Raw genomic sequence first — 57671 nt, forward strand, 5'->3', positions numbered from 1 at the left:
TTACCCCATTCATCGCCATCCTGCGCGACCTGCAGGCCAAGGATACGCTAAGGGCAATCGGCTGATCGCCTCGCACAAAACCGAGCGCGACATTATCCTGCGCGATGCGTTCGAAGCGATGGAGGGGTTAGAGACCCTGTGGACCATGACCGGGGACATTGCGTCCAAGCTGGCAGCCGAACGCATCGACAAGGCCTTCCTGAGCAAACACGTCACTGATCTGGACCAGCGCTTCTATCTATGTGGACCCGACGCGATGGTGTCTGACCTGCGCGGGGCGCTTGAAGCATTGGGCGCTGATGTGTCCAGCGTGACCTGGGAAAAGTAGGCACGGCTTGCGGCGCGGCCGTTTCGGCGCTATATAGGCGTCAACATCTCGGCAAGTTTGCAGAGTGGGAGCCTCCCGGCCCCGCTCTTTTTTATTACCCGAAGGGACCGATGAGCTTCGATCTCACTGCCAAGCGCTATATCAAGGAAACGGGCCTGGAAGCCCGCGTATCCGCTATTGTAGAACCCGTGGCCAATGGTCTGGGCTTTGCTCTGGTGCGTGTGCGCATCACCCAGGAAAACGGCATGACGCTGCAAATCATGGCCGAGGACGAAAACGGCCGTTTCACCGTCGTCAATTGCGAGACCCTGAGCAAGGATCTCTCCCCCGTGCTCGACGTGGAAGACCCGATCGACCGCGAATATCATCTTGAAGTCAGCTCGCCGGGGATCGACCGGCCGCTGGTGCGCCAGCGCGACTTTGCGGCCTATGTCGGCCATGAAGCCAAGATTGAGCTGATCGACATGATCAATGGTCGCAAACGTTTCCGCGGCTTCATCAAAGCGGTCGACGACGAGGCGGTGATCATCACCCTGCCCGACGCGCCCGCCGGCACCGATCCCGACCACCGCCTGCCCTTGTCCAATCTGGGCGAAGCCAAGCTGGTGATGACCGACGCCCTGATGGAAAAGGCGCGGATCGATCAAGAATTGCACCCACTGGATGACGACGAGACCGAAACAGTCGAAGTCGCCCATACCGACGACGACAATATCTCCGAGGAGACACACTAAATGGCCGTTAGCGCGAATCGCCTTGAGCTCTTGCAGATCGCAGACGCTGTTGCCCGCGAAAAATCGATCGACCGCATGGTCGTGATCGAAGCGATGCAGGACGCCATGGAGAAGGCCGCCAAGGGCCGCTACGGTGCCGAGACCGAGATCAAGGTCGAGATCAACCCGCGTTCGGGCGAGACCCGGATGTGGCGTTTGCTGGAAATCGTCGAGCAAGTCGAAGAGAACAGCCGCCAGATCGAGCTCAAGCAGGCCCAGATCAAGTCGCCCGAAGCCAAGGTTGGCGACTTTCTGACCGAACCGCTGCCCCCCATGGAATTTGGCCGCATTGCCGCGCAGTCGGCCAAGCAGGTCATTGTGCAGAAGGTGCGCGATGCCGAACGCGAGCGCATGTATGATGAGTACATCAACCGCATTGGCGAGATCGTCAACGGCTCGGTCAAGCGCGTTGAATATGGCAATGTGATTGTCGATCTGGGTCGTGGTGAAGCCATTATCCGCCGCGACGAACTGATCCCGCGCGAAATGTTCCGTTATGGCGACCGCGTGCGTGCCTATGTCTATGACGTGCGTCGCGAACAGCGCGGTCCGCAGATTTTCCTGTCCCGCACCCATCCGCAGTTCATGGCCAAACTGTTCATGCAGGAAGTGCCTGAAATCTATGATGGTGTGATCACCATCCGCTCGATCGCGCGTGATCCAGGCAGCCGTGCCAAGATCGCCGTGACCTCGTCGGATTCCTCGATCGACCCTGTGGGCGCCTGCGTTGGTATGCGCGGTAGCCGCGTGCAGGCCGTGGTCGGCGAACTTCAGGGCGAAAAGATCGATATCATTCCATGGACCGATGGCATTGCCGACCTCGTGGTTTCGGCGCTGCAGCCAGCCGATGTCGCCAAGGTGGTGCTCGACGAGCAGGCCGAGCGCATTGAAGTGGTTGTGCCCGACGAGCAGCTGAGCCTGGCCATTGGCCGTCGCGGCCAGAACGTGCGTCTGGCCAGCCAGCTAATTGGCTGGGACATCGACATCCTGACCGAACAGGAAGAGAGCGAACGCCGGCAGAAAGAATTCACCGAGCGTTCCACCCTGTTCATGGAAGCTCTGGACGTGGACGAAATGGTCGCCCAGCTGCTGGCGTCGGAAGGCTTCTCCTCGGTCGAGGAACTGGCCTATATCGACACCAACGAAATTTCTTCGATCGAAGGCTTTGACGAAGAGACCGCTGGCGAAATCCAGAACCGCGCCGCCGAGTATCTCGCCGCAATCGACCGCGCCCATGATGAAGAGCGCAAGGCGCTCGGCGTCGAGGACGAGCTTTATGAGATCGCAGGCCTTACTGCTGCCATGCTGGTGGCGTTGGGTAAGGATGACGTCAAGAACGTTGAAGACTTTGCTGGCTGCGCCTCGGACGATCTGATCGGCTGGAGCGAGCGCAAGGATGGTGAAACCAAGCGGTTCGACGGCACCTTCAAGGATTTCCCCGTCAGCCGTGAAGAAGCAGAAGACATGATCATGCAGGCTCGCATCAAGGCTGGCTGGATCAAGGAAGAAGATCTGCCCGCCGTCGACGTCGAAGAAGTCGCCACTGACGAAGCCGCTACCGACGAGGCTTCGGCCTAAGGGCCGAATCCGAGCGAGGGCACCAGAGATGGCCCGGCGCGCAGAAACGAGCAGGATGTGTGCTCTGACACGGGTTGAGAAGCCCGTGGCGGAGCTCATCCGTTTTGTGTTAAGCCCCGATGGTGTGTTAGTACCCGACACGGAGGCCAAGGCCGAAGGTCGTGGCGTCTGGATCACCCTTAACCGTGACCTGCTGGTTGAGGCGATCAAGAAGAAGGTCTTCGCACGCAGTCTCAAGACTGAGGTTACTCTTCCTGAGGACCTGCCGGGACTGACAGAGCTGCGCCTGCAGCAGCGTTATCTCAACGCGCTGGGCATGGCCCGCAAGGCCGGACAACTGACTTTTGGTGCCACCAAAGTGCGTGGCCTGATTACCACGGGCGGTCTGATCGCCCTGATTACGGCGACGGACGCGGCCGATGACGGTCGTAGCAAGATGGTCGGACCGCTCAAGGCGCTCCACTATGGCGCCGCCGAAGAGGGAATTGACGGCTTCGATGTGCCCCATTTCGAATTGCTCTCCTCAGAGCAAATGGGTTTGGCACTCGGAATGGAAAATGTGATACATGCTGCCCTTACAAGAGGGGCTGCAGCCCAAGCGGCAGTAGAAAAGGCCAGAAGACTGGCACTTTTCATTGCCAAACCGACGGAAACGGACACCGGCCGCGCTGCGGTTGACGGTGACCTTTTGCCCGAGGAACAGGACGAAAGACGCGAGATACATGGCTGATAACGACGACAAGCGCACCGACGACAATGGCGCGAAGAAGACGCTGACACTCAAGGGCGGCCCAGGCCTGGGCAACCGTCCTGGCATGTCGCGCGGCCCTTCCCGCTCGACGGTGGTCGTCGAGAAGCGCACCCGCCTGGTTCCAAAACCAAATGCTCCAAGCGGCGCGCCACAGCGCCCGCAGTCGGGTGCAGCCAATCAGGGTCGCCCCGGTTCCGGCCGTCCGGCACAGCAGGCGCGTGCGCCGCTGGGACTGTCGGCTGCCGAAGCTGAAGCCCGCCGTCAGGTGCTGGCACAGGCTGGCGCGCGTCAGGCAGAAGACAAAGAACGGTTCGCTGCTGAAGAAGCCCGTCGCATGGAAGAGGACGCTCGTCGTCGTCAGATCCGTGAAGAAGCGGCCAAGGCCGAGCAGGAACGCCAGGCTGAAGAGGCTGCGGCACCACAGGCTGAGCCAGCGCCTGCTGAGGCGCCCAAGGCCGAAGCGCCAGCTGCCGCACCCGATGCAGCAGCCAGTACGGAAGAAGCCAAACCCTTTACACCCGCTTCGCAGCGCAATGCTGGTCCATCCAGCGTGCGTGTGGTTGCCGGCCGTCCCGGTCAGCCGCCACGGCCACCGCGCGCCGAGCGTCCAAGCAATGCGCGCCCCGAAAGCGAACGCGGTGCCAATGCCTATATCAAGCCAGGTGCCGCCGGCGCCCGGCCTTCAGGCACGGCAACACGTCCTGCCGGTGAGCGTCGTCCAACCGGTGCCGGCATGGCACCGATCGGCAATGTGCCGCCCGCCGGTCCCAACGAGGCCGATGGCCGCAAGATCCGGTCCGGCACGCCCCAGGTGCGGCCGACAACCGAAGCGGAAATGGAAAATGCCCGCCGCGCCTCGCGTGCGACCCCAGATCGTCCAACCCGCCGCACCGGCCAGGAAAACGGTCGTGGCCGCCTGACCGTGACCAATGCCGGCGCCGAGAGCGATCGTGATAAGGGGCCATCGCTGGCCGCCATGCGTCGCCGTCGCGACAAGAAGATGGGCCGCAACCAGCAGGAAGCGCCCAAGATCAGTCGCGAAGTGACCATTCCAGAAGCCATTACCGTGGCCGAGCTGGCCAACCGTATGGCTGAACGTTCGGTTGCCGTGATCAAGCTGCTGATGGCCCAGGGCCAGATGGCAACGATCAACGACGTGCTGGACGCTGATACTGCCGAGCTGATCGCGACCGAGCTGGGCCATACGGTCAAGCGCGTGTCAGAAGCCGATGTGGAAGAAGGTCTGTTTGATCTGCCACAGGACGACAAGGCCGAGGATCTGACCGATCGCGCGCCAGTTGTGACCATTATGGGTCACGTCGACCACGGCAAGACCAGTCTTCTCGATGCGATCCGCGAGGCCAATGTGGTGTCGGGTGAAGCCGGTGGCATTACCCAGCATATCGGCGCCTATCAGGTCGACAAGAACGGCAGCAAGATCACCTTCCTCGATACCCCGGGCCATGAAGCCTTCACGGCCATGCGTGCCCGTGGTGCTCAGGCGACCGATATTGCGGTGCTGGTTGTTGCAGCCGATGACGGCGTGATGCCGCAGACCATTGAATCCATCAAGCACGCCAAGGCGGCTGGTGTTCCCATCATTGTGGCCATCAACAAGATGGATAAGCCCGAGTCCGATCCGACCCGGGTGCGCACCGAGCTGCTGCAGCACGAAGTGTTCGTCGAATCGATGGGCGGCGACGTGCTGGACGTGGAAGTGTCTGCCAAGACCGGCAAGGGTCTGGACAAGCTGCTCGAAACCATCCTGCTGCAGGCGGAAGTGCTCGAACTGCGCGTGGCCAAGGATGGCCGTGCTGAAGGTCTGGTCATTGAAGCCAAGCTCGACCGCGGTCGCGGTGCTGTCGCCACCATGCTGGTGCAGCGCGGTACCCTCTCAATCGGCGACATTCTGGTCGCTGGTACCGAGTTCGCCCGCGTTCGTGCGCTGATCAACGATCAGGGCGAGCAGGTCAAATCGGCTGGTCCATCCATTCCTGTGGAAGTGCTGGGCTTTACCGGCGTGCCAAGTGCGGGCGACCGCTTCTCGGTGGTCGAAACCGAAGCGCGCGCTCGTGAAGTCACCGAATATCGTCAGCGCGCCATTCGCGAGCGGACAGCCGGTGGCGGCGCCACCAGCCTCGAGCAGATGATGAATCAGCTCAAGGTGGCCGGCATTGCCAAGTTCCCGCTGATCATCAAGGGCGACGTGCAGGGTTCGGTCGAAGCCATCGTGGCTTCGCTGAACAAGCTCTCGACCGACGAAGTGTCGGCGCAGATCCTGATGAGCGCTGTGGGTGGTATCACCGAGTCCGACGTGACGCTGGCGGCGGCATCCAATGCCATCGTCATTGGCTTCAACGTTCGTGCCAACAAGCAGGCGACCGAACTGGCGACCCGCGACGGTATCGAAATTCGCTACTACAACATCATCTACGATCTGGTGGATGACGTGAAGAATGCGATGAGCGGTCTGCTCAAGCCAGAACGCCGCGAGACCTTCATCGGCAATGCCGAGATCCTGGAAGTCTTCACGATTACCAAGGTCGGCAAGGTTGCCGGTTGCCGGATCACCGATGGTCTGGTGGAACGTGGTTCCGGTGTCCGCCTGATCCGCGACAACGTCGTGATCCACGAAGGCAAGCTCAAGACGCTCAAGCGTTTCAAGGACGAAGTCAAAGAGGTCCAGACGGGCCAGGAATGCGGTATGGCCTTCGAAAATTACGAAGACATGCGCGCTGGCGACGTCATCGAATGCTTCCGCGTCGAGACCGTGCAGCGCACGCTGTAGGCCAAGCCATCACAGAATTGGAAAAAAGGGCGCGGTTCACACCGCGCCCTTTTTGCATTCTGACACCTGCCTGACCGGCAGGACCACCTATTCAGCGGCGGCCTTTTCATGGTCGGTGCGCTGGTCGGTAATGGCCAGCTGTTCACTGGCACCGCGCTTGCGGCGGATACGGACGCGCTTGATGCGCCGGCTATCGGCAGCCAGTACCTCGAATTCGAAGCCTTCAAGCTTGGTAATGCGTTCACCGCGCTTGGGTACATGGCCAGCCAGATCAAACACCAGACCGCCAATGGTATCGACCTCCTCGGCATATTCGCCGGGGTCGAAGTCGGGACCCAGCATGGTCTGGACATCGTCCAGCTCTGCGCGGGCATCGGCGATATAGGTATCAACGCCTACCTTGCGGATCAGCGAAGCGGCGAGCTCATCATGCTCGTCCTCAATCTCGCCAACCACAGCTTCAAGCAGGTCTTCAATGGTCACCAGACCATCGGTGCCACCATATTCATCGACCACAATGGCCATGTGCACGCGGCTGGCGCGCATGGATTGCAGCAGATCGCCAACCGGCATGAAGGTGGGCACGAACATGGCTGTGCGCATGTGGTCGAACTTGGCCAGCTTCTGCTTGAGAACGCTGGAGACAAGCTTGACCGGCACCGCCTTGGTCGGATCTTCCACCGCAGCGGTGATCTTTGTGAGCGCGTCCTTGACGTGAATAAAGCCCAGAATATTGTCCAGACCATCATCAAAAACCGGCAGGCGGGAATGGCCGACCTGACGGAAGCGCGCCAGCAGATCACCCAGATTGGCATCGGCGTCGATGGCCTGGATATCACTGCGCTCGACCATTACGTCGCCAACGGAAATGTTGGAGAGCTTGAGCACGTTCTGCAGGATGGTCCGCTCGCTCTCGGAGAAGTCAGCGGTTTCAGCGCTGCCTTGCTCATCAAGGGCGACCTGAAGATCGTCCCGTAGCGAAACCGTCCGCAGGGCCAGCATGGCCTTGACGCGGTTCCATAGCGAAGGCCCCCGTGCAGGCACGGAGGCGGGACTAGAAGGAGGCTCGGGATTTGTGGGCGCCGAGGGGCCCAAACTGTCGCTGTCGTTCATGTTATATCGCCGCAAAAAGCAGCTCACTATCCTTTAAATCGGGAAATACGCCCGCCAGATCCTTGGCTCAGCCCTGCTCGGCATAGGGATCGTCAATGCCGAGGCTTGCCAATATCGCGGTTTCGAGACTCTCCATCTGGTGAGCCTCCGCATCCGTGAGATGATCATAGCCTAAAATGTGCAAAAATCCATGCACCACAAGATGAGTAAAATGATGGGGGAAGCTGGTGCCCTGCTCCAGTGCCTCGCGCTCAAGCGTTTCGCGCGCCATGGTGATGTCGCCCAGGATGCCAGTTACCGGCGCGAACGGCTCGATCTGGGGAAAGCTCAGCACATTGGTGGAGCTGTCCTTGCCGCGCCATTGCTGGTTGAGCTCATGCTGTTCAGCGTCATTGGTGAGCACGATCGCCAGTTCGGCCGCGCCCTTGACCTTGGCCTTGCTCATGTCGAGCGCAGCAAATACCGCGCGCTCGGCCAGAGCATCGAGATCCTCTGGCCAGGCGTCGTCATTGCGGATGATGGCGATATCGAGCGGGGCGGAACTCAGCGTGTCGCCCCTTCTAAGGCCTTTTCGGCAAGCCGCTTGGCCGTGTCGGCTTCATAGGCGCGCACGATGCGGCCGACGAGCGCGTGGCGTACCACGTCCTTGTCACCAAAGCGCGTGACGTGAACGCCCTCGACACCGTCGAGCAGATTGACCGCCTCGACCAGACCCGATTTTTCACCGCGCGGCAGATCCACCTGGGTCGGATCGCCGGTGATGATCATCTTTGAGTTCTCGCCCAGACGGGTCAGGAACATCTTCATCTGCATCGAGGTGGTATTCTGGGCTTCGTCCAGGATCACCACGGCATTGGCCAGCGTACGGCCACGCATGAATGCGAGCGGCGCCACCTCGATAATGCCCGAGGTGATGCAGCGCTCGACGTTTTCGGGCTTCATCATGTCGTAAAGGGCATCATAGAGCGGCCGCAGATAAGGATCGACCTTCTCCTTCATATCGCCGGGCAGAAAGCCCAGACGCTCGCCGGCTTCAACGGCGGGACGGGAGAGGATGATGCGGTTGATGTCGCCGCGTTCAAGCAGGGATGCAGCATGGGCCACCGCCAGATAGGTCTTGCCGGTACCAGCAGGGCCAACGCCAAACACCAGTTCGCTGCGATCCATGGCGCGCATATAGGCGTCCTGGGACGGGGTGCGGGCGACAATGGTGGATTTGCGCGTGGCAATCTGGGCCATACGCACCTTGCCCTTGCGCTCCAGCGTGGGAAGCGTGAGCTGGCTGTCTTCAGTCTGGATCATGCGAATGACACCATCGACCTCCGAGATGTCGACGGTGCGACCTTCTTCGAGACTGCCATAAAGCGATTCGAGAACGCGGCGCGCCTGGTCGACGGCGCTGGCAGCGCCTTTGAGCAGAACGTGATTGCCGCGGGGAATGGCCGAAACCTTGAGACGCTGCTCTATAAGCGCCAGGTTTTGATCGAAATCGCCATACAGCTGCGCTGCCAGACGATTATCTTCAAAAGCGAGTTCGAGTTGAGATGCGAGTGCGTTGTCGGCGGTCGGGGACAAGTGCCTGCTCAAACTGGTGTGGCTCCACGCTCAGCGCGGCTGCGGGCTTGCGCCGCGACTACAAGAACGAAGCTAGGACGATTTGGCTCCGCTGTCTGTAGCAATATTGTGACGATTTGCGCCGGCACAAGGGCCGTCACGCTGTCACCGTGCAGATGGGGGGCATTGCCGCAACATAGCCGCTACCAGCGCCTCGGGCGCATCTTCCTGAACGAGGTGACCGGCATTGGGTATCGGGATCACCGGATGCGCGGAGATCAGCGCGGCCAATTGCCTGCCTTTGTCCGGCGGGATCCAGTTATCGCGCTCACCCCACAGCACCGTCACCGGGCAATCGAGCAAGCGATACTGGCCCTGCACCTCATCGGTGAATTTTTGGTCCATCTGGGCAATCTGGCGGTAGAAAGCCGGCTTGCCCACGGGGCCCATCCAGGGCTTCGCGTAGATGTCCAGCGCCTGAACGGACAGTGGATGATGGGCTGATGTCTGCAGATAGGCCCGCAAGACTGCCAGATGCATGTAGTCGGGCATGCCGGCAAAGGCTTCGGGATGGCGCCGCACATGCTGGACAAAGGGAGATCCCCATGGCGACAGCGCCACAGCATCAAAGATGGTCAGGGAAGCATAGCTCAGCCCATTGAGGAAATGGCCCCGCAGCGCTGTCGCGCCTCCGAAATCGTGGGCCAGCACATGGGGTCGAGTCAGGCCCCATTCCTGCATCAATGCAGCCAATACCAGGTTCTGCACACCCAGGGATACGTCCTGGTCAGCGCGCATTTCAGACTGGCCATATCCGACCAGATCAAAGTAGTAGACCGTCCAGTGAGCCGCCAGATGCGGCACGATGCGGCGCCACACCTGTGAGGAAAACGGCGTGCCGTGCAGCGCAATCAGGGCTGGCCCCTGGCCGATCTTACCCCAGCGAACGCCATTTCCCTGAACCGTGGTTGTATTGGGAAGCTCAAGCATCTGGTGGAACTCCGTCATGCCAATCGGCCCAAAGGTACCAGACCCGCTGCGTTGCGCATGGATCAGGCGGCGGCGACCGCCTTGAGCCGCCCGACCAGTGAATTGGTGGAGGTACCGATGATCTCGACCTGGTGAATGGCCCCTATCAGCTCGGGACTACCATCAAGGTGCACGGCCTGAAGATAAGGGGAACGGCCGCCGACCTGACCGGGCATGCGGCCAGGGCGTTCGATCAGCACGGGCAGGGTCTTGCCGACGCAAGAGGCATGGAACGCCGTCGTCTGGGCATTGACCAGATCCTGCAGCCGCCACAGGCGTTCATTCTTGACGTCTTCAGGAACCTGATCGCCCAGATTGGCGCCGGGGGTGCCCGGACGGGTCGAGTATTTGAAAGAATAGGCCGAGGCATAGCCGACATCGGCGATGATCTTGAGGGTGTCCTCGAAATCGGCATCGGTCTCACCGGGGAAGCCGACGATGAAGTCACCTGACAGCGCCATGTCGGGGCGCGCTGCCTTGATGCGCTCAATAATGGCCATGTATTCGGCCGCCGTGTGGCGCCGGTTCATGGCCTTGAGAATGCTGTCGGAGCCGGACTGCACGGGCAGGTGCAGATAGGGCATCAGGATGTCGAGATCGCGATGGGCGTTCATCAGCACATCATCCATGTCGCGGGGATGGCTGGTTGTATAGCGCAGGCGCTCAAGCCCTGAAATTTCGGCAAGCAGATAGGCCAGCTCGCCCAGGCTGACACTGCGGTCGGCAGCATCCAGACCGTGATAGGCATTGACGTTCTGGCCCAGCAAGGTGATTTCCTTGACCCCGGCATCGACCAGGCTGCGCGCTTCGGCAATCACCTGTGCGACGGGACGGCTGACCTCGGCGCCTCGGGTGTAGGGTACCACGCAGAAGCTGCAGAACTTGTCGCAGCCTTCCTGCACGGTCAAAAAGGCCGTCAGACCGCGCTTGATGGTCACTTCCTTACGTGCGGCAGGCAGGTGTTCGAACTTGTCCTCTTCGGGAAAGTCGGTATCGATCACGGCTTTTTTCAGCGAGGGGTGCATATGGCGCTGCGCTTGGGCGCGCGCCAGCATATCGGGGAGCTTGTGATAGGCCTGCGGGCCAAACACCATATCGACTACGGGTGCGCGGCGGGCAATCTCTTCGCCCTCGGCCTGTGCCACGCAACCGGCCACGCCGATCATCATGTCACCGCCCATGGCACGACGCTCGCCCTGCAATTCCTTGAGACGGCCCAGTTCGGAGAACACCTTCTCGGAGGCCTTTTCACGGATATGGCAGGTATTGAGCAGAACCAGATCGGCTTGCGCCATATCGAGCGTGGTCTCATAGCCGTGCGGCGCCAGCGCGTCGCTCATGCGATCACTGTCGTACACGTTCATCTGACAACCATAGGTCTTGATGAAGAGTTTTTTGGTATTGGCGCGCATCTCGGTCATGGAACGCTCTGTACCAGAGGATGCGGGCTTATCAAAGCCTGCAACCCTTCGGTGCCTCAAGGTGTTCTACCGTCAACCCCATGAGGAGAGAACACATGTCCGATACACCCGAAAAAACGACCGATGATGAAGCTGCTGCGATGAAGAATGGCAAGAAGCCGGGCCCAAAGACCTCGCCTGTGCAGGTGCGCAATGCCGGTGACGAGGCCCAGCCAGACACTCCCGAGAACTGGGATGAACAGGACGAAGCGCTCGATGAGAGCTTCCCTGCCAGCGACGCCACTGCCAAATACTGACGGATGATCCGTCGCACCCGCCAATGGCGGGTGCTCGTGGTTTCAGCTTTTTGAGCCTTCGCGCCGTCACCGGTTGTCATTATGGTGCGACGCGGGCCGCTGATTTTGTGACCAGGCCCCGCTCAGAAAGCGCAGCATGACCGGATCGTCCCAGAACATTGCCCAGCCGGCACAGCGTGAGCGTTCTCGGCGGCGCTTGATGCGCTCGCTGCCGGTGGCGACCTATCTGGGGGCGCTTGTGCTGGTCATTCTGATCCCGGCGCTGGTGGTGTCACTGGTGTTGATCAATCGCAACAATCAGGCCCAGGAAGAGGTTGTGCGCAGTCTGACCAATGCGACGGTTCAGGCGGTGGGCCAGTCGGTGGAGCGCGAAATTGCCGGCATGGTCACCACGTTACGGGTGTTGTCGACCAGTGAACTGCTCAAGGCGGCTCAATTCCGCGAATTTCACGATCGCGCAGCGACAGCTCTGGCGGGTACCGGCGCCTATCTGATCGCGCTTGATGGCGCGTTCGACCAGATGCTCAACACCCGCGTACCCTATGGTGCTGCTCTCTCACCCACCTCGGACCCCGCTACCGCCGCGCAGGCGATGCAGCGATCGGCCCCGACTGTCTCGGGGCTGTTTTTTGGCCGTACGGCGAGCCGGTGGGTGTTCAACGTGCTGCTGCAGGTTCCCGAAAATGAGCAGGTATCGCTGCTGGTGCTGACGCAGAACGCCGAGAATCTGGCTGGGGCGCTACAGTCGCGCCAATTGCCGACGGGCTGGCATGCGGCCCTTGTCGACAGTGGCAATCTGGTGGTCGCGGCCACCCCTGATGCGGGCTTTGAAACGGGCAATGTGCTGCCCATGCGCCAGACACAGGACCAGCCCCCCGAAGAGTGGCAACGCGAGCGCTTTGACGGGCAGCAGGTGGTGACAGCTGAATGGCGCTCGGCCCTGTCGGGCTGGCGCGTGATTGCCTGGGCATCAACTGATGCGGTCGACCGGCCACTGGGGGATGCCCTGTTATGGCTGGCTGCCTGGGGCGTGATCATCGCGCTGGCAGCGGCGTTACTGGCGTTTCTGATTGCCGAACGCATTGGCATATCGGTGCGCGGCCTGCGACGCGACGCGCAGCGCCTGGGTCGGGGCGAGCCGGTGGCGGCCAAGGCCTATCCCGTGGCGGAAATTGCCGAGGTCTCCCGCGCGCTTGCCGATGCCTCGGCATCGCGACAGGCGGCGGACAACGAAGTCCGGTTCCTGATGCGCGAAGTTGCGCATCGCTCCAAGAACCAGATGACCGTGATTGCCGCGATGGCCCGGCAGACAGCACGCGGCGCCGATGACGTGCCCAGCTATGTGCAGTCGTTTGAACGGCGCATTCAGGGTCTGGCGCGATCCACCGACCTTCTGCTGAACAATGGCCGGGCCGGCGTTGCGCTCGAAGAACTGGTGGAAAGCCAGATCGCCCCGTTCAGCCCCCCGACACCGACAGGGTCGATGTTTCCGGACCTGCCGTTCGCCTGAACATGCAAGCCGCGCAGATCCTGGGCATGGCGGTGCATGAACTCTCGACCAATGCCGTCAAGTACGGCGCTTTCGGCGAAGGCGGCGGCACCCTTTCTGTGCGATGGACGCTCAGTGGTGAAACTCTGGACTTTGTCTGGCACGAGACGGTACCGCAGGCACTGACGGCCTCGGACCGCGTGGGCTTTGGCACTACGGTGCTCAAATCGATGGTCGGGCACTCGCTGGGCGCGGTGGTGGAACGGGATTGTCACGAGACCGGTATGGAATGGCGCTTTTCCATTCCACTGTCGGCCATTGACCCCGAGCAGATGCCACCGCCGCCGGGTAGCCTGCTGGGCGAATAAAATCTGGCGTTCTGACGCCATTTGCCCTATAGGGACGCCTGTCTCTGACCTGCGGGTCGGTGGCATTCATGGCCCCTCCTGGACGACATCCCGGCAGGGGCGACCCAATCCTCCTTTGAAAGGATCTATCCGATGTCGATCACTGCTGAGCGCAAGACCGCTCTGATTCAGGAATACGCAACCACTCCAAACGACACCGGTTCGCCGGAAGTTCAGGTGGCCATCCTGTCCGAGCGCATTGCCAACCTCACCGAGCACTTCAAGGAACACGGCAAGGATAACCATTCCCGCCGCGGTCTGCTCAAGCTCGTTTCGACCCGTCGCAGCCTTCTCGACTACGTCAAGAAGGTCGATGACAGCCGTTACAAGACCTTGATCGAAAAGCTCGGCCTGCGCCGCTAGGCGCGCCAGTAGAATTGCGGATGCGGGGTTTTTCTCCGCATCTGCCTTCGCTGCCCTTTCCTGCCGATCAGAATGATACGGCAGGCAGCAGCGATAAGCGTAGACCGGCGAATGCCGGAGCATGGCAGGATTATTGGCCGCTCCCCGCCTCACGCTCGCAAAATCATCGCTTGGTTTTGATCTCGTGAGGCACCCGAACACAACGGGAGCTGCTTGTTGTCTTGCCCATGTTTCGTCTTTGCCAGACGCAACAGCGCCTGATTTTGAGCCCGGGTCACACATGGGGTGGGACAGCGGGTGCGGGCGCACCGGATGAGTTCGCGGGATGACCTACGCCCCTGCGTTACCGCTCAGACGGCAGAAATGGAAAGACAAGACATGACCATCAATTTTGACTACCACAAGGTCGAGCTGAACTGGGGCGGACAGCCCCTGACGCTCGAGACCGGTAAGATGGCCCGCCAGGCCGATGGCGCCGTGCTCGCCACCCTGGGTGAAACCGTGCTGCTGGCCACCGTCGTCAGCGCCAAGACCGCCAAGCCCGGCATCGATTTTTTCCCGCTGACCGTGAACTACCAGGAAAAGTATTTTGCCGCAGGCAAGATCCCCGGTGGCTACTTCAAGCGTGAAGGTCGCCCGACCGAGAACGAGACCCTGACCAGCCGCCTGATCGACCGTCCGATCCGCCCGCTGTTCCCCGCTGGCTACAAGCATGAGACCCAGGTGGTCATCACCGTGCTGCAGCATGACATGGAAAACAATCCAGACGTGCTGGCCATGGTCGCCGCTTCGGCTGCCCTGACCATTTCGGGCGTGCCCTTCATGGGTCCGATCGGCGCAGCGCGCGTTGGCTATGTCGACGGCGAATATGTGCTGAACCTGCCCATCGATCGTCGTAGCGAATCCAAGCTTGACCTGGTGATGGCCGGTACCGAAGACGCCGTTCTGATGGTGGAATCGGAAGCCAAGGAACTCAGCGAAGAAGTGATGCTGGGCGCCGTGATGTTCGGCCATGGCGAAAGCCGCAAGGTGATCCAGGCGATCATCAAGCTGGCCGAACTGGCTGCCAAGGATGCCCGTGACTTTGAACCTGTTGATCACTCGGCGCTGGAAGCCGAAATGCTCAAGCTGGTCGAAGCCGACCTGCGGACAGCCTACAAGCTGACCAAGAAGGAAGAGCGCTATGATGCCGTCGATGCCGTCAAGGCAACGGCAAAGGCACATTTTGCTGATCGCGTCGAAGCTGGCGAAATCTCGGCTGAAGATGTTGGCGCCGTGTTCAAGTCGCTGCAGGCCAAGGTCGTGCGCTGGAACGTTCTGGATACCGGCCTGCGCATCGATGGTCGCGATCTGAGCACTGTGCGTCCGATTGTTTCAGAAGTCGGCGTTCTGCCCCGCACCCATGGTTCGGCCGTGTTTACCCGCGGCGAAACCCAGGCGCTGGTTGTTGCCACGCTGGGCACCGGCGAAGACGAGCAGTACATCGACAGCCTTGAAGGCACCTACAAGCAGAACTTCCTGCTGCACTACAACTTCCCTCCATACTCGGTGGGTGAAGCTGGTCGCATGGGCTCCCCGGGCCGTCGCGAAATCGGCCACGGCAAGCTTGCCTGGCGCGCGATCAACCCGATCCGTCCTTCGGTTGAAGAATTCCCCTACACGATCCGTGTTGTGTCCGAGATCACCGAGTCCAACGGCTCGTCCTCGATGGCAACCGTTTGCGGCACCTCGTTGGCGCTGATGGATGCGGGTGTTCCACTGGCTCGTCCCGTGGCCGGTATCGCCATGGGCCTGATCCTGGAAGGCGAAAAGTTCGCTGTTCTCAGCGACATTCTGGGTGATGAAGATCACCTGGGCGACATGGACTTCAAGGTGGCTGGCACCGAAGACGGCGTCACCAGCCTGCAGATGGACATCAAGATCGCTGGCATCACCGAGGAGATCATGAAGATCGCCCTCGAACAGGCCAAGGGCGGCCGTATCCACATCCTGGGCGAAATGGCCAAGGCCATCACCGCGTCCCGTTCGGAAGTGGGCGAGTTCGCACCGCGCATCGAGACCATGAAGATCCCGACCGACAAGATCCGTGAAGTGATCGGCACCGGCGGCAAGGTGATCCGCGAGATCGTCGAAAAGACCGGCGCCAAGATCAACATCGACGACGATGGCACGATCAAGATCTCGTCCTCGGACGGCAGCGAAATCGAAGCCGCCATCAAGTGGATCAAGTCGATCACCGATGAGGCTGAAGTCGGCGCCATCTATCAGGGCACCGTGGTCAAGACCGCCGATTTTGGCGCGTTCGTGAACTTCTTTGGCGCCAAGGATGGTCTGGTCCATATCAGCCAGCTGGCCGAACAGCGCGTTGCCAAGACCACCGATGTGGTCAAGGAAGGCGACAAGGTCTGGGTCAAGCTGCTGGGCTTTGACGAGCGTGGCAAGGTTCGCCTGTCGATGAAGGTCGTCGATCAGGAAACCGGCAAGGAAATCGTGGCGGCTGCCGAGTAATCGAGCCCCCGACAATTAATTGAAGGCCCGGAGCAATCCGGGCCTTTTTTTGCATGGCTGCCCTGCGCGCACGGCAGAAATCATCACATTGGCGAGAGGAACCCCTTGGCGTGCAGCGCGTTAGGGCAGTGAGGCTTTCCTGCACTAGCGAAGTCTCTGGTCCGGGCATAATTGACTGCTCGACGCATCAAATCGCGCCTGTTCCGTTTTAGGGTTTTGCTTTGCTTACTCGACGTTTGTTCATGATCAGCCTCTCGGCCACCGCACTGACCGCCTGTGCTTCGAACCGCACCCCGGTTACCCGCGAGCCCCAGATCGATCCGTATTACCAGGCCATGTATGGCGCCAACTACACCGAGAAGTTCCCGGTAGAGGCGACCGATCTGCGCCGTGTTGATCCCCAGTTCTGGCGTCAGGAGGTCGCATACGTGACCTCAGAGCGTCCAGGAACGCTGGTGGTCGATACACCGGCCCGCTTCCTCTATCTGGTGCTCGAAGGCGGTCGTGCGCTGCGCTACGGCATTGGCGTGGGCAAGACCGAGGCTCTGGTGTTCCGTGGCACCGCCACCATCGGTCGCAAGGCCCAGTGGCCGCGCTGGACGCCAACGCGTTCGATGATCGAGCGCGAGCCCGACCGCTACGGCCCCTATGCCGGCGGCATGGAAGGTGGCCCGGAGAACCCATTGGGTCCACGCGCGTTGTACCTCTACAAGGACGGCCGCGACACGCTGTTCCGCCTGCACGGCACCACCGAGCCCTACACCATCGGCACCAATGTTTCCTCGGGCTGCATTCGCCTGATGAACCAGGACATTATTGACCTCTATGGTCGTGTGCCCACCGGCGCCAAGGTCGTGGTGATCAACAGCTAATCGGTCCCCCGGGCCAATGCCGCGGCAGCGGCCAGACTTGTTTCGGAATCCGTAGTCACCGAATCGAGATTGGCCGCTGCCGCGACACTGGTCCGGGGACAGACATCAAAAAAGCCCCGGTGAGTGATCACCGGGGCTTTTTGCTTGCTGCTATACCAGACAATCAGACCTGCTGCACGGCCTCAACACCGGGCACGAAGTGCCGCAACAGGTTTTCGATACCGCTCTTGAGCGTGGCGGTGGACGATGGGCAACCCGAGCAGGCGCCCTGCATGTGCAGGAAGACGGTGCCTTCCTTGAAGCCCTTGAAGGTAATGTCGCCGCCATCCATGGCCACGGCAGGCCGGACGCGGGTGGCGAGCAGCTCCTTGATCACTTCAACGGTTTCGCTGTCCTCTTCTTCGAAGAACTCGTCGACCTCATCGAGATTGGCCACTTCAACACCGCCTTCGACGATGACGGGCTTGCCCGAGAGGAAGTGGTCCATGATGACGCCCAGAATGGCGGGCTTGATGTGTGCCCAATTAGTGTCATCCTTGGTCACCGAAATGAAATCGGAGCCCATGAACACGCCGGTGACGCCAGAAATCGCGAACAGGCCCGTGGCCAGCGGCGAGTTGGCCGAGGCTTCCAGGCTGCGGAAGTCGCGCGGCTCGCCAACCAGCACATCACGCCCGGGCAGGAATTTCAGCGTCGACGGATTTGGAGTGGCTTCGGTCTGGATGAACATCGGCTTGCCTTTGGCAATATGCAATTAGAACGTTTCTAAAATAGACTTTTGGTGGCCGAGCGCAAGGGCATTTCGCGCCGGGCAGGGGTGCAGCCAGTTCAGATCAGCAGATGTCGATAATTTCGGCATCGCTCATGCGCCCAGGAACCACGGTCAGCGGGATCGGCAGCGCATGGGCGCGAGCGGCAAAGTGCATGACGAGCGGGCCGGGGCCCTCGCCGGTCGAGGCGGCGAGCACCAGAATGGCGATGCCGCGGTCCTCATTGATCACGCGCTCAATCTGTTCAGCGCCTTCGCCTTCGCGGATGACCGACTCGACCTTGACCTCGCCAATGTCGCGAATGCGGGCCAGACGGGCATCGAGATTGCGCTCGGCCTCTTCGACAGCCTCGGCGCGCAACACGTCTTCAACGCCTAGGCCGATAAATTCGGGCTTTTCGACCACGCTCATCAGCACCACCGTGCCACCGGTGCGCTTGACGCGATAGGCGGCAAAAGTCAGGGCGCGATCGCATTCGACGGTTTCGTCGATGACCACGAGGAATTTGCGCTTGTATTCGGTCTCGTACATGGCCGGACCTCCTTAGCGGACGAAGCCAACAATATTGCGAACGTCGTTCATCACAGGCTGGGCAATCGCGCGGGCACGATCGGCACCGTCGCGCAGAATAGCATCCATTTCAGCGTGATCTGCAACCAGGCGTTTCATCTCGTCGGCTATGGGTGAGAGCACAGACACCGCAAGCTCGGCCAGCGCCGGCTTGAAAGCGCCCCAGCCCTGGCCACCATACTGAGCCAGCACATCATCAACGCTGGTATTGGAAAGCGCAGCATAGATGCCCACCAGGTTTTCGGCCTCGGCCCGTCCGGCCAGACCGGCCGCCTCGCTGGGCAGGGCGTCGGCATCGGTGGTAGCGCGCTTGATCTTTTTGGCGATCAGGTCGGCGCCGTCCATCATGTAGATCGTTGAAAGGTCCGAGGCGTCGGACTTGCTCATCTTCTTGGTGCCGTCCTTGAGGCTCTTGACGCGCATGGCGGGGCCGGTGGCCAGCGTTTCGGTGACGGGGAAGAAGTCACCGCGATGCCCGTTCGCCTTGATCTGCTTTTTGAAGTCGTGATTGAACTTCTTGGCGATGTCGCGGGTCAGTTCGAGATGCTGACGCTGATCTTCGCCAACCGGCACACCGGTGGACTTGTAGAGCAGGATGTCTGCCGCCATCAGCGATGGATAGGCGAACAGGCCCAGCGAGACATTTTCGGCATTCTCACCAGCCTTGTCCTTGAACTGGGTCATGCGTTCCATCCAGCCCATGCGGGCCACGCAATTGAAAATCCAGCTCAGCTCGGCATGTTCCATGACCTGGGACTGGTTGAAGATGATCGACTTCTTGGGATCGAGCCCGGCGGCGATATAGGCCGCGGCGATCTCATAGGTCCAGCGCTTGAGGTCGGCGGGATCCTGCCAGACCGTGATGGCGTGCATATCGACCACGCAATAGATGGTCTCGTGCGTTTCCTGCAGCGGCACAAAGCGGCGGATGGCGCCCAGATAATTGCCCAGATGCAGGTCGCCCGAGGGCTTGATGCCCGAAAAGACGCGGGGAGTGAAAGCCATAAGAGAAGTACCCATCAGGTTTAGCAGCCTGCCGAATTACACCGGCGGGCCATCAGGATGCAAGTCAGCCACGCCGGCGCAGCCGCGCCAGCACCATGCCCAGAGGCTGAGCGCCGGTGACGTGGACCAGGGTGAAATAGAGCACGGTGCCGAACATGCAGATAGCAAACAGCGCTGCAATCTGGGTCAGCAAGGCGCCATCGGGCGCAAAGATCGCCTCCGCGCGCTGGCCCAGCACATAGAGCGCGGCGGCCATTATCAGGGCGCTGGCAATGGTCAGGACATGCCTGCGCAGCGATACGAGGGTGAGCACGAAATAGCCGCGCCGGGCCAGAAACAGCGCGAGCAGCACAGCATTGAGCCAGGACGATATGGTGGTGGCCAGTGCAATGCCGACATGCTGCATCGAAGGAAACAGCCAGAGCGAGATACCGATATTGGCGACAACCGACAGCCCGGCAAAGACGGTGGGGGTGACCGTGTCCTTGCGCGAGAAAAAGCCCGGCTGCAGCACCCGGATAAGCACGAAGGCGGGCAGGCCCCAGGCGAAGCCGACAAGCGCTTCGGCCACGGGCACGGTGGCGGCCGCATCAAAGGCGCCCCGTTCGAACAAGACCCGGACAATGGGTACTGACAGCGCAGCCAGCGCGGCGGCGGCGGGCATGGCCAGCAGCATGGAGAGCAAAAGCGACTGATCCTGGCTCCTGGCGGCCTCAACGTCGCGGCCAGCGCTCAGATGCCGGCTGAGTTCTGGCAACAGCACGGTGCCGATGGCAATGCCGATAATGCCCAGCGGCAATTGGTAGAGTCGGTCGGCATAGCCGAGGATCGAAATCGTGCCGTCCACGCTGGACGCGATGACCGTGCCGACCAGAATATTGATCTGGGTGATGCCGCCCGCCAGGATCGCTGGAACAGCCAGCATCCAGAAGCGGCGCACTTCGGGGTTGGGTCGGGGCAGGCCGATACGCGGCACAAAGCCCGAGCGGCGAACGGCGCCATAGACCAGCGCCAATTGGGCGATGCCGCCCAGCATGGTGGCAATGGCCACCCAGAAGGCCGCGTCAGCCTTGTCTTCGAGCACCAGAATGGCCAGCGGCACGAGCGCGGCGATGTTGACGATATTGAGGATGACGGGGGCAAAGGCGGCCGCAAAGAAGCGCCCCAGCGTATTGAGGATGGCGCCATAGGCCGCCATCAGCGACATGCAGGCAAGATAGGGGAACATGATGCGTGTCAGAAACACGGTCAACGCGAACTTTTCCGGGTCATCAAAGCCGGGTACGAAGACCCGCATGATGGGCTCCATGAAGATTTCGGCCAGAATGGTCACCACGACGATCGTGGCGACCAGCCAACTCATGATACGGCTGGCGAGCAGTCTGGCCGCCTCGTCGCCCTGCGTCTCGAGCGCATTGGAGAACATGGGCACGAAGGCGGTGTTGAAGGCGCCTTCGGCGAACAGCCGACGGAACAGATTGGGAAAGCGGAACGCAGCGTTGAAAGCGTCGGCAGCGGGGCCGATGCCGAGCACGGCGGCCATCAGCGCGTCGCGGGCAAAGCCGGCAATGCGCGAGATCAGGGTCAGCCCGCCCACGGAGAGAAAATTGCGGTACAGGCTCACGCGCTAGCCATTGTTCGGCTTGGCCTCGAGCTTGGGGTGAAACACCGCCATCAGCGAATCATGGATCTTGCGCTGCCGCGGCTTGCTGGTGATCTTCTGACCGATCAGGTCGGTGACATAGAACACGTCGACGGCCTTTTCGCCGTAAGTGCCGATATGGGCCGAGCCAATGGTCAGGTTAAGATCGGCGATCTGATGGGTCAGCGCATGCAGCAGGCCGGTGCGATCGAGCCCCGAGACCTCGATAACCGTGAATTTTTCCGAGAGGGCGTTGGAGACGGTGACCTGGGTGGGCAGGGCAAAGGGTTTCAGGCGGCGATTGAGCCGGCTGTCCTTGCCCAGATCGATCAGGATATTGCGCTTGCCCTGCAGCAATTGCTTGACGGTATCGATGATGCGGGTGGCGCGAACTTTTTCGTCTTCATCGGAAGTGAAGGCGCGGCGCAGGCGGAAGGTATCGATGGCGCGGCCGTCGCGGGTCGAGAAGATCTGCGCCCCGATGATCGACGCATCCTGCATGGTACAGGCGCCAGCGATCAGCGAGAGCAGTCGCGGGTGGTCAGGGGTGTAGAACGACACCTCGGTGATGCTCTCAAACGCCTTAATGCGGATCGATCCGGCAAAGGCTTCATCGGTCTTGTCAGCCAGCCGTATCATGCGGGCATGTTCGACCTGCAATTCGGGTTCGGCGCGCAGCCAGTAATGGTCGTAATGGCGCGCGACATAGGTCTGGACCTCTTCGGTCGGCCAGGCCTTGAGGCTATCGGCCAGTTCGGCGCGGGCCTGATTGATGCGGTCGGACTGGGTGACCTGGCTGTGGCCGCCCGAGAGCAGCGGCTCGGTGGCATAATAGAGCGCGCGCAACAGGCTGCCCTTCCAGCCGGTCCAGACGCCGGGCCCCACCGCGCGAATATCGCAGGCGGTCAGGATCATCAGCAGCGCCAGACGCTGGGGGGACTGCACCACATCGGCAAAGGCCTTGGCGGTTTCGGGGTCCTGAATATCGCGGGCCTGAGCGATCTCGCTCATCAGCAGGTGATATTCGATCAGCCAGGAGACGGTGTCTGTTTCAGCGGCGGACAGACCCAGACGCGGACAGAAGCGGCGGGCAATGCGGGCACCGGCAATGGAGTGGTCCTCGGGACGGCCCTTGGCGATGTCATGGAGAAACAGCGCGACGTAAAGCAGGCGCGTATCGTTGAGCTGGGGCAGCAATTCATGGGTCAGCGGCAGTTGATCGGCCAGTCCGCCATTGGCGATGTCAGCCATTACCCCGATGGAGCGGATCAGATGCTCATCGACGGTATAGTGGTGATACATGTTGAACTGCATCAGAGCGACGATCTTGCCAAATTCGGGCACGAACTTGCCCAGAACACCGCTCTCATTCATTTGCCGCAAAATGCGCTCGACCGATTTGGGCGATGTCAGAATGGTCAGAAAATAGCCATTGGCCCGGGGATCGGTCCGCACCTTCCTGTCAATCAGGCGCAGCGAGCGCGAGATGCGCTTGATGGCGTCGGGGTGAAACAGCAATTGTTCACGCCCGGCGACCAGAAACATGCGGATCAGATTGACCGGGTCGTTCTCGAACACATCGGGCGAGGCGATGTTGAGCCGGCCGGTGTCGAGCACGAAATCGGTCTCGCCCTTGATCTTGCTGCGGCCCGGGCGGAACGGGGCCAGCACGCGGCCCACCAGATCCATATCCTTGGCGTGATTGAACTCAAGCGAAGCGCAGATGATGCGGGTCAGATCGCCCACATCCTTGGCGACCAGAAAATAGCGCTTCATGAAGCGCTCGACACCCAGCATGCCGACACGCTGGGCATAGCCCATGCGTTCGGCCAGCTCGGGCTGCATGTCGAAGGTCAGCTTTTCCTCGGCGCGGCCGGTCAGGAAATGCAGATGGCAGCGCACGGCCCAGAGGAAGTCGTCGGCGCGGGTAAAAATCCGGTATTCGGAGGCGCTCAGCACCCCCTTGCCGACCAGTTCATTGCTGGTCTTGACCTGATAGAAATACTTACCGATCCAGAACAGCGTATTGAGGTCGCGCAACCCGCCCTTGCCGTCCTTGATATTGGGTTCAACGACGTAGCGCGTATTGCCCATGACCTTGTGGCGCTCGTCGCGCTCGGCCATTTTGGCGGCGATGAACTCGGGGCCGGTCCTGGGCATGATCTCGGTTTCAAACCGGTGCACCAGCTGGCGGAACAAGTCCTTGTCGCCGGCCACAAAGCGCGCTTCAAGCGTGGCAGTGCGCACCGTCATGTCGGCGCTGGCCATGCGAATGCACTCATCGACCGATCGGACGGCATGGCCGACCTTCTGGCCCAGATCCCACAGCATATAGAGAATGTACTCGGTGACCTGCTCGCCCCAGGGCGTCTGCTTGTAGGGCAGGATAAACAGCAGATCGATATCGCTGCCCGGCGCCAGAGTGCCGCGGCCATAACCGCCCACGGCGAGACAGTGCGATGGCTTCGGCGCCAGAGGGATTGTCGACCGGATAGACACGGCGCGTGGCAAACATGTGCACGGCGGTGATGATCTCGTCCTGGGCATTGCTCAGGTTCTGGGCGCAGCGAACACCCTTGCCGCTGGCGATCAGCTCGGCCTCGGCCTGCTTGCGGGCCTGGGCCAGGGTCTCGCGGATATGGGCGAGCACAGCGGCGCGCGCGGCACTGGACTTGGGCGCGTGATCACCAATAGCAGCATCAAGCTCGCCCAGAATGGTCTGGGCGGACTTCAGGGCGAATAGCGATTTTCGCGGCTTGGCTTCAGCTTCGACGAGCGTCATCGCGGATTTTCTTTAGTTCGTAGAGCGCTTCGATGGCTTGTTTGGGTGTCATCTCGTCGGGGCGAACCGCGTCGAGCGCTGTGAGTACGGGATCCTTTTGCACCGGGGCCGGAGCCACATTATGCGCAAAGAGCGGTAAATCATCTAACACGGTGGCTTTCTGGCTGGAAGAGGCGGTTCCGGCCGAGCGCTGTTCCAGAACAGTCAGCACCTGACGGGCACGGGCGAGAACCGGCTCGGGCAGACCCGCCAGTCGTGCCACCTGAATGCCGTAGGAGCGGTCCGCTGCCCCTGACCCCACCTCGTGCAGAAAAACAACCTCGCCCTCCCATTCGCGCACCTTCATGGTGACATTGGAGACCCGGCTGAGGGTTTTGGCGAGGCTGGTCAGCTCGTGGAAATGGGTGGCGAACAGTGCGCGGCAACCCGTGGTTTCATGCAGCGCCTCCACGGCAGCCCAGGCGATGGAAAGGCCATCAAAGGTTGCCGTGCCGCGGCCGATCTCGTCGAGCACCACCAGCGAGCGGCGGGTGGCGCGATTGAGAATGGCGGCAGTCTCGACCATTTCAACCATGAAGGTGGAGCGGCCATGAGCGATGTCGTCGCTGGCGCCGACGCGGGAAAAGACCCGGTCGATGACACCGATATGGGCAGAAATGGCGGGCACAAAACTGCCCATCTGCGCCAGAATGGCAATCAGTGCATTCTGCCGCAAGAAGGTGGACTTACCGCCCATATTGGGACCCGTGACCAGCCAGAGCCGGCCGCCGCCGCTGGCATCGTCACCAGATAGATCAGCATCATTGGCAACAAAGCTCTGGCCCTCGGCCATGACCATGTCTTCGACGACCGGGTGGCGGCCGCCAACAATGTCAAAGGCCAGCGAGTTGTCGATATCAGGACGGGTATAGCGGCGCGTGGCGGCCAGATGAGCCAGCGCCGTGGTGACATCGGCCTCGGCAATGGCGTCGGCCAGACCGCGCAGCACATCGGTGTGGTTGAGCACATCGTAGCGCAGGCTGGCAAAGACCTTGCGCTCAATATCGAGCGCGGCTTCGTGTGCCTTGGCGATGCGCCCTTCGAGATCGGCCAGCTCGGTGGTGGTGAACCGCATGGCATTGGCCATGGTCTGGCGGTGGATGAAGATGTCGCGGTGCGGCTCTTCAAGCAGCTTGGTGCCATGGGCGGCTGGCACTTCCACGAAATAGCCCAGCACACCATTGTGCCGGATTTTCAGGGAGCGAACATCGGTCTCCTCGATCAACCGTGCCTGCAGGGCCGCCACCACGTCCCGTGTCTGGCTTGCCAGAGCCCGCTCGTCATCAAGGGTCTGATCATAGCCCTTACGCACAAAGCCACCGTCACGGCTGAGCAGGGGAACTTCATCGTCAAGCGCCAGCGCGAGATGGGAAGCCAGCGGTAGCGGCGCTGCAGCCAGAGTCCGGGCCAGTCGAACAAGAACTGCGGGCGCATCGGCCAGATCGGCAATATGGGCAGATAGCGCGGCGGCGGCGCTGATCGCCTTGCCGATGGCGACCAGATCGCGTGGACCACCGCGGTCCAGCGCCAGCCGGGTGAGGGCACGGGCCAGATCGGGTACCGCCTTGAGGTCGGTGCGCAGCCGACCGGTCAGCATGGTATCATTGGCCAGCAATTGTACCGCATCAAGGCGTTCGTTGATCTGACCAGCATCGGCCAGCGGCGCGGCCAGACGGGCCGAGAGCAGGCGCGAACCGGGGGCGGTCACCGTCAGATCGATGACGTGTCGCAGCGAACCGCGGGCCTGACCGCGCTGGGTCTGGTGCAGTTCCAGGCTGGAGCGGGTGGCCTGATCAATGGCCAGGTATTTGCTGGTGGTTTCGGCCTTGGGCGCGCGCAGGGCAACGCCGACCCCCTTCTGGCTTTCGCGCACATAGGCGAGGATCGCCCCCAGAGCCGAGCGGCTGGCGCGCGACAGGATCGAGGGATCGAACGTGTCGTCGGGGAAGGCCTCGCGCAGGGTTGCCGTGGCGGCTTCGCTGTCAAAACTCTCGGGGGGCGCTGCGTGGGCGATATCGGCCCAGCCGGGCGCGAACAGATGCCGGTCGACGAGGGTCAGCCGGGTGGCTTCGGTTAGCAGGAATTCGGCAGGATTGATGCGGGCCAGTTCATCCTGAAGCTGTTCGGCGGTCAGATCGGCGGTAAAGGTCTCGCCGGTCGAGACATCGGCCCAGGCCAGAGCGAAATCGGTGTCGCCATGGCGCACCATTGACAGGGCAGCCAAAAAATTGGAGCTGCGCGCATCGAGGTGATCATCCTCGGTCAGCGTGCCAGCGGTGATCAGGCGGACAACGTCACGGCGCACCACCGATTTGGCGCCGCGCTTTTTAGCTTCCTTGGGGTCTTCCATCTGCTCGCAAATGGCGACGCGATGGCCCAGCTTGACCAGCTTGTTGAGATAATCATTGGCGGCATGGATGGGTACGCCGCACATGTGGATGTCTTCGCCCAGATGCTTGCCACGCTTGGTCAGCACAATGCCCAGCGCAGCACTGGCGATCTCGGCATCCTCAAAGAACAGTTCGTAGAAATCGCCCATGCGATAGAACAGCAGATAGCCGGGATTGACCGCCTTGATCTCGAAAAACTGCGCCATCATCGGCGTGAGGGTGGCCGGTGGCGGGCTGGCGACGGCCTGGGAAGAAGTCTTGTCCATAAGCTCGGGCGGTTCGCGATCAAAAGAGCGCAGAACTTAGGCGCTTCGCAACCAGAAGCCAACCGGGCACAGCGCTGCTGCGACCCGGTTTGCCAGTGGTTTTTATCGTTTGAGCGGACCGCTCCAGCTGTAGGGGGCAGAGCGTGCGCAGGCGCGGTCCGGCGGGGGCGGGCAACGGCCTATTGGCGGATCAGCGATGCGTTGTCGATCAGTTTGCGGTAAAGGTGCCAGGTGGCATGGCCAAAGATCGGAATGATGATGGCCAGGCCGACAAAGAGCGGGATGGTACCGATGAACAATCCGGCCCCGACCAGGGCGCCCCAGGCCAGCATTGGCAAGGGGTTCTTCAGCACGGCGCGGAACGAGGTCTCGACCGCAACAAAGGCCCCGACATCGCGATCGAGCATCAATGGAAAGGCGATGACGCTGGTGCACAGCGTGGCCAGCGCAAACAGCGCGCCCAGCATGGTGCCCACGATCAGCAGGGTAGTGCCGCCCGGTTCGGTGAAGATCTGCGCGAGCAAGCCGTCCAGCGTCTGCGGCGTGGTGGCGCCGAACAGGCTTTCATAGAGCGCCTGCGCTGTGGTCAGCCAGAGCGTGAACAGCACCAGCAGCATGACCCCGACAGCGGCAATCGAGCCAATGGCGGGAGATTTTAGCACGTCGAAGGCATGGCCCCAGGAGGCCTCAAGCCCCTGTTCGCGGCGGCGAGAGATTTCATATAGGCCCAGGGCGGCAAAGGGTCCGATTAGGGCAAAGCCACCGATCAGCGGATAGAGCAGGGGCCATGTGTGGTAGCCGTTCATCCACACGGTCAGCACGATGCCGACAATGGGATAGATGATGGCCAGCATGGCGTAGTGGCTGGGCTTCTCCCAGAAATCGGCGAGCGCCAGACGCAGGACATCGCCCAGGTCTGCGATCGAAATGTGGCGAATGACAGGCAGGTCGAGCTTGTCGCCGGCACCGGAAATCACATGGAAATGGGCCATGTCCGTCCTCCTCCCCTGTTGCAGAGAGCGTGCGCCAGGACGGCCAGTCAGATACGGGGCGGTCGAAGCGAACGCGGTCTGAGAGGGGTGAGGTTAAACCCGAACCGGGGCGCTGTCTGCCCCGGCTTGGGATATCGTGATCAGATTTCGTAGCGATCGGAATGATGCTGGACGGGGCGATAGGTGAAGTAGTCGAAATCGGCCGTCTTGGCCGTGCCGTTCAGGTCCTGTGCCGCCACGCCCACAAAGGCACCGGTGAAGCTGCCATGGGCCTGGTGCCCACCACACTCGTCCGAGAGCAGCGAGGCATCGAGCACCGGGCCGACCGGCTGCAGATCCTGACCTTCGAGGGCATAGAAGAACTGCAGGGCGCGGCCACGGATGGTGAGCGCCAGCCGGATCTTGCCGGTATCGGGGATCGATACAGGATCGGCCGGGAATTCCAGATTGCCATCGGGCCAGCTCATCTCCGAGCTCATGATCAGCAATTCGCGTTTGCCGTCAGAATGGGCTGTCACCGCCAGATAGAAGAAATTGTAGCGGCTGTAATAGGCGGTCAGACCCGCCATGGTCCGCTCATCGGCAGGCGTAAAATCGACGGTGGTTTCGGCATCATAGCTGAAATGAGTCTGGCGGCGGGCCACCAGCGACTGCTCGAACCACGAGCCAATCGACTCCCGGCCGATCAGGCGCAGCTTGCCACTATCGGTATTGAAGATGCGTTCTGGCTCGGGCGTGCGCAGCCACTGGAAGTCAACGGGCAAGCCCTTGTCGAAGCTGTAGCGCTGCTCTGCCCAGTAGGATGTCTCGTCACGGGTGCCGGGCACCTCGACATGCAGCGATGGCACGGGACCCTGTTTCACGTGAATCCAGTCGTCATCGCCCCAATAGGCTTCCTGGATCGCGGTTTCGCGGCCCAGAACACAGCGACGATCCTGCGTGGTGGGGCGACCGGTCAGATGCACAAGGAAGGTCTTGCCCTCGGGAGTCTCGACCAGATCGCCATGGCCGGCCCGCTGCAGGGCCGCAAACGGCGCGTCCTTTGAGGTCAGGATGTGTTTGTCGGGATGGGTTTCGTAGGGACCATCGATATTGCGCGAACGGGCAAAGGTCACCGCATGATCATAGGCTGTGCCGCCTTCCGCGGTGAGCAGATAATACCAGGGTTTGCCGTCCTTGCCGTTGCGCTTGTAGAGGTGCGGACCTTCGACCAGCTTAAGGTCGGTGCCCTGATAGATATTCTTGACCGGCCCGACGAGCTTTTCGGCGATCGGATCAAACTCCTGCAGCGCAATACCGGCGAACAGCAATGGCCGGCGGCGGTGGTCCCAGGTCATGTTGACGAACCATTTGCGGCCATCATCATCGTGGAACAGGCTGGGGTCGAAACCCGAGGAATTGGTATAGATCGGGTCGGACCAGGGGCCCTCGATCTTATCGGCCCAGACGATGTAATTGTGCGCGTCCTTGAACGAGCCGTCCTTGCGCTTGACGTCGGTATAGACCAGCCAGAATTTTTCGCCGTCATGGGTGAGGCAGGGGGCCCAGACGCCACAGCTATCGGGGTCGCCGCGCATGTCGAGCTGGGTCTTGCGGTTGAGCGGACGCGTCACAAGCGTCCAGTTGGCGAGGTCCTTGGAGTGGTGGATCTGCACGCCTGGAAACCATTCAAAGGTCGAGGTGGCGATATAATAATCATCGCCGACGCGCAGAATGGAGGGGTCCGGATTAAAGCCGGGCAGAATGGGATTGGTAATTTGCGGCATGATGGGGGCCTTTGCGAAGCGAAATGCCAACACCACAACCACGCGTCACCCTCGGGCTTGTCCCGAGGGCTTTGCACTTGCGGTGCGCTGGTAAATGAAGGGCCCTCGGGTCAAGCCCGAGGGTGACGATCCGTCCCTGCGAATCAGACGAAACGGTTGATCAGGTTTTCGAGATATTCCTGCTGACCCGAGCGTGGCTGCGGGTTGATGTTTTCCGCCTCGACCTTGGCAGCCAGATCGGCCAGTGACACCTTGCCATCAAGGATCGCCTTGCCATCGGGCGAATTCCAGCCGGCATAGCGCTCGTCGACCGTCTTGTCATAGGTGCCGTCTTCGATCAGGGCCGCAGCGGCCTTGAGCGAGCGGGCGAGCACATCGAGACCGCCAATGTGGCCATGCAGCAGGTCAGCCGGGTCGATCGACTGGCGGCGCAGCTTGGCGTCGAAGTTCCAGCCACCCGAGTTCAGCCCACCGGCCTTGAGGATCTGGTAGAAAGCCAGCGTGGTTTCGGGAACATTGTTGGGGAACTGGTCGGTGTCCCAGCCGGACTGGATGTCATTGCGGTTAGCGTCGACCGAACCGAGAATGCCCAGCGAGGCAGCCAACGCCAGTTCGTGCTCAAAAGTGTGGTTGGCGAGGAAGGCGTGGCCGACCTCGATATTGCACTTCACATCCTTTTCCAGACCGTACTTCTTGAGGAAGCCATAGACGGTGGCGACGTCAAAATCATACTGGTGCTTGGAGGGTTCCTGCGGCTTGGGTTCGATCAGGATCTGGCCCTTGAAGCCGATCTTGTGGGCATGCTCGATGACCATGTGCAGGAAGCGGCCCATCTGGTCCTGTTCCTGACCGATCTTGGTATTGAGCAGGGTCTCATAGCCCTCACGACCACCCCACAGCACATAGTTGGCGCCACCCAGTTCGTGGGTCAGCTCCAGCACGTTCTTCACCTGGCCAGCGGCATAGGCAAAGACCTCCGGATCAGGATTGGTGGCGGCGCCCGACATGTAGCGACGGTTGGAGAACAGGTTCGCGGTGCCCCAGAGCAGCCGGGTGCGGCTGGTTTCCATCTTGCGGGCGAATATCTCGCCAATGGCGCGCACGTTGCGGTTGGATTCGGCGAGCGTGGCGCCTTCGGGTGCAATATCGGCGTCGTGGAAGCAGAAGAAGGGCACATCGAGCAGATCGAACAGTTCGAAGGCCACATCGGCCTTCATGCGCGCGCCATCCATACCATTGTCGAACCAGGGACGATCATAGGTGCGACCGCCAAACGGGTCGCCGCCCTCATAGGCAAAAGTGTGCCAGTAGGCGACGCCGGGGCGGATATGATCCTCCATGCGCTTGCCAGCGACGATCTCGTCCTTGTTGTAGTGGCGATAGGCCAGCGGATTGGTGCTGTCTGGCCCTTCAAACTTTACCGGCGCAATGCCCTTGAAAAAATCAGTCACGAAATTGCCTCCTCGATGGCGGGGTAGAGCGCAGAAAAGCGCGCATATTGATCGGAATAGGCGGCCGACAGGGTCTTGTCGGGCGCAATGACAGTCTTGATTGGCGGCATGGTCATCACCGTGGATGGGCCGGCGCCCTCCGCAGCGCACAGCCCAAGGCGGGCAGCCCCCAGAGCGCCGCCAAAGTCGCCGTCCTCGGGCAGGGCGATTTCCATGTCGAGATTGGTGGCGATCATCTTGAGCCACAATGCGCTTCTGGAGCCACCCCCACTGCCAGCAGGCGATCGATCCTGGTGCCGGCGTCAGCCAGCACGCGCTGGCTGTCGCGGAAGGCAAAGGTCACGCCCTCCATGACAGCCTGGGCGAGCCTAGCCGGGTCGGAAAGATGGCTAAGGCCGACAAAGCTGCCGCGCGCGCCCGCATTGTTGTGCGGGGTGCGTTCACCCGAAAGATAGGGCAGGAAGATTTCCTCGCCCGGCCCAGTGAACTGGGCTTCGGCGGCACCAGACAAGGCGGCCTGTTTCTGGCCGGTGATCTTGCTCAGCCAGTTCAGCGAATCGGTGGCCGAGAGGATCACGCCCATTTGGTGCCAAGTATCGGGCACGGCATGGCAAAAGGCATGCACGGCACCTTCGGTATTGGGGCGGAACTTGTCGTTGGAGACGAACAGCACGCCCGAGGTGCCCAGCGAAACGAAGCCTTCGCCGGGCCGAATGGCACCAATCCCGCAGGCCGAGGCGGCATTGTCACCGGCACCACCGGCGACCACGACATTGGCATCCATGCCCCAGCGCTGGGCAAATTCGCGTTTCAGCGCGCCCGAGGGGGCCGAACCTTCGACCAGCGCCGGCATGTGGCCGCGATTGAGGCCGGTCACGGCCAGGAGTTCATCGGACCAGTCGCGCTTGCCGACATCGAGCCAGAGCGTGCCGGCGGCATCGGACATGTCCTCGACATGCTCGCCGGTCAGCAGAAGGCGGATATAGGCCTTGGGCAGCAGAACCTTGGCAATTCTGGCGAAGATTTCGGGTTCGTGCTTGCGCACCCAGGCAATCTTGGGGGCGGTAAAGCCGGGCATGGCGATATTGCCGGCAATGGCGCGCAAACCTGGCAGCGCCGCTTCCATTTCGACGCATTCAGCTGCCGAGCGACCGTCGTTCCACAGGATGCAGGGGCGCAGAACGTCGTCATTCTTGTCGAGCAGGGTGGCGCCATGCATGTGGCCGGACAGGCCAATGCCGCGCACCGCGGCGAGTTCACTGGGATGCGATTTGGACAGCGCGTCCACAGCAGCCAATGTCGCTGTCCACCAGTCGGTCGGGTTCTGTTCGGACCATCCGGGATGGGGGCGCACGGGCTCGACAGCGGCAGCGGAGGCTTCGCCGAGCGCGCGGCCATGCTCGTCGATCAGCAGGACCTTGACGCCCGAAGTGCCGATATCAATGCCGAGATAGGTCATGAGGCACGTACCTCAAGTCTGGTCATGTGAAACATCTGAACGTCCTCCCAGCCCGTTTCGGGCCACGCCGGTTTGATGAATGGCGCTGTTATTAGCGCAGATTGTCGCGCAGGAAAATACCGATTTCAATGGGGTCGGCCGCGCCGATGGTATTACCACCCAAAGCCAGGGTCCGTGCAGCGGTCAGCGCCTCACGAATTTCGCCGTCCGGATTCTGGTCCAGAACAACGTCGATGGCGCCCGATTGCAGGCCCCGTCGGGTGGGTTCGGTCAGTTCATGGGCAATGACGCGAATGGCGCCTGAACGCGCCGATTCCTCAAGCGCCGCTACAAGACCGGCATTACCGGCACCCAGATTATAGATCCCTGCCAGATCGGGGTGGCGTGCCAGCAAATCGCCGACAATGGCCTGGGTTTCCCGACGCTCGTCATGCCCCTCAATGGGCCCAAGCAGTTCAACGGCACCAAATTCGGCGGCCAGAGCAGACTGAAAACCACCAAGCCGATCAATATGATCGCGCAGATGCAGCGAACCGGCGATGACGGCAACCTTACCGCCCTGGGGCAGGAAGCGCCCCATCAGCGAGGCTGCCGTGCGACCCGCCGCGACATTGTCGATACCGATGAAATGGCGGCGCTGTGTGCCGGGCAGGTCGGACACCAGAGTCATGACGGCTATGCCGCGCCGCGTGGCATCATCGACAGCGGTGACCACCGATGGCTCCTGGCTGGCAACAATGATGGCGCAATCGCAATCAGGGGGTTCAAGCGCGTCCAGGGCCTGGGCCAGCGCGTCGCCATCGAGTGCCTTGATGCGGCGGGTGCGGATATGCATGCGCTCGGCCAGGGCGGGTCCGGCGCGGCGGGTCACGGCCTCGGCGAGGCTGGTCATGAATTCATTGGAGCCATCGGGAATGAAGAAGCTCAGGCGCAGATCGCGCGCTCGTGCCAGCAGCGAGGCCGACAGATCACGCTGAAAGCCGATTTCGGCGATGGCAGCCTCGACCTTTTCAGCCGTGACGGCGCGGACGCCGGGTCGGCCATTGAGAACCCGATCCACGGTGGCGAGGGATACGCCGGCAGCGCGGGCCACGTCATGGACGGTGGCGCGGCGTTTCAACCCGATCTCGTTCACGCATGCTCCTTGAATTGCCTGGCCGGAGCTTTGGCAGTCATCACCAAAAGGTCAAGTGCGACGTTGCAGCTATCGGCGAAAGCAGGATAGACCTTGCGCCAAATTCACAAGGGGGAGCTGACCATGGCCATCGCGGTCTCGAATTTCGGCACGTTCAACGACAAGCGGGTGGATCAGTTTCGGCTGGTCAGCGACACCGGGGTAACGGTCGATCTGATCGGTTACGGCGTGGCTGTCCGCGACTGGCGGGTGCCGGTTGCCAATGGGGAGCGCACCGTGGTGCTGGGGTTTGATAGCCTTGAAGCCTATCTCGAACACAGCCCGCATTTCGGCGCTCTGGCCGGCCGGGTAGCCAATCGAATCAAAAACGCATCGTTTGAGCTGAACGGCAAGACCTACCAGTTGCCGCCCAATGCCGGTTCGCTGCAATTGCATGGCGGCGAGGAAGGTCTGGGACGCCAAGTCTGGCAGGGGCAGGTCGATGAGGCCAATAACGCGGTGCGTTTCACCCATTTCAGCCCGGATGGCGCCATGGGCTATCCGGGCAATGTCAATTTCTCGGCGACCTATTCGCTCAAGGGCAATGCGCTGCGCCTCGAGCTCGCCGCCACCACCGATACGGCGACCCCGATCAGTCTGGTACAGCACCAGTATTTCAATCTGGGCACGACCGATGACGTGCTGGACCACGCCATTCAGGTCAATTCGAGCGCCATTACCGAGCTGGGCGACGATCTGGCACCAACGGGGGCCATCCTGCCATCACGCGGCACCAAGTTTGATTTGCGCACCCCACGCACCATGCGTGACGCGGATGGACATCCCGTGGCTTATGATGTGGGCATGGTGCTCGATACCGGCCGCAAGCATGCCGACCCGATCGCCACGGTCGTTGCGCCGGATGAGTCGCTGACGCTCAAGCTGTGGAGCGACCGGCCGGGCGTACAGGTCTATAACGGGGTATGGACCGATGTTCCCGTGCCGGGCCTGAATGGCAAGCATTATGGCAAGCATTCGGGCTTTTGCCTTGAAGATCAGGCCTTTGCTGACGCCGTGCATAATCCGCACTTCCCCAATGTGATCTATTCGCCAGAGCGGCCCTATAGCCATTGGTGCGAAATCGAGATCGGCTAAGACCTGACCTGCGCCACGCTGCTGCCACCGCCCGTCAGCAGCGTGGTGAGATGATGCTCCTGCAATAGTGCAGGAGGCGAGAATGGCACGAACCAAGCGTGTCCGGACGGCTCTGGCTGGTGCAGCGCCTGGCGCCGTTCCGGCGATCTGGGGTGCCGGAGCGGCTGAGGAGATCTGGTCATGGACAAGACCGAGCGGCTGTTCGCCATTATGGATGCCCTGCGCCGCCACCGACGCCCGGTCACCGCCGCCGCGCTGGCCGAGGAGCAGAACGTTTCGGTGCGCACGCTCTATCGCGACGTCCAGACCCTTATCGGGCTGGGTGCCCCGATCGATGGCGAAGCGGGGGTTGGCTATATGCTGAAACCCGGATTTTTCCTGCCGCCCCTGATGTTTACCCCCGAAGAACTCGAAGCGCTGGTGCTGGGCGCGCGCTGGGTCGGGGCACAACCCGATGATGGGTTGGGGGCCGCCGCCCACAATGCTTTGGCCAAGATTGCCACCGCCTCGCCCGAAGACCTGCGCGACCGGATCAATGATACCGGGCTGTGGCCCGTGGCGGTGTGGAGCACCAAAAAACCGATGCCGATATTGGGGCAGGTGCGGCAGGCGATGCGGACCGAAAGGGCGCTACGCATTGCCTATTCCGATGAGGCTGGAAATCCATCCGAGCGCACCATCTGGCCGGTGCAACTGGCCTATTATGAGGGCAAGCAAACCATTGCCGCCTGGTGCTGTCTGCGCAATGCATTCCGTAATTTTCGCACTGACCGCATCGTCACGCTAACGGTGACAGAGGCGCGCTATGGCAAGCGCCGGGCAGTGCTGGAGCGCGAATGGCGCGACAGTTGGCCCGAAGAATTCCGCCATCTCGGACCCGATCGGTCCTGAAGTCGGTTACATCCGGGCATAGAGGCTTTCGGGGCGGTTGGCCTGATCGAGCTCGAAGCGATGGTCGGCCGGAGGATGGGCGCGCTGGCCGCATTCCATGCGCGGACAGATGCGGCAGCCCACGCCGATCGGGACCATCTGGCTGTCGCCGGTCAGGTCCATGCCATCGGAATAGATCAGCTCCTTGGCATGGTGGATCGAACAGCCCAGACCGATCGACATATAGCGGCGCGGCGCATTGTAGCGGTGGTCGCCTTTGACGATGGTGCGGGCAATACAGAAATAGCGCTGCCCGTCGGGCATCTGGCTGAGCTGGATATTGATCCGTTCTGGCGCCAGAAACGCCGAATAGATATTCCAGCGCGGGCAGGCGCCCGAGTGGCGCGGAATATGGATGCCCGAAAGCGAGAAGCGCTTGGAGATATTGCCGGCAATATCGGTGCGCACCAGATGCAGCGGAATGCCCGATGCACCAGGGCGTTGCAGCGTGGTCATGCGATGACAGACCTGCTCGAAACTGGCGCCAAAACGGCGCCCAACGCGTTCGATATCGTAGCGATAGTCGCGGCAGGCACGCAGAAACGGCTCATAGGGCATGATCAGCGCGGCGGCGAAATAGGCCGAGAGCACATTGCGCGCCAGGATTGGCGCATCGCCCTCGGGCAGGCTCGACGCCGCGATAATCGCCTCGATTTCACCTGCCACCGCCAACTGCCCCAGTTGATGGGCCACCAGAAACAAAGCGGATTCGGTGGGCAGAATGTCGGAGACCAGCAGGTGGCTGCGTCGCTCGTCGAACTGGCGGGCAATGCCGTGGGGCAATGAGGCCAGTCGCGTTTCGACACCGAACACGTTGAGCAGATAGATGCGCAGGCCGAACTCGAAGCTGTCACCCGAGCGGTCAATATCGGCGCGAACACGTTCTGCGGCTGCCTCAAGCGCCGGGAAGTGGTTGGCATTTTCCTGCAGGAAGTCGGAAATCGCGTCCGTTGCCAGATGAAAGGGTTCGCCGACGCCCTCTGCGGCGGGCGTTCCACTGGATTTTGCGACCAGACGATAGCGGTCATAGAGCTTGAGAATGGCGCGGGCGGCCGCCGGATTGGCCTGGGCCAGATCGCGGATTTCAAGGTTCGTCACGTCGCTATCAGCAAAGATGTCGTCGCCAAAGGCTTCCATCAGATCGCCCAGCAAGCGTCCCTCATCGCTGTCGACCAGTTCGCCCGGTTCGACGCCGAAATGGCCAGCAATGGCAAACAGCAAGGGCACGGTGACCTTGCGCCGATTGTGTTCGATCAGATTGAGATAGCTGGCAGAAATACCGAGCGCCGCAGCCAGATCAGCCTGCGCCAACTTGCGCGTCCGGCGCAGGCGCTTGATGCGCCCGCCAATCTGCATGTCTGCATGCTCGTTCATCGGCTCCTCCCGGCAATTTTGCCAGCATTTTCTTTACAGTATTTACAAAAACGACATGACGACTTGTGTCGCACTTTACAGCGTTACTGGGCCTTGTGCGCTTATTCCTTGCATGTTTGAGGCATTTGTCAAATCTTTACAGACACAAACGAGGAGACTTTCGGATGAGCCCTTCAATCAGCGAACGCGAAGAATACCTGACCATCATTGCCCCGACCGCCGTTGAGGCCATGGCCCAGTTCAAATCCCGTAACCTGGCCAGCCAGGGCTATGCCATTGCCGGCAAGATCGGGCGGCACCAGTTTTCGCTGGTGGGCGGGCAGGGCAGCACCGAGCTGTTTTCCGGCGACGGCATGATTGCTGCCACCTTCAGCCGCAAGGTGCTGGCTTCGTAGACAGGCCAATCGACAGCGCACAGCAGACCACACCCCTTTGTTCCACGTGAATCACTGAATACGCCGGCCCACCGGACCGGCGGAGCCATGCCCTGAGGAGGAAAACATGCTCGACCAACCAAAATTTGCCGCCCCCGACTACGCCCCGGATCGTTGGCGCAATATTGCCCGCAACTATGCACCCAGCGATGTGGAGCGGCTGGCGGGTTCACTGCCCATCCGCCACACCCTGGCCGAGCACGGCGCCAGGCAATTATGGAACCTGCTGCAGAATGAAGACTTTGTGCCGACGCTGGGCACGTTTACCGGCAATCAGGCAGTGCAGCAGGTCAAGGCGGGGCTCAAAGCGATCTATCTGTCGGGCTGGCAGGTGGCGGCAGACGCCAATAGCAGCGGCAATATGTATCCTGACCAGAGCCTTTACCCGGTCGATAGCGTGCCCGCCGTGGTCAAGCGCATCAACAAGGCGCTGCAGCGCGCCGACCAGATCCAGACCATGGAGCGCACCGACGGTATTTCGACGACAGATCTGGATTTCTTCGTGCCCATCATTGCCGATGCCGAGGCGGGATTTGGCGGGGCCCTGAACGCGTTCGAGCTGATGAAGGCAATGATCGAAGCGGGCGCGGCCGCCGTGCATTTCGAGGATCAGCTGGCGAGCGAGAAGAAGTGCGGCCATCTCGGTGGCAAGGTGCTGGTGCCGACCAGCCAGTTCATCCGCACGCTCAATGCCGCCCGGCTGGCCGCCGATGTGATGGGGGTGCCCACGCTGATCATGGCGCGCACAGATGCCGAAGCCGCCCGACTGATCACCTCCGACATTGACGAGCAGGATGCACCCTTTGTCACCGGCGAACGTACCGCCGAAGGGTTCTACCGGCTCAAGGGCGGTATCGATGCTGCCATTGCCCGCGGTATTGCCTATGCGCCCTATGCCGATCTGATCTGGTGCGAGACCAGCAAGCCCGATCTGGCCGAAGCCCGCAAGTTCGCTGAAGCGGTGCGCAAGGTGCATCCGGAACAGATGCTGGCCTATAACTGCTCGCCCAGCTTCAACTGGGCCAAGCATATGGACGAAGCCGCCATGGCCAGCTTCCAGCGCGAGATTGCGGCGATGGGCTATAAATACCAGTTCATCACGCTGGCCGGCTTCCACAATCTGAGCCTGTCCACCTTTGAGCTGGCCCGCGCCTACAAGGCCGATGGCATGGCGGGGTATTCCCGGCTGCAGCAGGCCGAGTTCTCGGCAGAACAACATGGGTTTTCAGCGGTGCGGCACCAGCGTGAAGTGGGCACGAGCTATTTCGATGCGGTCTCGATGGCAGTCAGCCAGGGCAAGAGCGCCACGACCGCAATGGGCGAATCAACCGAGACCGCCCAGTTCCACTAGCCCGCTCAGGGCTAGGCGACGCTGACCCAACCCAGGGCCAGCGCCGCCAGCCCGATCACATGCACCAGCGCAATGGTCCAGGTGGCGGCAACAAAGCGCGGTTTGACCGTCTTGTGGCGATAGACTTCCTGGGCTGCCAGCCCGCCGATAATGCCAAAGCAGAAATCGACGACATGCAGATTGGTCTCACTGACCCGCCATCGGCCGCTGAGCGCATAGAGCTTGTCGAAGCGATAGAGCAGGGCGGATGCCGCTCCCATCAGGGCATAGCTACCACCAAACCAGACCGGCACACGCTCGGTCGCTATGGCCAGCAGAATCAGCAGGGTCATCACCGTGGCCGCCGCAGTCCGCAGCCCCACCTTGTAGCTCGACAACGAGCTCGGTGAGCGCTTGATGTCGCGCATTGTCCGATTGGGTATCGGGGCGGCCTGGGACACCGCGACATTGATCGCGGCAGGGCGGCCATTGCGGCCGGTAGCGATCGAAAAGGTCAGCTGATCGCCAATGCGGGGACGCAATTGGCCATCAACGAGCTTGGAAATGTGGACATAGAAATCATTGCCCGCCTGATCGCGCACGAAGCCGTAGCCGCCCTTATTATTCCACTGCACCAGCTCGCCAGAACGCGTCATCACACCCTACTACTTTCAGGCCACAGACTTATTCGCTGCGCGTTAACGAGGTCTGATCGGAAAGCAGCTTGGTCAACAAAAATGGCCAGCATTGGGCCGGGCGCGAGCCTCAGCCCGCTGGCAACGCGTAACCAGACGGATTCACGTGAAACACTTATCCACGCAGTTATGCACAGGTCTTACCCCCTCAGACCTGCTGGCGTTGCAGCGCCAGGCGTACCGGCTGTTCAAACCCCGACGCCAGGTCATCCCAGAACCGGTCGTGCAGGGGGGCAGGGAATACCATACGTCCCGGCAGGGGATCGCCTGGTCCGATCCATGCAGCCTCGATAATGGACTCATCGAGCGCAGGATTGCTGCCCAGGTCGATTTCACCGGCGCAGTAGTCAGCCAGAAACCAGAATTTCATGGTGCGGTCATCAGGGCTCCAGACCTCGTCGAGATAAGCCAGACGTCGCGCTGTCACGCGCAGCGCGGTTTCTTCAAAGGTTTCGCGTTCGGCGGCGGCCTCGAGGGTCTCATTGCCCTCCACACCACCGCCAGGCGGGGCCCAGAAGTCATAGCGGTCCGGCTTGAAATGGCGCAGCAACAGCAGGCGACCATCGCGGATCACCAGCGCCCCGGCGGAAATGCGATGTCGCATCAGGCTTGCCCCAGATTGAGCCGATAGCTCAGCGCTTCGGCGATATGCGGGCGCTCAACCCGGTCGACGCCGGCCAGATCAGCCAGGGTCCGTGCCACTTTGAGAACCCGATGATAGGCGCGGGCGGATAGATTGAAGCGCTCTGCGGCCTGCAGCAACAGGGTCTGGCTGGCCTTGTTGGGATTGACCACCGATTCAATCAGGCTGGGGCCGGCTGCGGCGTTGTTGAAGACGCCGGGTGCCCCGTGTTCGAGAAAGCGCTGGCGCTGGCGCTCGCGCGCTCTGGCAACGCGTGCCGCGACTTCAGCAGAGCTTTCAGCGGTTGTGCCGGGGGCGATCATATCGGCGGCGGTGACGGCGGGGACATCGATGCGAATATCGATACGATCCAGAAACGGTCCCGAGACGCGGCTCTGATAGTCATCGACACACGCCTTGCCGCGACGACAGGTGTGACCGGGCGTGCCTGCCAGGCCACATTTGCATGGGTTCATCGCCGCGATCAGTTGCACCCGGCTGGGATAGCTGATGCGGACATTGGCGCGGGCAATCACCGTCTCGCCGGCCTCCAGAGGCTGACGCAGACTGTCGAGCACGGCGGGAGCGAATTCGGGCAATTCGTCGAGAAACAATACGCCGTTATGAGCGAGGCTGACTTCGCCGGGGCGCACCTTGAGCCCCCCGCCCACCAGCGCGGCCATGGAGGCCGAGTGATGCGGCGCCCGAAAGGGGCGGCGATCCGATATGGCCCCACCCACCAGCTCCCCCGCAATAGACTGGATCATCGACACATCGAGCAGTTCGCGTGGATTGAGCGGTGGCAGGATGGAGGGCAGGCGTGCTGCAAGCATGGATTTGCCGGCCCCAGGAGGACCGATCATCAAAAGGTTATGGCCACCAGCGGCAGCCACTTCGAGGGCACGGCGGGCTACTAACTGGCCACGCACCTCGTTGAGATCAGGCAGGCCGCTGGTGGGCACGAACTTGCGTGGCGAGGGGCGCGGTGCCAGTTGATGGCCAGTCAGATGATTGACCAGCGCCAACAGGCTGTCGGCAGCAACAATATCGAGATCCTCGCCGGCCCAGGCGGCTTCGGCGCCCGATTGCGCCGCGCAGATCAGGCCCAGTTCGCGCCCCTGGGCGGCAATGGCGGCGGGCAGAATGCCGCCGACATGGGCCAGGCGGCCATCGAGTCCCAGTTCACCCAAGGCCAGATAGCCATCCAGCGCATCCTGGGGCAGGGCGCCTATGGCGGCCATGATGCCCAGCGCGATAGGGAGATCGTAATGGCTGCCTTCCTTGGGCAGGTCGGCCGGTGCGAGATTGACGGTGATGCGCTTGGGCGGCAAGCCAATGCCTGAGGCGACGAGCGCGGCACGGACGCGTTCGCCACTTTCCTTGACCGCCTTGTCGGGCAGACCCACCAGAATGAACTTGGGCATGCCGGGCGCGATCTGCACCTGCACATCGACCGGCACAGCCTCAATGCCCTCAAACGCTACAGTGGCAACACGGGTGACCACGGCCTGTTCCCCCAAACCCTGCGGCAAATCTAGCAAAGCCTGTCGATGGGAACAAGAACGTAAAGCGAACGGAAAATGGCCTGTTAACCACGCCAGCTGCCTTACTGGTTAACCTAAGCATCCATTAACCGCGCCATGTTGATTCAAATGCAGATTTTGTACCTGCGTAGAGTTTGCCCCAGATGGTTTTCAGCCGCCCATTTCCCTCGTATTCCGCGATCGCAAAGGGTGCCGTGGCCGCATTGCTGGCCGGGTTTGTTGTAGCCTGCTCGTCAGGCGGCGGACTTTATGGCCCCATTCAGGGCGATAACCGGCCCCATTCGGGCGTCGACCGGGCGCGCGGCATGCCGGTGCAGGGCATCGACGTGGCGCGCTATCAGGAAAATATCGACTTCCGTACCGCCTTTCAGTCGGGCATCCATTTCGTCTTCATGAAGGCGACCGAGGGCAAGGATTACCTCGACCCCAATTTCCGCACAAACTGGGTACGGGCACGCGATGCCGGCATGCCGCGCGGTGCCTATCACTTCATGACCTGGTGTTCGCTGGCCTCCGAACAGGCGGCCTGGTTTGTCGCCAATGTGCCCAATGATCCCGACGCGCTGCCGCCCGTGCTTGATCTGGAGTGGAACAATCACTCGAGCTGCAAGAACAAGCCGAGCCGCGCCGATGCGCTCGAAAAGATCCGCCTGATGCTCGACGTGATGGAGCGCCACACCGGCAAGCTGCCGCTGATCTATACCGATATGAACTTTCACCGCGATGTGCTCGAAGGCGAGTATTTCCCCAATGCCTTCTGGCTGCGTTCAACCGCTGCCGAGCCCCATGAGCGCTATTCGAACCGCACCTGGACGTTCTGGCAGTGGACACAGACCGGCGTGGTGCGGGGTGTGCGGGGCGAAGTTGACCGCAACGCCTATTACGGCGACCAGAATGACTGGCTGACCTTCCTGCAGACCGGGTGCGATCCGCGCGCGATTGCCGCGCTGGCGCCAAGCGGGCGCTGTCAGGCCGCCAAATAGTCTAGCCCTTGCCAGCGCAAGGGGGCAGGTCTAGCGTCAAATCGGTATTGATGTCGGCCCTCTGGCCGGCACTGAGGAGAATGTGAGATGGCCAAGGGTCAGATGCGCAGCAATAAAGAAGCCAAGAAGCCGAAGAAAGACAAGGTTGAAGCCGCCAAGCCGATTACCGGTCTTGGCTCAGGCAGCACCGGCAACTCGGCAAAGAAGTAGACTTTAAGATGCGAGATGTCTGGGGGCGGTCGACATGGTCGGCCGCCCTTTTGCATGGGGCCTATCGCTCAGGTGGCGTCGAACACCAGGGGTGTGAGCATTTCGGAGCGCACCGGTGTGGCGGTCGAGGCGCTGGCGGCAAACATGGCCATAATCAGTAGAGCGAGAAGAGCTGCAACACGCATATTGGCGTCCTCCTAGTCACGTCATGGCCCTTGATGTGCGCCACCTCACGCGCAGGGTCAATCTTAGCGTTAAGACTTGCTTAACGGTAAAATTTTACGGATTTGCGGGGTTTGGAAGCCGTTGGCCGGCCCCAGCGGGCAGCCTCAGCCGCCCAGAATGCCGCTCTGCTTGATGCCGTCAAAGACGAATTGCACCGCCAGGGCGGCGAGCAGAATGCCGACGACGCGGGAGACCACCGCCAGGCCGGTGACACCGAGCAGGCGCTGGATGGGAATAGCCACCAGCAGGGTAAGCCAGGCCAGAAACAGGATCACCACCACCGCAACCAGCACGGCCCAGAATTCCAGGTCCGTCTTGGCGCCGGTGGTCAGCAGGATCACCGCGCTGATGGCGCCTGGACCAGCCAATAGAGGCATGGCGAGCGGGAAGACGGCGATGTCATCGCGCTGGCGGGCCTCGACCTCTTCCTCGTCGGTGGTGCCGGTGCCGCCCGAATGACGGGCAAACACCATGTCGATGGCGATCAGGAACAGCAGCAGGCCACCGGCGGTGCGCAGGGCCGGAATAGAGATCCCGAACAGATCCAGGATCACATTGCCCAGCACACCGAAGGTGAGCAGGATCACGGCCGCAATGAGCACGCCGCGGGTGGCAAAGGCAAAGCGTTCCTTGGCCGAATTGCGCTTGGTGAGCGCAGCGAAGATGAAGGCGATATCGGCCACGCCCACGGTGGCAAACAAGGTCGCGAAGGCGGCCAGAAATGTCGTTGTGGGCATGACGCTGTTCCCGAATTTTTCCTAGAGGTAACGGGTTAGGGTGGTTTTGCCCACCCCGGGCCTAGCTGGCGCGACGCTTTTCGATGGCGTCCCAGATCATGACCGCGATATCGGGACCACCGAAGCGCTTGATCTCGCGGATGCCGGTGGGGGAGGTGACGTTGATCTCGGTGAGATAGTCGCCAATCACGTCGATACCGACAAAGATCATGTCGCGTTCCTTGAGCGCCGGGGCGATCGCGGCACAGATTTCGCGCTCGCGAGCGGTCAGTTCGCTCAGCTCGGGCCGGCCGCCGACATGCATGTTGCTGCGCGCCTCGCCATCGGCGGGAATGCGGTTCAGCCCCGCCACGGGTTCGCCATCAATTATGATGATCCGCTTGTCGCCCTTGCGCACGTCGGGCAGGTATTTTTGGATCATGAAGGGTTCGCGGTAATTGGCCTCGAACAGTTCGAGCAGGCTGGCCAGATTGTGGTCGCCCTCCTGCAGGAAGAAGACGCCCGCGCCGCCATTGCCGTAGAGCGGCTTGACGATGATGTTGGTGTGCTCGCGGCGGAATTGGTGGATCATGGCCCGGTCGCGCGTCACCAGGGTTGGCGGCATCAGCTCGGGGAAATCGGTGACGAGGATCTTTTCGGGGGCATTGCGCACCGCCGCGGGCGGATTGACCACCAGCGTCTTGGGATGCAGCCGCTCGAGCAGATGGGTGATGGTGATGTAGTTCATGTCGAAAGGCGGATCCTGACGCATATGGATCACGTCCTGTGTCGACAGATCGACGCGGGTTTCCTCGCCGAGCTGGAAATGCTCACCCTTGGGCCGGTCGAACACTTCGATTGAGGCCGCCAGCGCGGTCACCACATTGTCGCGCAGCGCCAGCGTGTCAGGGGTGTAGTGCAGTAGCTTGTGGCCGCGCGCCTGCGCCTCGAGCATCATGGCGAAAGTGGAATCGCCGGTGGGATTGATGGTGGCTACATGGTCCATCTGGACCGCGACTTTGAGCGTCATGGTGTCTCTCAGCTAGCGTCGAAGGCGTTGATGACATGGCGCGGCCATCGCCAGGGTGCAAGGAAAATCACGTCAAATCGCATATCGGTATCGGCTTTGGCGGGGTTGCGGGCCAGCCAGTAATCGGCTGCGCGGGTGATGCGGCTGGTATTGACCGCCTCGAGTGTCTCGGCTTGCCGCGCTGCCGTCCTACGAGCCTTGACCTCGACAAATACGGTGGTGCCGAAACGCTCTGCAATTAGGTCGATTTCGCCGACCGGGGTTTTGTGGCGCCGCGCGATGATGCGGTACAATTTCAACTGCAGGAACAGCGCGGCCAGCGCTTCGGCACGATGACCACCGCGATAGGCGGCGATGCGCGCCTTATTTTTCGGCTTTGAGGGCGAGCGCTGCATTGTAGACATCCTTGCGCTTGAGCCCGTAGCGCGCCGTGACTGTATCGACGGCGGCGCGCAGGGGCTGATCGGCCATTTCCTCGAGCAGGGCGGCTTGCCAGTCGGCAGCGTCGGGAGCGGATGGCGCGGCAGCGCCAGCCACGACAATAACCGCCTCGCCCTTGGTTTCGCCTTCAGCAAAGATGGCGGCCAGTTCGGCCAGCGTGCCGCGATGCACCCGCTCATAGCGCTTGGTCAGTTCCAGCGCGACGGCGGCCTGGCGCTCGCCGAAGATCTCGGCCATCGCCGCCAGCGTATCGTCGAGACGGCGCGGGCTTTCATAAAAGACCATGGTTTCACGTGAATCGCCCAGCGCCTTGATGGCATTGGCGCGGGCGCCTGCCTTGGGCGGCAGGAAACCGTGAAAGGCAAAGGCGTCGGTGGGCAGGCCCGCCACCACCAGCGCCGAGAGCAAGGCCGAGGCCCCCGGAATGGGAAAAACGGGCTGGCCCGCTTCGGCCATGGCGCGGATCAGCGGAAAACCGGGATCGGACAGCAAAGGCGTACCCGCATCGGAAATCAGGGCGAAGGTGGCGCCGGCGGCGATGCGGGCGACGATATCGTCGGCCTTGGCGCGCTCATTGTGCTCGTGCAGGGCAATGCGGCGGGTCTTGATGCCATAGTGGTCGAGCAGGCGAGCAGACATGCGGGTGTCCTCGCACAGCACCGCCTCGGCCGCGGCCAAGGTCTCGAGCGCGCGGATGGTGATGTCGCGCAGATTGCCGATCGGGGTGGCCACAACATACAGGCCCGGCGCCAGTGGCGGCGCGGTGAAGGTGTTGCCGGCAATGAAATAGCCCGGGCTGGTTTCAGCCATGAGTGCTGGCTCCGCAGGTTGAGAATTGGTTAAGCAATTGGTCCCAAACTGTTAACAGACTGCTAGCATTGAAAGGGCCGCAATGACCGGTTGGACAAGAACAGGTCATCGCCTTGCGCAAAGGGGCATAACACAGGCTTTCGCCATCGTCGGCCTGTTTGTGCTGAGCGCCTGCTCGCCCATCCATATTGCCTCGCGCACTATTGATTTCGGCTTTGGTGGTTCGAGCCAGCCTACAGCCAACCAGACCATGACGCCATTGACCACCGCCGGACCGGGTCAGGTGTTTGGTCGCGGGCCGGTACAGGTGGCACTGCTGCTGCCACTGACCGGCAATGCGGGACTGGCCAGTGTGGGCCAGTCCATGGCCAATGGCAGCCGGTTGGCCATGGCCTTTATCGAGGCCAATCCCAATATTGCCGAGAACACCACGATTACCCTGCGCGATACCGGCGGCACGGTGGCCGGGGCAACCAGCGCCACCCAGGCCGCCATCGCTTCGGGTGCCAAGCTGATTCTGGGGCCGTTGCGCGGCGATTCGGTGACGGCTGCGGGCGCGGCGGCGCGCGCGGCAGGCGTGCCCCTGATCGGGTTTTCCAACAATCCGGGTGCGGCCGGGCCGGGGGTCTATCTGCTCAGCGTATTGCCCGACATGGAGATGAAACGGGCGCTAAGCTATGTCAAAGCCAAGGGACGGCGCGGCGTCGCCGGGGCCTTTCCCAGCTCGGCCTATGGTCAGGCACTGCAGACCGCATTCCGCCAGCAGGCGGTGCAGGCGGGATTGTCCCCCAGTGCGGTCTATACGTTCTCGGGCGCCAGCGAGGTCAGCCAGGTGGTCAGTCAGGCGCTGCCGCTGATCAAGAAAGGGCTTATCGATACGCTGTTCATTCCCGACCGCGCCACGGCACCCGCGTTTGGTGCGCAATTGGCGCAGGCCGGGGTCAGCCCGGCGGATGTGCAGATTGTCGGCTCGGCCGACTGGGAGGGCGACACGACCATTGCAGCCACGCCATCGCTGAGCGGGGCGCTCTATCCAGCCGTTGATCCGGCGGGGATGGCGGCGATCCGGGCCGATTATCAGGCGCGGTTCAACAGCCAGCCGCATGCGCTGGCAACCATCGCCTATACCGCCACCATTCTGGCCAATGTGAACACGTTGTCGCTGGCCAATCCGCCCTATAACCCGATGCTGATGACCACCCCGACCGGGTTTAACGGCCGTGACGGGGTGTTCCGGTTCCTCAGCAATGGCCGCAGCGAATATGCGCTGGCGCTGATGCAGGTGGGCGCAGGCGGGGCGAGCCGGCTCGAAGGCCCAAAGCTCTAGGCAGCCAGATCGGCCACGACGGCGTCGAGCACGGGCCAGCCGCGGTCGGTGACGCGGATATTGCCATTGGGCAGGGTCTCGACAAAGCCATAGCCCTTGAGCGCCGCGATCTGGGCGGCATTGATCTGCCGACCGGAAATGGCGGTAAAGCGCGCGGGCGAAATGCCCTCCTTGAGGCGCAGCCCCATGACGAGGAATTCGTCGCCCTGTTCTTCCCAGGTCAGCACATCGTCGACCACCATGCCGTGACCATTGGCGACGACGTTCTTCTGCCAGTCAAAGGGCATTTTCTCGTCGGCGGTGGCATGGCGCTGATTGTTGATCATCAGGCGGCCATGGGCCCCCGGACCAATGCCGGCATATTCGCCATAGCGCCAATACAGCAGGTTGTGCTGGCTCTCCTGGCCGGGGCGGGCATGGTTGGAAATCTCATAGGCGGGCAGGCCGGCCGCTGCGGTCAGCTCCTGGGTCATCTCGTAGAAATCGGCCGAGAGATCCTCATCGGGCATGGCCAGCTTGCCGGCGGCATGCAGGTCGAAGTAGCGCGTGCCCTGCTCGATGGTCAGCTGGTAAAGGCTGATATGGCCCTGCGCCATCCACAGCGCTTCCTTGAGCTCGTCTTCCCAATCGTCAAGCGTCTGGCGGGGACGGGCATAGATCAGATCAAAGCTGGAGCGCTCAAACACCGATTGGGCGATGCGCACCGCGGCCACGGCTTCCTCGACGGAATGGCGACGGCCCAGTTCGGCCAGCGGGCCGGGGCGCAGCGACTGCACGCCCAGCGAGACGCGATTGACGCCCGCAGTGCGGAAACCCCGGAAGCGATCAACCTCGACGCTGGTCGGATTGGCCTCAAGCGTGATCTCGGCATTGGGCTCGACGGTCCAGTGGCTGGCAATGGCATCGATGATGCGGCCCGTTGTGCTGGGCGACATCAGCGAGGGGGTACCACCGCCAAAAAAGATCGACTGCACGACACGGCCGGGGGTGAGCTGGGCGGCATGGGCGATCTCGCGCTCATAGGCCGCGACATAGCCATCCTCATCGAAGGGACCGCGATGGACGTGGGAATTGAAATCGCAATATGGGCACTTGCTGGCGCAGAAGGGCCAGTGCACATAGACCCCGAACAGATCGTTGGGGTTATTTCTCAATCTGGGCCTCGAAAAACTGGTTGAAGGCGCGCGCACGATGGCTGAGCCCCTGCTGGCCCGGGGCCCATGAGTGTTTGGTTTCGGCGGGCATTTCGCCAAAGGTGATGGTGTGGCCATCGGGCATGAACATCGGATCATAGCCATGACCGATGCTGCCGCGCGGTGGCCAGATCAGCTGGCCCTCGACCTTGCCGACATAGAGCACGTCGCGGCCATCGGGATGGGCCAGGCACATGGTGGCATTGAACGAGGCACTGCGCTGCTGCGGCGTGGTGGCACCAGCGGCCTGAAGGGCATCCTGCACGCGTTGCATGGCATGACCAAAGTCACGCGGCACGCCGGCCCAGTCGGCAGTGTAAACGCCGGGATCGCCATTGAGCGCATCAACACACAGACCCGAATCGTCGCTCAGCGCCAGCTGGCCGGTGGCCCTGGCGGCGGCATGGGCCTTGAGGCGGGCGTTTTCGGCAAAGGAGGTGCCGGTTTCCTCGGGCTCGGGCAGACCCAGCTCACCCGCCGAGACAATCTGCAGCCCGAAGGGTTCGAACAGCTCGCGGAATTCGGTGAGCTTGCCGGCATTGTGGGTGGCCAGCACCAGCTTGTCGCCAGCGCGCAGACGGGGAAGGCTCACTTGCTCGACCCTTTCGGCTTGGCATCAAGCGCCCGGGATACATCGCGCCACAGCGCGCAGTTTTCCGGCGAGGCATCGCGCATGGTGCTGGGCTGACGCGGTGCCGGTTTGGCGGTGACGAGATTCTTGAGCCAGGAAATCATGCCGAGAGTACTGCCTGCTGAATGTGTGTGAGTTCGCCAATGCCCTGTTCGGCCAGGGTCATGAGTGCGTTGAGCTCGTCGCGGCTGAAGGGCTGCTGTTCGGCTGTGCCCTGGATTTCGACGAACTTGCCGGCGCCGGTCATGACGAAATTGGCGTCGGTATGGGCTTCGACATCTTCGAGATAGTCGAGATCGAGCACGGGAGCGCCGCGATAGATGCCGCAGGAAACCGCGGCCACCGAATCGCGCAGCGCCTTGCCCTTGGTCAGCTTGCGCTCATCCATCCACCTGATGGCGTCAGCCAGCGCCACATAGGCGCCGGTGATCGCGGCGGTGCGGGTGCCGCCATCGGCCTCGAGCACATCGCAATCGAGTGTGATCTGGGCTTCGCCGAGGGCCTGCATGTCGACCACGGCGCGCAGGCTGCGGCCGATCAGGCGCTGGATTTCCTGGGTGCGGCCGGTCTGCTTGCCGGCGGTCGCCTCGCGGCGATTGCGGCTGCCGGTAGCGCGCGGCAGCATGCCGTATTCGGCCGTGACCCAGCCCTGACCCTTGCCGCGCATCCAGCCCGGGACCGTGGTTTCAACCGAAGCGGTGACCATGACCTTGGTGTTGCCGAACGAGACGAGGCAGGAGCCTTCCGCCTTCATGGCGACGTTGCGTTCAATGGCGACGGCGCGCATCTGGTTGGCTTGACGTCCTGAAGGGCGCATCAGAAATCCACTTGGCGATTGCAGTTAACCGCCTCTTAACCCTCATAGCGCCGCCTCACAAGCCGCGGACGCTTGGCGGGAGGCAGCAATGCGCCTAAATAAGAGACCACAGTTAAAGCGGACGATTTTATCGAATAATCATGAGCAAGCTCCCGGAAGACTTTTTGAGTGTGCTCAACGCCCGCAGCCAGGACATTTTCCGCAAAATTGTGGAACGGTACCTGGATACAGGCGCGCCAGTGGGCTCGCGCGATCTCAGCCGCATGCTGCAAGGGGGTTATCCCCCGCTTCGGTGCGCAATGTGATGGCCGATCTTGAAGATCTCGGACTGATCGCAGCGCCGCACACATCGGCGGGCCGCGCCCCGACCCAGGACGGGCTGCGGTTCTTTGTGGACGCCATGCTTGAAGTAGGCGCGGTCAACGAGATCGAGCGCAGCCAGATTGCCCAGTCGATCCAAGGGCAGCAGCGCGGCCAGGTCGAGGATGTGCTGACCGAGGCCAGCCAATTGCTGAGCGGGCTGAGCCATGGGGCCGGGGTGGTGATCACCGCCAAGGCCGACATGGTGCTGCGCCATCTCGAATTCGTGCGGCTTGATAACCATCGCGCCATGGCGATTCTGGTGGGCGAAGATGGTCAGGTGGAAAACCGCATTCTGGAAACCCCGCCGGGGCTGACGGCCAGCGCGCTGACCCAGGCGGGCAATTACATCGCCCATCATGTGGTGGGGCGGACGCTGGCCGAAGCCCGCAAGGTGCTGGCCGCACAACGCGCCCAACAGCGGGCCGAGCTGGATGAGCTGACCCAGAAACTTGTCGATGCGGGTATTGCCACGCTGAGCCAGAGTTCGCCCAGCAATGCCCCCACAGTGATCGTGCGCGGCCGCGCCAATCTGATCAATGACACCATGGCCAGCGACGAATTGCTGCGCATGCGCCAATTGTTCGATGAGCTGGAAAGCAAGGACGGACTGCTCGATCTGCTGGGCGATGCCGACAAGGCGCAGGGCGTGCGCATCTTTATCGGCTCGGAGAACAAGCTGTTCTCGCTGTCGGGCTCCTCGGTGATCCTGAGCCCCTACAAGGACGCCAATGACAAGGTGGTGGGCGTGCTGGGGGTGATCGGGCCGACGCGGCTGAACTATGCGCGCATCGTGCCGGTGGTCGATTATACCGCTCACGTCATCACGGCCATGATGGCGCGCAAGCGCTAGCGGAGAGGCCCGGTAATCGCCCCGGTGCCGCATTGGGCATGGGGAGAATACCGGGTGGACTTGAAATAGCCCTCATATTGGCCGATATGCGGGGCAAATTGTTTGGTATTTGCGGAAGACAGCAATCATGAGCGACGAGAACGCCGCCTCGGGCGAAACGCCCGAAGTCGAAATCCCGGTTGAAGAGACCGCAGACAACGTCGAACAGATCGACCCGATTGAGGCCCTGCGCGCGGAAAATTCAGAACTCAAGGACCGGGTGCTGCGCACCGTGGCCGAGATGGAAAACCTGCGCAAGCGGACCGAGCGCGACGTCAATGACACGCGCAGCTATGCCATTGCCGGCTTTGCCCGCGATATGCTGAGCGCCACCGATGCGCTGAGCCGCGCCCTGATGGTGCTGCCTGCAGAGGCACGCGAAAATGGCGATGCGACCACCAAGAGCCTGATCGAAGGCATCGAGATGACCGAGCGCGAAATGCAGCGCCTGCTTGCCAAGCATGGCGTGACGCCGATCGACGCCAAGGGTCAGAAATTCGATCCGCACAAGCATCAGGCGATGTTTGAAGTGCCCGATCCCAGCCAGCCCGAAGGCACTGTGGTGCAGGTGGTGCAGGCCGGTTTTGCCATTGGCGACCGCATTCTGCGCCCGGCCATGGTCGGCGTTGCCAAGGGCGGCCCCAGCCATGCGTCAAGCGAAGAAACCGTCGACAAGAGCGCCTAGGACTTCAATCCGAAGCGTTTCACGTGAATCCCCGCGCAAGCGGGGATTTTTCGTTCGGGGGCTGGCGATCAGCCCAGGATCTGGCGGCTCATCATGCGGGTGACGCCGGCTTCGGCCATGGCGGCCCAGGCCTTGTCGAGCGAGCCATCATTGTCGATGGCGCGGGTGGCGTCCTCGATGACAGTGACGTCAAAACCGCCCGCGGCGCCATCAATGGCGGTCCAGCCGACGCAGTAGTCGGTGGCCAGCCCGACGACATAAAGCCGGCCGATATCCCGTTCATTGAGATAGCCGGCCAGCCCGGTCTGGGTTTCGCGGTCGGCTTCCTGGAACCCCGAATAGCTGTCGATGGCCCGGTTATAGCCCTTGCGAAGGATCAGCTGGCCATGGGGAATGTCGAGATCGCGGCTGAGTTCGGCGCCATGGCTGTTCCAGACGCAGTGATCGGGCCAGAGCACCTGGGTGCCATAATCAAGCTCGATGGTTTCGAAGGGCGCCTTGGTTTCATGCTGGCTGGCAAAGGAGATGTGATTGGCCGGGTGCCAGTCCTGGGTGAAGACCACATTGGCGAACTTTCTGGCCAGCGCATTGATCAGCGGCACGACCTCGTCGCCATTGGCCACCGCCAGATGACCGCCGGGCAGGAAGTCATATTGCACATCGACCACGATCAGCACGTCGCGCGGGAAATCGAAATCGTCACTGGCGTTACTCCAACTGAACCGGGGGCTGCACCCATTCGGCCCGCAGCAGGCCACGCACCGAATTGCCCAGCCAGAGTGCATCGGCGGCGCCAAGGTCTGCAAGCGTCAAAACCGCTTCGACAGCCTTGCCGCTGGCGAGCAGCTCGGCGCGCAGCGTGCCGGGCAGCAGACCCGCAGCCAAAGCCGGGGTGTACAGAATGCCATCGCGTTCGATGAACAGATTGGTGATCGAACCCTCGGTGAGTTCGTCGCGCTGGTTGAGAAACACCACCTCATCGACGCCGTGATCGGCATGGGCGCGCTGACGCGGGTCGTCATAAAAGGCCCGATTGGTGGTTTTGTGGGCCAGCCACAGGTTCTGGCTGTCGAGCCGTTCGGGCGCCAGCACGAAACGGAATGTGTCGGGATTGGGCGGCAGGGGCACCGCCGTCAGGGCCGGGCCGCCGGCATCCAGGGTCAGGCGCACGCGCATGGGGGCGGTGAAAACTTGAGCCTCGAGCAGGGCATTGATGGCTTCAAGATCGCAGGGCAGGGCAAAATATTCGGCTGAGGCCGCCAGCCGGTCGAGATGACGCTGGCGCAGGATGTAGCCTTGCTGGGGGCGCCAGGCCAGCGTTTCGATCAGGGTGACCGGGTCGGCGGGATTGGTGAAGAACGCCATTTTGAGCAGGGCCTCGCGGTATTCGTCATCTGCGGTGCTGTCGGCAACAATGCCACCGCCAATGCCGATACGGCCATGACCGCTGGCATCAATGATCGCGGTACGGATGGCAACATTGAGGGTCAGATCGCCATTGGGGGCGAAGCAGCCGATCGAGCCGGTATAGAGCCCGCGCGGGCCCGCTTCGAGATCGGCAATGATTTCCATGGCGCGGATTTTGGGGGCGCCGGTGATCGAGCCACAGGGGAAGAGGTTTTCCAGCAGGGCGGTGGTGGTGATGTCGGGCCGCCGTATGGCAGTAATGCCCGAGGTCATGGTGTGCAGCGTGCGATAGGTTTCCACGGTAAACAGGTCGGTGACCTTGACCGAGCCAATGGTGGCGATGCGGCCCAGATCATTGCGCAGCAGATCGGTGATCATCAGATTTTCAGCGCGGTTCTTTTCGTCGCTGGCAAGGGCGGCCTGCCCGGCGGCATCGTCGGCAATTGAAAGCCCGCGCTTGAGCGTGCCTTTCATCGGGCGGGCGCGCAGCGTGTTGCCGCGGCTGGAGACGAACAGTTCTGGCGAGCGCGACAGGATCCAGTGGTCACCGGTATTGAGCAGGGCGCCATAGGCCACCGGTTGCTGGCGCACCAGATCGCGATAGAGCGCAACGGGGTCGCCCTCAAGCCGGAAGCGGGCCTGGAAGGTGAGATTGACCTGATAGGTATCGCCCGCCGCGATCAGGGTTTTGACCTGATCAAAGGCGGCGGCATACTGGTCCGGGCTCAGGCTGGGCACGATATCGAGGGCGCGACCTGTCCTGCCCCTGGCAGCATCGGCCAGCAGCGCATCGACCGCTGCCGATGACAGCTCTTGCGGGGGATCATACAGGCCCAGCCAGAGCAGCGGGGTATCGCTGTGCGCGGGCAGGCGGGGGGCCAGGCGCTCTTCAAAGGCAAAGCCGGCCTCATAGGCCAGATAACCCGCCGCCCACATGCCTTCTTTCTGGGCAGCCTCAAGCTGGGCCAGGGCCGCAGGGACCCCGGCAGCATTGTGGGCCTGCAATACCGCCTTGGGGGCGGTGAACAGCAGGTTGGTGCCGTGTGGGGCACGGGTATCGTGCAGCAGGACAGAGCCGGTGGCGAACATGGCCCGGTTCTAGGGTTTTGCCGGGGCAAAGAAAAGCGCCGTCAGCGAGCAAGCCGCTTGCTTAATTTCCGCGCCGATTGATAGTGCGCCGTCGCGGCGCCGGTGCGCCCGGCCCCGAGGAAAATACCATGAACCCCTATTTCAAGGGTGGCCTTGCCGCTTTGGCGCTGGCCGTCAGTGCAATGCCGGCTGCGGCCGAGCCCGTTGCCTTCACGCTGATCAACAATAGCAGCCAGTCGGTGCACTTCTTTTATACCACGCCAAGCAATGAGGATAACTGGGGCGCCGACGTCCTGGGCGAGAACGGCACCATCGAGCCCGATACGATGGGCACCGTGACCATTGGCGATGGCTCGGACGAGTGCTTTTACGATTTCCGCTTTGAGAGTGCCGAAGGCGGCGTGCTTGATGTGCGCGAAGTCGATATCTGCTCGCTGAGCGAATATACCCTGACCGACGCGCAATAGCGTCAGGGGGCCGCATGGGGAGGTCGGCAGTGCTGCCGGCCTCGCTCAGCTGGCTGAGTCGGGCTGTTTTCTGCCAGAACGGCGGCAATGAGACCAAGCAGGGCCGAATGTGTCCTTTGAACGCTTGAAGCCTTAGGGGGACCCCCTATATACCCCTCAAGCTCAGCGATGAGCGCAATTTCAATTGCTAGGAACCCGGCTCCAAGGAGCCTCGGATCTGCCTCGCAAGAGGGGCTCCAGCAAGGGTTTGCTTACAGAGAGGCTAGAGTAAATGGCTAAAGTCATTGGTATCGACCTGGGCACCACCAATAGCTGCGTTGCGGTTATGGATGGCACCAATCCCAAGGTTATCGAAAATGCGGAAGGTGCCCGCACCACCCCATCGATGGTCGCCTTCTCCAAGGATGGCGAACGTCTGGTGGGTCAGCCGGCCAAGCGCCAGGCTGTGACCAATCCTGAAAATACCCTGTTTGCCGTCAAGCGCCTGATCGGGCGCCGGTTTGATGACGCTGTCGTGGCCAAGGACAAGAACCTGGTGCCCTTCAAGATCGTCAAGGCCGACAATGGCGATGCCTGGGTACAGGCTTCCGACGAGAAGTACTCGCCCAGCCAGGTGTCGGCCATGATCCTGCAGAAGATGAAGGAAACCGCTGAGAGCTATCTCGGCGAGACCGTCACTCAGGCCGTGATCACCGTTCCTGCCTATTTCAATGACAGCCAGCGTCAGGCCACCAAGGATGCGGGCAAGATTGCCGGCCTTGAAGTGCTGCGCATCATCAACGAGCCAACCGCTGCGGCCCTGGCCTATGGCCTGGACAAGAAGAACACCGGCACCATCGCGGTCTATGACCTTGGCGGCGGTACCTTCGACGTGTCGATTCTGGAAATCGGCGACGGCGTGTTCGAGGTGAAATCCACCAATGGTGACACCTTCCTGGGCGGTGAAGACTTTGACATGCGTCTGGTTGACTACCTGGCCGACGAGTTCAAGAAAGAGCAGGGCATTGACCTGCGCGGCGACAAGCTGGCGCTGCAGCGTCTCAAGGAAGCCGCTGAAAAGGCCAAGATCGAACTCTCGAGCTCGACCCAGACCGAAATCAACCTGCCCTTCATCACCGCCGACGCTTCGGGTCCAAAGCATCTGACGCTCAAGCTGAGCCGTTCCAAGCTGGAAAGCCTGGTCGACGATCTGATCCAGAAGACCATTGAGCCCTGCAAGCAGGCCATGAAGGACGCTGGCATCAGCGCCAGCCAGATCGACGAAGTCGTTCTGGTGGGTGGCATGAGCCGCATGCCCAAGGTCCAGGAAGTGGTCAAGCAGCTGTTCGGCAAGGAACCCCACAAGGGCGTGAACCCGGACGAAGTGGTTGCACTGGGCGCCGCCATTCAGGCCGGCGTGCTGCAGGGCGACGTCAAGGACGTGCTGCTGCTCGACGTCACCCCACTCTCGCTCGGCATCGAAACGCTGGGTGGCGTGTTCACCCGTCTGATCGATCGCAACACGACCATTCCGACCAAGAAGAGCCAGACCTTCTCGACCGCTGAAGACAACCAGTCGGCCGTGACGATCCGGGTGTTCCAGGGCGAACGCGAAATGGCCGCCAACAACAAGTTGCTGGGCAATTTCGATCTGGCCGGCATTCCACCTGCACCACGCGGCGTGCCGCAGATTGAAGTGACCTTCGACATCGACGCCAACGGCATCGTGAATGTGTCGGCCAAGGACAAGGGCACCGGCAAGGAGCAGCAGATCCGCATCCAGGCATCTGGTGGTCTGAGCGACGCCGACATCGAGAAGATGGTTCAGGAAGCCGAACAGAACGCTGACGCTGACAAGAAGAAGCGCGAAGCTGTGGAAGCCAAGAACCAGGGTGAAAGCCTGATCCACTCGACCGAGAAGTCGTTGAGCGAATATGCCGACAAGGTCTCGGACGAAGACAAGGCTGCCATCGAAACCGCGATCACCGAGCTCAAGGCCGTGATCGAAGGCGATGATGGCGAGCTGATCAAGGAAAAGACCGACGCGCTGGGTCAGGCATCGATGAAGCTGGGCGAGGCCATGTACAAGGCCAGCCAGGCTGAAGCCGAAGCCAAGGCCAATGGCTCCGATGAAGAGGCCGATGACGACGTCGTCGATGCCGATTTTGAAGAAGTCAGCGACGACGACGACAAGAAGTCCGCCTAAGCGGCTCTGAAGCGACAGATAAAGAGGTCCGGCAGCTGCCGGGCCTCTTTTTGTTTGAACGGGAACTGGGTATGGTGATCCATGAACATTCCAGACCCCAAAACATTCACCGACCCCGACAAACTGCGCAAGCTGATGGCGAACGCTGTCCGGCTTGGCTATGACGACCTGGCCTTTGACTGCCAGATGCGCATTGCCGAGCTGGTGGGCGTTGCCCAAGACACCGCTGGCGACGAGGTCGAACGGGCCTTCTGGACCAGCCTGGCGGCTGCCGAAGAGTTCCGCACCGCCGACAATGGCCGGGTGACCCGGCTGGTCAAGGTGCGCGCCAAGCACAAGCGCGTCGGCGCCAACAAGGTGCTGAGCGATCAGATGATGGAAGAAGGCGTCAGCGACGGCTTCGAGAAACTGGTGGCCCATGGTCGCGGTGACCTGACCAGCGAAGCCATCGTGATGCGCCATGAAGACGAATTCAGCGTCGATGCGGTCAATGCCGCGCGCAAGAAGCTGATGGACAAGGGCGTCAATGTCGCCGACGTAACCGGCTAAGACCGCGCCGCGGGGGCCTGCGTGCCCCCGACCATGCCCCTTCGGGCAGCGACA

51 protein-coding genes and 3 pseudogenes (1 of these 54 only partly in view) are annotated in these 57671 nt (G+C 61.8%); 24 read left to right on the forward strand and 30 right to left on the reverse strand.

Annotated features, from left to right (window positions below; translation table 11 throughout):
• The 6 genes from AC0L37_RS18285 to infB form a co-directional block, all read left to right on the forward strand.
• Positions 1 to 65, forward strand: partial view of a hypothetical protein gene (locus AC0L37_RS18285; RefSeq protein ID WP_282222410.1) — the end only. Its footprint begins 67 nt before the window's first position; 65 of the gene's 132 nt are visible here — the last part of the coding sequence; its start codon lies beyond the left edge, outside the window; its stop codon occupies positions 63 to 65.
• Positions 66 to 145: 80 nt separating this feature from the next.
• A complete protein-coding gene (locus tag AC0L37_RS18290) occupies positions 146 to 328 on the forward strand; it encodes a ferredoxin reductase domain-containing protein (RefSeq protein ID WP_282222409.1) in 183 nt (60 codons plus the stop codon).
• Positions 329 to 438: 110 nt separating this feature from the next.
• Positions 439 to 1062 carry a ribosome maturation factor RimP gene (gene rimP, locus AC0L37_RS18295; protein WP_282222408.1) on the forward strand — a complete coding sequence of 208 codons (624 nt, stop codon included), beginning with the start codon at positions 439 to 441 and terminating at the stop codon, positions 1060 to 1062.
• Positions 1063 to 2679, forward strand: coding sequence for a transcription termination factor NusA (nusA, locus tag AC0L37_RS18300; RefSeq protein WP_212660062.1), 1617 nt, complete (start codon positions 1063 to 1065; stop codon positions 2677 to 2679). It abuts the gene before it with no gap.
• Positions 2680 to 2764: 85 nt separating this feature from the next.
• Positions 2765 to 3409, forward strand: coding sequence for a DUF448 domain-containing protein (locus AC0L37_RS18305; protein WP_473313680.1), 645 nt, complete (start codon positions 2765 to 2767; stop codon positions 3407 to 3409).
• A complete protein-coding gene (infB, locus tag AC0L37_RS18310) occupies positions 3402 to 6218 on the forward strand; it encodes a translation initiation factor IF-2 (RefSeq protein WP_212660060.1) in 2817 nt (938 codons plus the stop codon). Before AC0L37_RS18305 ends, infB begins: the two co-directional genes overlap by 8 nt.
• An 87-nt stretch (positions 6219 to 6305) precedes the next feature.
• Here infB and AC0L37_RS18315 read toward each other — a convergent pair whose 3' ends face one another.
• The 5 genes from AC0L37_RS18315 to miaB form a co-directional block, all read right to left on the reverse strand.
• Positions 6306 to 7220 (reverse strand): hemolysin family protein, encoded by a 915-nt coding sequence (locus AC0L37_RS18315; protein WP_212660097.1) that lies wholly within the window; start codon positions 7218 to 7220, stop codon positions 6306 to 6308.
• Positions 7221 to 7398: 178 nt separating this feature from the next.
• A complete protein-coding gene (gene ybeY, locus AC0L37_RS18320) occupies positions 7399 to 7776 on the reverse strand; it encodes an rRNA maturation RNase YbeY (RefSeq protein WP_473313684.1) in 378 nt (125 codons plus the stop codon).
• Positions 7777 to 7874: 98 nt separating this feature from the next.
• A complete protein-coding gene (locus AC0L37_RS18325; protein WP_282222406.1) occupies positions 7875 to 8906 on the reverse strand; it encodes a PhoH family protein in 1032 nt (343 codons plus the stop codon).
• A 144-nt stretch (positions 8907 to 9050) separates the two neighbouring features.
• Entirely contained in the window at positions 9051 to 9875 is an 825-nt protein-coding gene (locus AC0L37_RS18330; protein WP_473313687.1) for an alpha/beta fold hydrolase, read from the reverse strand.
• Between the two features lie 62 nt (positions 9876 to 9937).
• The gene (gene miaB, locus AC0L37_RS18335) at positions 9938 to 11335 is read right to left on the reverse strand and encodes a tRNA (N6-isopentenyl adenosine(37)-C2)-methylthiotransferase MiaB (protein ID WP_282222404.1); all 1398 of its coding nucleotides are present in this window, start codon (positions 11333 to 11335) and stop codon (positions 9938 to 9940) included.
• A gap of 95 nt (positions 11336 to 11430) precedes the next feature.
• Between miaB and AC0L37_RS18340 the strand changes: the two genes are divergently transcribed.
• The 6 genes from AC0L37_RS18340 (at position 11431) to AC0L37_RS18365 (ending at position 17270) form a co-directional block, all read left to right on the forward strand.
• Positions 11431 to 11631, forward strand: coding sequence for a hypothetical protein (locus AC0L37_RS18340; RefSeq protein WP_212660057.1), 201 nt, complete (start codon positions 11431 to 11433; stop codon positions 11629 to 11631).
• Positions 11632 to 11767: 136 nt separating this feature from the next.
• The gene (locus AC0L37_RS18345; RefSeq protein WP_282222403.1) at positions 11768 to 13141 is read left to right on the forward strand and encodes an HWE histidine kinase domain-containing protein; all 1374 of its coding nucleotides are present in this window, start codon (positions 11768 to 11770) and stop codon (positions 13139 to 13141) included.
• A gap of 2 nt (positions 13142 to 13143) precedes the next feature.
• Positions 13144 to 13488: a sensor histidine kinase gene (locus AC0L37_RS18350; protein WP_282222402.1), complete on the forward strand. Its 345-nt coding sequence runs from the start codon at positions 13144 to 13146 to the stop codon at positions 13486 to 13488.
• Between the two features lie 132 nt (positions 13489 to 13620).
• On the forward strand, positions 13621 to 13890 hold the full coding sequence (rpsO, locus tag AC0L37_RS18355) for a 30S ribosomal protein S15 (RefSeq protein WP_212660055.1): 270 nt from the start codon (positions 13621 to 13623) through the stop codon (positions 13888 to 13890).
• 378 nt (positions 13891 to 14268) lie between these two features.
• Entirely contained in the window at positions 14269 to 16398 is a 2130-nt protein-coding gene (gene pnp / locus AC0L37_RS18360) for a polyribonucleotide nucleotidyltransferase (protein ID WP_212660054.1), read from the forward strand.
• A gap of 242 nt (positions 16399 to 16640) precedes the next feature.
• A complete protein-coding gene (locus tag AC0L37_RS18365; protein ID WP_282222401.1) occupies positions 16641 to 17270 on the forward strand; it encodes a L,D-transpeptidase in 630 nt (209 codons plus the stop codon).
• Between the two features lie 163 nt (positions 17271 to 17433).
• On the opposite strand, the gene AC0L37_RS18370 is transcribed toward AC0L37_RS18365, so the two are convergent.
• From AC0L37_RS18370 to AC0L37_RS18420, 11 genes and pseudogenes are all read right to left on the reverse strand, one after another.
• Entirely contained in the window at positions 17434 to 18000 is a 567-nt protein-coding gene (locus tag AC0L37_RS18370; protein ID WP_212660094.1) for a NifU family protein, read from the reverse strand.
• A gap of 103 nt (positions 18001 to 18103) precedes the next feature.
• Positions 18104 to 18571, reverse strand: coding sequence for a universal stress protein (locus AC0L37_RS18375; protein ID WP_212660052.1), 468 nt, complete (start codon positions 18569 to 18571; stop codon positions 18104 to 18106).
• Positions 18572 to 18583: 12 nt separating this feature from the next.
• Complete coding sequence (gene trpS, locus AC0L37_RS18380; RefSeq protein ID WP_212660051.1) at positions 18584 to 19615, reverse strand: tryptophan--tRNA ligase; 1032 nt, start codon at positions 19613 to 19615, stop codon at positions 18584 to 18586.
• Positions 19616 to 19679: 64 nt separating this feature from the next.
• Complete coding sequence (murJ, locus tag AC0L37_RS18385; RefSeq protein ID WP_282222400.1) at positions 19680 to 21239, reverse strand: murein biosynthesis integral membrane protein MurJ; 1560 nt, start codon at positions 21237 to 21239, stop codon at positions 19680 to 19682.
• A 3-nt stretch (positions 21240 to 21242) separates the two neighbouring features.
• Positions 21243 to 24039, reverse strand: a pseudogene (locus AC0L37_RS18390) ([protein-PII] uridylyltransferase).
• The gene (mutS, locus tag AC0L37_RS18395; RefSeq protein ID WP_282222399.1) at positions 24020 to 26734 is read right to left on the reverse strand and encodes a DNA mismatch repair protein MutS; all 2715 of its coding nucleotides are present in this window, start codon (positions 26732 to 26734) and stop codon (positions 24020 to 24022) included. The pseudogene AC0L37_RS18390 and the gene mutS overlap by 20 nt, the downstream one beginning before the upstream one ends.
• Positions 26735 to 26913: 179 nt before the next feature.
• Positions 26914 to 27726 carry a DUF2189 domain-containing protein gene (locus tag AC0L37_RS18400; protein ID WP_282222398.1) on the reverse strand — a complete coding sequence of 271 codons (813 nt, stop codon included), beginning with the start codon at positions 27724 to 27726 and terminating at the stop codon, positions 26914 to 26916.
• Positions 27727 to 27866: 140 nt separating this feature from the next.
• Positions 27867 to 29492, reverse strand: a complete 1626-nt coding sequence (locus AC0L37_RS18405; RefSeq protein ID WP_282222397.1) for a glycoside hydrolase family 43 protein — start codon at positions 29490 to 29492, stop codon at positions 27867 to 27869.
• Between the two features lie 143 nt (positions 29493 to 29635).
• Positions 29636 to 30943 (reverse strand): xylose isomerase, encoded by a 1308-nt coding sequence (xylA, locus tag AC0L37_RS18410; protein WP_212660045.1) that lies wholly within the window; start codon positions 30941 to 30943, stop codon positions 29636 to 29638.
• A pseudogene (gene xylB / locus AC0L37_RS18415) lies at positions 30940 to 32402 on the reverse strand (xylulokinase). The gene xylA and the pseudogene xylB overlap by 4 nt, the downstream one beginning before the upstream one ends.
• 91 nt (positions 32403 to 32493) lie before the next feature.
• The gene (locus AC0L37_RS18420) at positions 32494 to 33537 is read right to left on the reverse strand and encodes a LacI family DNA-binding transcriptional regulator (RefSeq protein ID WP_282222396.1); all 1044 of its coding nucleotides are present in this window, start codon (positions 33535 to 33537) and stop codon (positions 32494 to 32496) included.
• Between the two features lie 123 nt (positions 33538 to 33660).
• On the opposite strand from AC0L37_RS18420, the gene AC0L37_RS18425 reads away from it, so the two are divergent.
• Together AC0L37_RS18425 and AC0L37_RS18430 are read left to right on the forward strand one after the other, a co-directional pair.
• The gene (locus tag AC0L37_RS18425; protein WP_212660043.1) at positions 33661 to 34671 is read left to right on the forward strand and encodes an aldose epimerase family protein; all 1011 of its coding nucleotides are present in this window, start codon (positions 33661 to 33663) and stop codon (positions 34669 to 34671) included.
• A 180-nt stretch (positions 34672 to 34851) separates the two neighbouring features.
• Positions 34852 to 35562, forward strand: coding sequence for a helix-turn-helix transcriptional regulator (locus tag AC0L37_RS18430; RefSeq protein ID WP_282222395.1), 711 nt, complete (start codon positions 34852 to 34854; stop codon positions 35560 to 35562).
• 6 nt (positions 35563 to 35568) lie between these two features.
• On the opposite strand, the gene AC0L37_RS18435 is transcribed toward AC0L37_RS18430, so the two are convergent.
• A complete protein-coding gene (locus AC0L37_RS18435; protein ID WP_282222394.1) occupies positions 35569 to 36975 on the reverse strand; it encodes a helix-turn-helix domain-containing protein in 1407 nt (468 codons plus the stop codon).
• Positions 36976 to 37139: 164 nt separating this feature from the next.
• Here AC0L37_RS18435 and AC0L37_RS18440 point away from each other — a divergent pair, with 164 nt between their 5' ends.
• Positions 37140 to 37370: a hypothetical protein gene (locus AC0L37_RS18440; protein ID WP_212660040.1), complete on the forward strand. Its 231-nt coding sequence runs from the start codon at positions 37140 to 37142 to the stop codon at positions 37368 to 37370.
• Positions 37371 to 37476: 106 nt separating this feature from the next.
• Entirely contained in the window at positions 37477 to 38760 is a 1284-nt protein-coding gene (aceA, locus tag AC0L37_RS18445) for an isocitrate lyase (protein WP_269371371.1), read from the forward strand.
• A gap of 11 nt (positions 38761 to 38771) precedes the next feature.
• Here aceA and AC0L37_RS18450 read toward each other — a convergent pair whose 3' ends face one another.
• The 3 genes from AC0L37_RS18450 to AC0L37_RS18460 form a co-directional block, all read right to left on the reverse strand.
• Complete coding sequence (locus AC0L37_RS18450; protein ID WP_282222393.1) at positions 38772 to 39395, reverse strand: DUF1294 domain-containing protein; 624 nt, start codon at positions 39393 to 39395, stop codon at positions 38772 to 38774.
• Positions 39396 to 39582: 187 nt separating this feature from the next.
• A complete protein-coding gene (locus AC0L37_RS18455; protein WP_282222392.1) occupies positions 39583 to 40038 on the reverse strand; it encodes an NUDIX domain-containing protein in 456 nt (151 codons plus the stop codon).
• A complete protein-coding gene (locus AC0L37_RS18460; protein WP_282222391.1) occupies positions 40038 to 41561 on the reverse strand; it encodes a YifB family Mg chelatase-like AAA ATPase in 1524 nt (507 codons plus the stop codon). Before AC0L37_RS18460 ends, AC0L37_RS18455 begins: the two co-directional genes overlap by 1 nt.
• A 233-nt stretch (positions 41562 to 41794) precedes the next feature.
• On the opposite strand from AC0L37_RS18460, the gene AC0L37_RS18465 reads away from it, so the two are divergent.
• Together AC0L37_RS18465 and AC0L37_RS18470 are read left to right on the forward strand one after the other, a co-directional pair.
• The gene (locus AC0L37_RS18465; RefSeq protein ID WP_282222390.1) at positions 41795 to 42583 is read left to right on the forward strand and encodes a glycoside hydrolase family 25 protein; all 789 of its coding nucleotides are present in this window, start codon (positions 41795 to 41797) and stop codon (positions 42581 to 42583) included.
• A gap of 87 nt (positions 42584 to 42670) precedes the next feature.
• Complete coding sequence (locus tag AC0L37_RS18470) at positions 42671 to 42793, forward strand: hypothetical protein (RefSeq protein ID WP_282222389.1); 123 nt, start codon at positions 42671 to 42673, stop codon at positions 42791 to 42793.
• Positions 42794 to 43122: 329 nt separating this feature from the next.
• Here AC0L37_RS18470 and AC0L37_RS18475 read toward each other — a convergent pair whose 3' ends face one another.
• From AC0L37_RS18475 to rsmI, 4 genes are all read right to left on the reverse strand, one after another.
• Entirely contained in the window at positions 43123 to 43755 is a 633-nt protein-coding gene (locus AC0L37_RS18475) for a MarC family protein (RefSeq protein ID WP_212660035.1), read from the reverse strand.
• Between the two features lie 61 nt (positions 43756 to 43816).
• Positions 43817 to 44764, reverse strand: coding sequence for a glutathione synthase (gene gshB, locus AC0L37_RS18480; RefSeq protein WP_269371362.1), 948 nt, complete (start codon positions 44762 to 44764; stop codon positions 43817 to 43819).
• Positions 44765 to 44772: 8 nt separating this feature from the next.
• The gene (locus AC0L37_RS18485) at positions 44773 to 45159 is read right to left on the reverse strand and encodes a YraN family protein (RefSeq protein WP_269371360.1); all 387 of its coding nucleotides are present in this window, start codon (positions 45157 to 45159) and stop codon (positions 44773 to 44775) included.
• Positions 45128 to 46015, reverse strand: a complete 888-nt coding sequence (gene rsmI, locus AC0L37_RS18490; RefSeq protein ID WP_269371359.1) for a 16S rRNA (cytidine(1402)-2'-O)-methyltransferase — start codon at positions 46013 to 46015, stop codon at positions 45128 to 45130. Before rsmI ends, AC0L37_RS18485 begins: the two co-directional genes overlap by 32 nt.
• An 82-nt stretch (positions 46016 to 46097) precedes the next feature.
• Here rsmI and AC0L37_RS18495 point away from each other — a divergent pair, with 82 nt between their 5' ends.
• Positions 46098 to 47342, forward strand: a complete 1245-nt coding sequence (locus tag AC0L37_RS18495) for a penicillin-binding protein activator (protein ID WP_282222388.1) — start codon at positions 46098 to 46100, stop codon at positions 47340 to 47342.
• Here AC0L37_RS18495 and hemW read toward each other — a convergent pair.
• From hemW to rph, 4 genes are read right to left on the reverse strand one after another with little or no spacing between them, the layout of a single operon-like run.
• Positions 47339 to 48496 (reverse strand): radical SAM family heme chaperone HemW, encoded by a 1158-nt coding sequence (hemW, locus tag AC0L37_RS18500; RefSeq protein WP_249327939.1) that lies wholly within the window; start codon positions 48494 to 48496, stop codon positions 47339 to 47341. The two genes, AC0L37_RS18495 and hemW, sit on opposite strands and share 4 nt — an antisense overlap.
• Positions 48486 to 49127 carry an RdgB/HAM1 family non-canonical purine NTP pyrophosphatase gene (gene rdgB, locus AC0L37_RS18505; protein WP_282222387.1) on the reverse strand — a complete coding sequence of 214 codons (642 nt, stop codon included), beginning with the start codon at positions 49125 to 49127 and terminating at the stop codon, positions 48486 to 48488. Before rdgB ends, hemW begins: the two co-directional genes overlap by 11 nt.
• On the reverse strand, positions 49124 to 49270 hold the full coding sequence (locus AC0L37_RS18510; protein ID WP_212660029.1) for a hypothetical protein: 147 nt from the start codon (positions 49268 to 49270) through the stop codon (positions 49124 to 49126). Before AC0L37_RS18510 ends, rdgB begins: the two co-directional genes overlap by 4 nt.
• Entirely contained in the window at positions 49267 to 49983 is a 717-nt protein-coding gene (gene rph / locus AC0L37_RS18515; protein ID WP_212660028.1) for a ribonuclease PH, read from the reverse strand. Before rph ends, AC0L37_RS18510 begins: the two co-directional genes overlap by 4 nt.
• A gap of 137 nt (positions 49984 to 50120) precedes the next feature.
• Here rph and hrcA point away from each other — a divergent pair.
• Both hrcA and grpE read left to right on the forward strand, forming a co-directional pair.
• A pseudogene (hrcA, locus tag AC0L37_RS18520) lies at positions 50121 to 51196 on the forward strand (heat-inducible transcriptional repressor HrcA).
• A gap of 127 nt (positions 51197 to 51323) precedes the next feature.
• Entirely contained in the window at positions 51324 to 51920 is a 597-nt protein-coding gene (gene grpE / locus AC0L37_RS18525; RefSeq protein ID WP_212660026.1) for a nucleotide exchange factor GrpE, read from the forward strand.
• 68 nt (positions 51921 to 51988) lie between these two features.
• Here the strand turns inward: grpE and pncA are convergent, their stop codons facing one another.
• Both pncA and pabB read right to left on the reverse strand, forming a co-directional pair.
• On the reverse strand, positions 51989 to 52597 hold the full coding sequence (gene pncA, locus AC0L37_RS18530; protein WP_282222386.1) for a bifunctional nicotinamidase/pyrazinamidase: 609 nt from the start codon (positions 52595 to 52597) through the stop codon (positions 51989 to 51991).
• A gap of 31 nt (positions 52598 to 52628) precedes the next feature.
• Entirely contained in the window at positions 52629 to 54416 is a 1788-nt protein-coding gene (gene pabB, locus AC0L37_RS18535; RefSeq protein WP_282222385.1) for an aminodeoxychorismate synthase component I, read from the reverse strand.
• A gap of 128 nt (positions 54417 to 54544) precedes the next feature.
• On the opposite strand from pabB, the gene AC0L37_RS18540 reads away from it, so the two are divergent.
• The 3 genes from AC0L37_RS18540 (at position 54545) to AC0L37_RS18550 (ending at position 57617) form a co-directional block, all read left to right on the forward strand.
• Positions 54545 to 54883: a hypothetical protein gene (locus tag AC0L37_RS18540; protein WP_282222384.1), complete on the forward strand. Its 339-nt coding sequence runs from the start codon at positions 54545 to 54547 to the stop codon at positions 54881 to 54883.
• Positions 54884 to 55154: 271 nt separating this feature from the next.
• Positions 55155 to 57068: a molecular chaperone DnaK gene (dnaK, locus tag AC0L37_RS18545; protein ID WP_212660022.1), complete on the forward strand. Its 1914-nt coding sequence runs from the start codon at positions 55155 to 55157 to the stop codon at positions 57066 to 57068.
• 81 nt (positions 57069 to 57149) lie between these two features.
• Positions 57150 to 57617: a hypothetical protein gene (locus AC0L37_RS18550; RefSeq protein ID WP_212660021.1), complete on the forward strand. Its 468-nt coding sequence runs from the start codon at positions 57150 to 57152 to the stop codon at positions 57615 to 57617.
• Positions 57618 to 57671 lie beyond the last annotated feature (54 nt).

It is taken from the genome of Devosia sp. J2-20 (genome assembly GCF_055808475.1).

Excerpts from the sequence above, each read along its gene's own strand:
- AC0L37_RS18330 (WP_473313687.1), bottom strand. The coding sequence starts at position 9,875 with ATGCTTGAGCTTCCCAATACAACCACGGTTCAGGGAAATGGCGTTCGC.
- gshB (WP_269371362.1), bottom strand. The coding sequence starts at position 44,764 with ATGACGCTCAAAGTCGCGGTCCAGATGGACCATGTAGCCACCATCAAT.
- AC0L37_RS18340 (WP_212660057.1), top strand. The coding sequence starts at position 11,431 with ATGTCCGATACACCCGAAAAAACGACCGATGATGAAGCTGCTGCGATG.
- AC0L37_RS18430 (WP_282222395.1), top strand. The coding sequence starts at position 34,852 with ATGGACAAGACCGAGCGGCTGTTCGCCATTATGGATGCCCTGCGCCGC.
- AC0L37_RS18400 (WP_282222398.1), bottom strand. The coding sequence starts at position 27,726 with ATGGCCCATTTCCATGTGATTTCCGGTGCCGGCGACAAGCTCGACCTG.
- AC0L37_RS18510 (WP_212660029.1), bottom strand. The coding sequence starts at position 49,270 with ATGATTTCCTGGCTCAAGAATCTCGTCACCGCCAAACCGGCACCGCGT.
- infB (WP_212660060.1), top strand. The coding sequence starts at position 3,402 with ATGGCTGATAACGACGACAAGCGCACCGACGACAATGGCGCGAAGAAG.
- pabB (WP_282222385.1), bottom strand. The coding sequence starts at position 54,416 with ATGTTCGCCACCGGCTCTGTCCTGCTGCACGATACCCGTGCCCCACAC.
- rph (WP_212660028.1), bottom strand. The coding sequence starts at position 49,983 with ATGCGCCCTTCAGGACGTCAAGCCAACCAGATGCGCGCCGTCGCCATT.
- AC0L37_RS18455 (WP_282222392.1), bottom strand. The coding sequence starts at position 40,038 with ATGCGACATCGCATTTCCGCCGGGGCGCTGGTGATCCGCGATGGTCGC.
- miaB (WP_282222404.1), bottom strand. The coding sequence starts at position 11,335 with ATGACCGAGATGCGCGCCAATACCAAAAAACTCTTCATCAAGACCTAT.
- AC0L37_RS18440 (WP_212660040.1), top strand. The coding sequence starts at position 37,140 with ATGAGCCCTTCAATCAGCGAACGCGAAGAATACCTGACCATCATTGCC.
- AC0L37_RS18540 (WP_282222384.1), top strand. The coding sequence starts at position 54,545 with ATGAACCCCTATTTCAAGGGTGGCCTTGCCGCTTTGGCGCTGGCCGTC.
- AC0L37_RS18435 (WP_282222394.1), bottom strand. The coding sequence starts at position 36,975 with ATGAACGAGCATGCAGACATGCAGATTGGCGGGCGCATCAAGCGCCTG.
- AC0L37_RS18425 (WP_212660043.1), top strand. The coding sequence starts at position 33,661 with ATGGCCATCGCGGTCTCGAATTTCGGCACGTTCAACGACAAGCGGGTG.
- mutS (WP_282222399.1), bottom strand. The coding sequence starts at position 26,734 with ATGGACAAGACTTCTTCCCAGGCCGTCGCCAGCCCGCCACCGGCCACC.
- AC0L37_RS18290 (WP_282222409.1), top strand. The coding sequence starts at position 146 with ATGACCGGGGACATTGCGTCCAAGCTGGCAGCCGAACGCATCGACAAG.
- nusA (WP_212660062.1), top strand. The coding sequence starts at position 1,063 with ATGGCCGTTAGCGCGAATCGCCTTGAGCTCTTGCAGATCGCAGACGCT.
- AC0L37_RS18345 (WP_282222403.1), top strand. The coding sequence starts at position 11,768 with ATGACCGGATCGTCCCAGAACATTGCCCAGCCGGCACAGCGTGAGCGT.
- AC0L37_RS18485 (WP_269371360.1), bottom strand. The coding sequence starts at position 45,159 with ATGCAGCGCTCGCCCTCAAAGCCGAAAAATAAGGCGCGCATCGCCGCC.
- aceA (WP_269371371.1), top strand. The coding sequence starts at position 37,477 with ATGCTCGACCAACCAAAATTTGCCGCCCCCGACTACGCCCCGGATCGT.
- rsmI (WP_269371359.1), bottom strand. The coding sequence starts at position 46,015 with ATGGCTGAAACCAGCCCGGGCTATTTCATTGCCGGCAACACCTTCACC.
- AC0L37_RS18350 (WP_282222402.1), top strand. The coding sequence starts at position 13,144 with ATGCAAGCCGCGCAGATCCTGGGCATGGCGGTGCATGAACTCTCGACC.
- trpS (WP_212660051.1), bottom strand. The coding sequence starts at position 19,615 with ATGGCTTTCACTCCCCGCGTCTTTTCGGGCATCAAGCCCTCGGGCGAC.
- grpE (WP_212660026.1), top strand. The coding sequence starts at position 51,324 with ATGAGCGACGAGAACGCCGCCTCGGGCGAAACGCCCGAAGTCGAAATC.
- AC0L37_RS18375 (WP_212660052.1), bottom strand. The coding sequence starts at position 18,571 with ATGTACGAGACCGAATACAAGCGCAAATTCCTCGTGGTCATCGACGAA.
- AC0L37_RS18405 (WP_282222397.1), bottom strand. The coding sequence starts at position 29,492 with ATGCCGCAAATTACCAATCCCATTCTGCCCGGCTTTAATCCGGACCCC.
- AC0L37_RS18550 (WP_212660021.1), top strand. The coding sequence starts at position 57,150 with ATGAACATTCCAGACCCCAAAACATTCACCGACCCCGACAAACTGCGC.
- rpsO (WP_212660055.1), top strand. The coding sequence starts at position 13,621 with ATGTCGATCACTGCTGAGCGCAAGACCGCTCTGATTCAGGAATACGCA.
- AC0L37_RS18365 (WP_282222401.1), top strand. The coding sequence starts at position 16,641 with ATGATCAGCCTCTCGGCCACCGCACTGACCGCCTGTGCTTCGAACCGC.
- dnaK (WP_212660022.1), top strand. The coding sequence starts at position 55,155 with ATGGCTAAAGTCATTGGTATCGACCTGGGCACCACCAATAGCTGCGTT.
- pnp (WP_212660054.1), top strand. The coding sequence starts at position 14,269 with ATGACCATCAATTTTGACTACCACAAGGTCGAGCTGAACTGGGGCGGA.
- AC0L37_RS18495 (WP_282222388.1), top strand. The coding sequence starts at position 46,098 with ATGACCGGTTGGACAAGAACAGGTCATCGCCTTGCGCAAAGGGGCATA.
- ybeY (WP_473313684.1), bottom strand. The coding sequence starts at position 7,776 with ATGAGCAAGGCCAAGGTCAAGGGCGCGGCCGAACTGGCGATCGTGCTC.
- AC0L37_RS18475 (WP_212660035.1), bottom strand. The coding sequence starts at position 43,755 with ATGCCCACAACGACATTTCTGGCCGCCTTCGCGACCTTGTTTGCCACC.
- AC0L37_RS18450 (WP_282222393.1), bottom strand. The coding sequence starts at position 39,395 with ATGACGCGTTCTGGCGAGCTGGTGCAGTGGAATAATAAGGGCGGCTAC.
- AC0L37_RS18370 (WP_212660094.1), bottom strand. The coding sequence starts at position 18,000 with ATGTTCATCCAGACCGAAGCCACTCCAAATCCGTCGACGCTGAAATTC.
- AC0L37_RS18470 (WP_282222389.1), top strand. The coding sequence starts at position 42,671 with ATGGCCAAGGGTCAGATGCGCAGCAATAAAGAAGCCAAGAAGCCGAAG.
- rimP (WP_282222408.1), top strand. The coding sequence starts at position 439 with ATGAGCTTCGATCTCACTGCCAAGCGCTATATCAAGGAAACGGGCCTG.
- AC0L37_RS18315 (WP_212660097.1), bottom strand. The coding sequence starts at position 7,220 with ATGCTGGCCCTGCGGACGGTTTCGCTACGGGACGATCTTCAGGTCGCC.